Source organism: Streptomyces sp. NPDC048612, from assembly GCF_043199295.1.
Taxonomy (GTDB): domain Bacteria; phylum Actinomycetota; class Actinomycetes; order Streptomycetales; family Streptomycetaceae; genus Streptomyces.
Genome location: NZ_JBICVV010000027.1, coordinates 1 through 56,432 on the forward strand (window position 1 = coordinate 1; position 56,432 = coordinate 56,432).

The 56,432-nt window shown below is 73.3% G+C and carries 53 protein-coding genes and 1 riboswitch; of the genes, 27 read left to right on the forward strand and 26 right to left on the reverse strand.

All coding sequences use genetic code 11. The features are described from left to right. Positions 1-189: 189 nt before the first annotated feature. The 3 genes from ACGFN2_RS30675 to ACGFN2_RS30685 form a co-directional block, all read right to left on the reverse strand. Positions 190-1,635, reverse strand: a complete 1,446-nt coding sequence (locus ACGFN2_RS30675) for a hypothetical protein (protein WP_362612981.1) — start codon at positions 1,633-1,635, stop codon at positions 190-192. Positions 1,636-1,880: 245 nt separating this feature from the next. Further along, positions 1,881-3,008, reverse strand: a complete 1,128-nt coding sequence (locus ACGFN2_RS30680; RefSeq protein WP_393365852.1) for an alpha/beta hydrolase — start codon at positions 3,006-3,008, stop codon at positions 1,881-1,883. 166 nt (positions 3,009-3,174) lie between these two features. After that, complete coding sequence (locus ACGFN2_RS30685) at positions 3,175-3,843, reverse strand: class II aldolase/adducin family protein (protein ID WP_362612984.1); 669 nt, start codon at positions 3,841-3,843, stop codon at positions 3,175-3,177. Between the two features lie 401 nt (positions 3,844-4,244). On the opposite strand from ACGFN2_RS30685, the gene ACGFN2_RS30690 reads away from it, so the two are divergent. The 10 genes from ACGFN2_RS30690 to cobC all read left to right on the forward strand — a co-directional run bounded on the left by ACGFN2_RS30690 (position 4,245) and on the right by cobC (position 15,982). After that, positions 4,245-5,510: an inorganic phosphate transporter gene (locus tag ACGFN2_RS30690; RefSeq protein WP_362612986.1), complete on the forward strand. Its 1,266-nt coding sequence runs from the start codon at positions 4,245-4,247 to the stop codon at positions 5,508-5,510. Positions 5,511-5,532: 22 nt separating this feature from the next. Further along, positions 5,533-5,769, forward strand: a complete 237-nt coding sequence (locus tag ACGFN2_RS30695; protein WP_393365855.1) for a hypothetical protein — start codon at positions 5,533-5,535, stop codon at positions 5,767-5,769. Positions 5,770-6,037: 268 nt separating this feature from the next. After that, positions 6,038-6,187, forward strand: a riboswitch (cobalamin riboswitch). A 153-nt stretch (positions 6,188-6,340) separates the two neighbouring features. Further along, a complete protein-coding gene (locus ACGFN2_RS30700) occupies positions 6,341-7,372 on the forward strand; it encodes a cobalamin biosynthesis protein (RefSeq protein WP_393365857.1) in 1,032 nt (343 codons plus the stop codon). A 102-nt stretch (positions 7,373-7,474) separates the two neighbouring features. Continuing rightward, positions 7,475-9,064 carry a cobyric acid synthase gene (locus ACGFN2_RS30705; RefSeq protein WP_393365859.1) on the forward strand — a complete coding sequence of 530 codons (1,590 nt, stop codon included), beginning with the start codon at positions 7,475-7,477 and terminating at the stop codon, positions 9,062-9,064. Positions 9,065-9,119: 55 nt separating this feature from the next. Then, complete coding sequence (locus ACGFN2_RS30710) at positions 9,120-11,249, forward strand: putative cobaltochelatase (RefSeq protein WP_393365861.1); 2,130 nt, start codon at positions 9,120-9,122, stop codon at positions 11,247-11,249. Then, positions 11,249-11,845: a cob(I)yrinic acid a,c-diamide adenosyltransferase gene (cobO, locus tag ACGFN2_RS30715; protein WP_018091818.1), complete on the forward strand. Its 597-nt coding sequence runs from the start codon at positions 11,249-11,251 to the stop codon at positions 11,843-11,845. Before ACGFN2_RS30710 ends, cobO begins: the two co-directional genes overlap by 1 nt. A 16-nt stretch (positions 11,846-11,861) precedes the next feature. Further along, complete coding sequence (locus tag ACGFN2_RS30720; RefSeq protein WP_393365863.1) at positions 11,862-13,259, forward strand: cobyrinate a,c-diamide synthase; 1,398 nt, start codon at positions 11,862-11,864, stop codon at positions 13,257-13,259. Between the two features lie 133 nt (positions 13,260-13,392). Beyond that, complete coding sequence (locus ACGFN2_RS30725; RefSeq protein WP_393365865.1) at positions 13,393-13,998, forward strand: cobalamin biosynthesis protein; 606 nt, start codon at positions 13,393-13,395, stop codon at positions 13,996-13,998. Further along, positions 13,995-14,894, forward strand: coding sequence for a sirohydrochlorin chelatase (locus ACGFN2_RS30730; RefSeq protein WP_393365867.1), 900 nt, complete (start codon positions 13,995-13,997; stop codon positions 14,892-14,894). The genes ACGFN2_RS30725 and ACGFN2_RS30730 overlap by 4 nt, the downstream gene beginning before the upstream one ends. Positions 14,895-14,896: 2 nt before the next feature. Beyond that, positions 14,897-15,982, forward strand: coding sequence for an Rv2231c family pyridoxal phosphate-dependent protein CobC (cobC, locus tag ACGFN2_RS30735; protein ID WP_393365869.1), 1,086 nt, complete (start codon positions 14,897-14,899; stop codon positions 15,980-15,982). Between the two features lie 163 nt (positions 15,983-16,145). On the opposite strand, the gene ACGFN2_RS30740 is transcribed toward cobC, so the two are convergent. Beyond that, entirely contained in the window at positions 16,146-17,135 is a 990-nt protein-coding gene (locus ACGFN2_RS30740; protein ID WP_393365960.1) for an SCO1860 family LAETG-anchored protein, read from the reverse strand. Positions 17,136-17,422: 287 nt separating this feature from the next. Then, positions 17,423-18,514: an amidohydrolase family protein gene (locus ACGFN2_RS30745; protein ID WP_393365962.1), complete on the reverse strand. Its 1,092-nt coding sequence runs from the start codon at positions 18,512-18,514 to the stop codon at positions 17,423-17,425. Positions 18,515-19,123: 609 nt separating this feature from the next. Between ACGFN2_RS30745 and ectA the strand changes: the two genes are divergently transcribed. The 4 genes from ectA to thpD all read left to right on the forward strand — a co-directional run bounded on the left by ectA (position 19,124) and on the right by thpD (position 22,573). Further along, the gene (gene ectA / locus ACGFN2_RS30750; protein WP_393365871.1) at positions 19,124-19,690 is read left to right on the forward strand and encodes a diaminobutyrate acetyltransferase; all 567 of its coding nucleotides are present in this window, start codon (positions 19,124-19,126) and stop codon (positions 19,688-19,690) included. 134 nt (positions 19,691-19,824) lie between these two features. Beyond that, positions 19,825-21,093, forward strand: a complete 1,269-nt coding sequence (ectB, locus tag ACGFN2_RS30755; protein WP_362613008.1) for a diaminobutyrate--2-oxoglutarate transaminase — start codon at positions 19,825-19,827, stop codon at positions 21,091-21,093. Positions 21,094-21,148: 55 nt separating this feature from the next. Then, positions 21,149-21,565, forward strand: coding sequence for an ectoine synthase (locus tag ACGFN2_RS30760; protein WP_362613010.1), 417 nt, complete (start codon positions 21,149-21,151; stop codon positions 21,563-21,565). A 108-nt stretch (positions 21,566-21,673) separates the two neighbouring features. Continuing rightward, positions 21,674-22,573 (forward strand): ectoine hydroxylase, encoded by a 900-nt coding sequence (thpD, locus tag ACGFN2_RS30765; protein WP_393365874.1) that lies wholly within the window; start codon positions 21,674-21,676, stop codon positions 22,571-22,573. Positions 22,574-22,861: 288 nt separating this feature from the next. Here the strand turns inward: thpD and ACGFN2_RS30770 are convergent, their stop codons facing one another. Beyond that, entirely contained in the window at positions 22,862-23,923 is a 1,062-nt protein-coding gene (locus ACGFN2_RS30770) for an aminotransferase class V-fold PLP-dependent enzyme (protein WP_393365876.1), read from the reverse strand. A 113-nt stretch (positions 23,924-24,036) separates the two neighbouring features. Continuing rightward, a complete protein-coding gene (locus ACGFN2_RS30775) occupies positions 24,037-24,753 on the reverse strand; it encodes a DsbA family oxidoreductase (RefSeq protein WP_362614611.1) in 717 nt (238 codons plus the stop codon). Between the two features lie 157 nt (positions 24,754-24,910). Here ACGFN2_RS30775 and ACGFN2_RS30780 point away from each other — a divergent pair, with 157 nt between their 5' ends. Beyond that, positions 24,911-25,600, forward strand: a complete 690-nt coding sequence (locus ACGFN2_RS30780) for a class I SAM-dependent methyltransferase (RefSeq protein WP_393365878.1) — start codon at positions 24,911-24,913, stop codon at positions 25,598-25,600. Here ACGFN2_RS30780 and ACGFN2_RS30785 read toward each other — a convergent pair. Beyond that, positions 25,542-26,087, reverse strand: coding sequence for a GNAT family N-acetyltransferase (locus ACGFN2_RS30785; protein WP_393365880.1), 546 nt, complete (start codon positions 26,085-26,087; stop codon positions 25,542-25,544). The two genes, ACGFN2_RS30780 and ACGFN2_RS30785, sit on opposite strands and share 59 nt — an antisense overlap. A gap of 5 nt (positions 26,088-26,092) precedes the next feature. Then, on the reverse strand, positions 26,093-27,643 hold the full coding sequence (locus ACGFN2_RS30790; protein ID WP_362614604.1) for an aldehyde dehydrogenase (NADP(+)): 1,551 nt from the start codon (positions 27,641-27,643) through the stop codon (positions 26,093-26,095). A 138-nt stretch (positions 27,644-27,781) separates the two neighbouring features. Between ACGFN2_RS30790 and ACGFN2_RS30795 the strand changes: the two genes are divergently transcribed. From ACGFN2_RS30795 to ACGFN2_RS30820, 6 genes are all read left to right on the forward strand, one after another. Further along, complete coding sequence (locus ACGFN2_RS30795; protein WP_393365883.1) at positions 27,782-28,552, forward strand: IclR family transcriptional regulator; 771 nt, start codon at positions 27,782-27,784, stop codon at positions 28,550-28,552. Positions 28,553-28,852: 300 nt separating this feature from the next. Continuing rightward, positions 28,853-30,130: a sensor histidine kinase gene (locus ACGFN2_RS30800; protein WP_393365964.1), complete on the forward strand. Its 1,278-nt coding sequence runs from the start codon at positions 28,853-28,855 to the stop codon at positions 30,128-30,130. A gap of 97 nt (positions 30,131-30,227) precedes the next feature. Continuing rightward, positions 30,228-31,028 carry a response regulator gene (locus tag ACGFN2_RS30805; protein ID WP_393365885.1) on the forward strand — a complete coding sequence of 267 codons (801 nt, stop codon included), beginning with the start codon at positions 30,228-30,230 and terminating at the stop codon, positions 31,026-31,028. Positions 31,029-31,122: 94 nt separating this feature from the next. Continuing rightward, entirely contained in the window at positions 31,123-31,395 is a 273-nt protein-coding gene (locus ACGFN2_RS30810; protein ID WP_362614593.1) for a GlsB/YeaQ/YmgE family stress response membrane protein, read from the forward strand. A gap of 76 nt (positions 31,396-31,471) precedes the next feature. Beyond that, positions 31,472-32,698, forward strand: coding sequence for a TerD family protein (locus ACGFN2_RS30815; protein WP_393365966.1), 1,227 nt, complete (start codon positions 31,472-31,474; stop codon positions 32,696-32,698). Between the two features lie 417 nt (positions 32,699-33,115). After that, positions 33,116-33,994: a class I SAM-dependent methyltransferase gene (locus tag ACGFN2_RS30820; RefSeq protein WP_393365888.1), complete on the forward strand. Its 879-nt coding sequence runs from the start codon at positions 33,116-33,118 to the stop codon at positions 33,992-33,994. 30 nt (positions 33,995-34,024) lie between these two features. On the opposite strand, the gene ACGFN2_RS30825 is transcribed toward ACGFN2_RS30820, so the two are convergent. Together ACGFN2_RS30825 and ACGFN2_RS30830 are read right to left on the reverse strand one after the other, a co-directional pair. Then, positions 34,025-35,476 carry an alkaline phosphatase PhoX gene (locus ACGFN2_RS30825; protein ID WP_393365890.1) on the reverse strand — a complete coding sequence of 484 codons (1,452 nt, stop codon included), beginning with the start codon at positions 35,474-35,476 and terminating at the stop codon, positions 34,025-34,027. Positions 35,477-35,661: 185 nt separating this feature from the next. Continuing rightward, positions 35,662-37,173 (reverse strand): hypothetical protein, encoded by a 1,512-nt coding sequence (locus ACGFN2_RS30830; RefSeq protein WP_393365892.1) that lies wholly within the window; start codon positions 37,171-37,173, stop codon positions 35,662-35,664. A 255-nt stretch (positions 37,174-37,428) separates the two neighbouring features. On the opposite strand from ACGFN2_RS30830, the gene ACGFN2_RS30835 reads away from it, so the two are divergent. The 3 genes from ACGFN2_RS30835 (at position 37,429) to dapA (ending at position 40,646) form a co-directional block, all read left to right on the forward strand. Next, a complete protein-coding gene (locus tag ACGFN2_RS30835; RefSeq protein ID WP_362612268.1) occupies positions 37,429-39,267 on the forward strand; it encodes an endonuclease/exonuclease/phosphatase family protein in 1,839 nt (612 codons plus the stop codon). A gap of 127 nt (positions 39,268-39,394) precedes the next feature. Then, a complete protein-coding gene (locus ACGFN2_RS30840) occupies positions 39,395-39,544 on the forward strand; it encodes a hypothetical protein (RefSeq protein ID WP_167511565.1) in 150 nt (49 codons plus the stop codon). 145 nt (positions 39,545-39,689) lie between these two features. Beyond that, positions 39,690-40,646, forward strand: a complete 957-nt coding sequence (dapA, locus tag ACGFN2_RS30845; protein ID WP_393365895.1) for a 4-hydroxy-tetrahydrodipicolinate synthase — start codon at positions 39,690-39,692, stop codon at positions 40,644-40,646. Here the strand turns inward: dapA and ACGFN2_RS30850 are convergent. From ACGFN2_RS30850 to ACGFN2_RS30905, 12 genes are all read right to left on the reverse strand, one after another. Continuing rightward, a complete protein-coding gene (locus ACGFN2_RS30850) occupies positions 40,558-41,499 on the reverse strand; it encodes an EI24 domain-containing protein (RefSeq protein ID WP_362612273.1) in 942 nt (313 codons plus the stop codon). The genes dapA and ACGFN2_RS30850 overlap by 89 nt on opposite strands. 99 nt (positions 41,500-41,598) lie before the next feature. After that, positions 41,599-42,600 carry a 2,3,4,5-tetrahydropyridine-2,6-dicarboxylate N-succinyltransferase gene (gene dapD / locus ACGFN2_RS30855; protein WP_393365897.1) on the reverse strand — a complete coding sequence of 334 codons (1,002 nt, stop codon included), beginning with the start codon at positions 42,598-42,600 and terminating at the stop codon, positions 41,599-41,601. 151 nt (positions 42,601-42,751) lie between these two features. Continuing rightward, positions 42,752-43,291, reverse strand: a complete 540-nt coding sequence (locus ACGFN2_RS30860; RefSeq protein WP_393365899.1) for a TetR/AcrR family transcriptional regulator — start codon at positions 43,289-43,291, stop codon at positions 42,752-42,754. Further along, the gene (locus ACGFN2_RS30865) at positions 43,291-43,611 is read right to left on the reverse strand and encodes a multidrug efflux SMR transporter (RefSeq protein WP_362612280.1); all 321 of its coding nucleotides are present in this window, start codon (positions 43,609-43,611) and stop codon (positions 43,291-43,293) included. Before ACGFN2_RS30865 ends, ACGFN2_RS30860 begins: the two co-directional genes overlap by 1 nt. Before the next feature lie 157 nt (positions 43,612-43,768). Further along, positions 43,769-44,104 (reverse strand): metal-sulfur cluster assembly factor, encoded by a 336-nt coding sequence (locus ACGFN2_RS30870; RefSeq protein ID WP_086718002.1) that lies wholly within the window; start codon positions 44,102-44,104, stop codon positions 43,769-43,771. Next, positions 44,101-44,559 (reverse strand): Fe-S cluster assembly sulfur transfer protein SufU, encoded by a 459-nt coding sequence (gene sufU, locus ACGFN2_RS30875; protein ID WP_159747321.1) that lies wholly within the window; start codon positions 44,557-44,559, stop codon positions 44,101-44,103. The genes ACGFN2_RS30870 and sufU overlap by 4 nt, the downstream gene beginning before the upstream one ends. A 56-nt stretch (positions 44,560-44,615) precedes the next feature. Beyond that, a complete protein-coding gene (locus tag ACGFN2_RS30880) occupies positions 44,616-45,872 on the reverse strand; it encodes a cysteine desulfurase (protein WP_362612284.1) in 1,257 nt (418 codons plus the stop codon). After that, entirely contained in the window at positions 45,869-46,633 is a 765-nt protein-coding gene (gene sufC, locus ACGFN2_RS30885) for a Fe-S cluster assembly ATPase SufC (protein WP_362612286.1), read from the reverse strand. The genes ACGFN2_RS30880 and sufC overlap by 4 nt, the downstream gene beginning before the upstream one ends. Positions 46,634-46,640: 7 nt before the next feature. Then, positions 46,641-46,958 (reverse strand): non-heme iron oxygenase ferredoxin subunit, encoded by a 318-nt coding sequence (locus tag ACGFN2_RS30890; protein ID WP_030086270.1) that lies wholly within the window; start codon positions 46,956-46,958, stop codon positions 46,641-46,643. Next, complete coding sequence (gene sufD, locus ACGFN2_RS30895; RefSeq protein WP_393365902.1) at positions 46,955-48,139, reverse strand: Fe-S cluster assembly protein SufD; 1,185 nt, start codon at positions 48,137-48,139, stop codon at positions 46,955-46,957. Before sufD ends, ACGFN2_RS30890 begins: the two co-directional genes overlap by 4 nt. Positions 48,140-48,226: 87 nt before the next feature. Beyond that, the gene (gene sufB, locus ACGFN2_RS30900; protein ID WP_362612291.1) at positions 48,227-49,648 is read right to left on the reverse strand and encodes a Fe-S cluster assembly protein SufB; all 1,422 of its coding nucleotides are present in this window, start codon (positions 49,646-49,648) and stop codon (positions 48,227-48,229) included. Further along, positions 49,645-50,502, reverse strand: a complete 858-nt coding sequence (locus ACGFN2_RS30905; protein WP_393365905.1) for a helix-turn-helix transcriptional regulator — start codon at positions 50,500-50,502, stop codon at positions 49,645-49,647. The genes sufB and ACGFN2_RS30905 overlap by 4 nt, the downstream gene beginning before the upstream one ends. A 278-nt stretch (positions 50,503-50,780) precedes the next feature. Between ACGFN2_RS30905 and ACGFN2_RS30910 the strand changes: the two genes are divergently transcribed. The 3 genes from ACGFN2_RS30910 to ACGFN2_RS30920 all read left to right on the forward strand — a co-directional run bounded on the left by ACGFN2_RS30910 (position 50,781) and on the right by ACGFN2_RS30920 (position 53,639). Next, on the forward strand, positions 50,781-51,743 hold the full coding sequence (locus ACGFN2_RS30910; protein ID WP_393365907.1) for an ABC transporter ATP-binding protein: 963 nt from the start codon (positions 50,781-50,783) through the stop codon (positions 51,741-51,743). Next, positions 51,740-52,546, forward strand: coding sequence for an ABC transporter permease (locus tag ACGFN2_RS30915; RefSeq protein WP_393365909.1), 807 nt, complete (start codon positions 51,740-51,742; stop codon positions 52,544-52,546). Before ACGFN2_RS30910 ends, ACGFN2_RS30915 begins: the two co-directional genes overlap by 4 nt. A gap of 88 nt (positions 52,547-52,634) precedes the next feature. Then, entirely contained in the window at positions 52,635-53,639 is a 1,005-nt protein-coding gene (locus ACGFN2_RS30920) for a heme A synthase (RefSeq protein WP_393365911.1), read from the forward strand. On the opposite strand, the gene ACGFN2_RS30925 is transcribed toward ACGFN2_RS30920, so the two are convergent. The 3 genes from ACGFN2_RS30925 to ACGFN2_RS30935 form a co-directional block, all read right to left on the reverse strand. Continuing rightward, positions 53,612-54,676, reverse strand: coding sequence for an amidohydrolase (locus ACGFN2_RS30925; RefSeq protein ID WP_393365913.1), 1,065 nt, complete (start codon positions 54,674-54,676; stop codon positions 53,612-53,614). The two genes, ACGFN2_RS30920 and ACGFN2_RS30925, sit on opposite strands and share 28 nt — an antisense overlap. A gap of 137 nt (positions 54,677-54,813) precedes the next feature. Then, positions 54,814-55,194 (reverse strand): hypothetical protein, encoded by a 381-nt coding sequence (locus ACGFN2_RS30930; protein ID WP_362612303.1) that lies wholly within the window; start codon positions 55,192-55,194, stop codon positions 54,814-54,816. Between the two features lie 49 nt (positions 55,195-55,243). Continuing rightward, entirely contained in the window at positions 55,244-56,194 is a 951-nt protein-coding gene (locus tag ACGFN2_RS30935; RefSeq protein ID WP_362612306.1) for a heme o synthase, read from the reverse strand. Between the last annotated feature and the right edge of the window lie 238 nt (positions 56,195-56,432).

Consider the following 56,432-nt stretch of genomic DNA (forward strand, 5'->3'; position numbering starts at 1 on the left):
GGTTTCCGGACGTAAAGCGAAGCAGTCCGGAAACCCTGCCCCGGAGGCCCGTCACCGCACCCGACAACCACCCGCCCGCCGCAGGCGCAACGGCGGAGCCACCCGCGAACACCACCCCACCCCACGCCCCGCACAGCGGACCCGAAACAGCGCGAGGCACCACGGCGGGAACGCCGACAACGTGGGAGGTCACACCCCACCCGTGTGGACCTGGAACGCCGCTCGGCGGACCGCCTTGGCGAGGGCCGGGTCGGGGTGGGCCGCGGCCAGGGCCACCAGGACCTGGACGGTTCTGGGGTGGCCGACGGCGCGTACCTCTTCCAGGAGGCGCGGTACCGAGCCCTGGACCGCCGAGTCCAGGTGCCTGACCAGCAGCTGGGTCTCGCCGTGGTCCGCGACGGCGGCCGCGGTGTCCACCCACAGCCAGGTCGACTCCTCGCGGGTGAGCACATCGGGCGCGGTCTCCGGGTCGCCGCCCTCGTGCTCGACCAGCCACAGCAGGGCGTACGGCCGCAGGGCCGGCTCGTCGGCCGCGGCCCGTACGGCGGCCTCGGCCGGGGCGCCGACCGCCCGCAGCGCCTCGAAGGCCAGACCGCGCAGCAGCGCGTCCTCCCCGCGGGCCACGGTCAGCAGCTCCTCGACGGCCGCGCCGACGGAGCGGGCGGCGAGCCAGGCGCGGTATTCGGCACGGGCCGGTCCCGGGGTGAGCCGGGCGCAGCCGCGCAGCATCGCCTCAGCGGACTGTTCGATGTGGCCGGCCGGGCTCTGCGCGGCGACGCAGATCTGTTCCAGCTTGACCCACACCGACCAGTTGCCGAGCGGTGTCAGCTGTGCCTCGGCGCCCTCGTGCGCGGCCTCCGCGCCGTCCGGCGGCACCAGCGCGCCGACGGTGCGCAGCGCGTCCAGCGCCCAGTCCAGCAGTGCGGCCAGCGACGCCCCCGCGGCGTCGCCGGCGGCCGCGGCCTCGTCGGCGGAGCCCGGGCCCGCCGGGTCCTGGCCGTAGGGGACCTCGCAGCGTTCGGTGCGCAGCTCGGCGACGCGCTGGTCGAGCATGTCGAGCAGCACCGGCAGCCGGACGGGGCCGGCCGACAGATGCAGCAGGGACAGCAACTGCGGCAGCGCCTCGACGACTTCGGCGACTATCGCGGGGCCGGCGGCGGCCGGGGCCGGGCGGGCCAGCGACCAGGCGTCGAAGAGCGCGACCCAGCCGCGCAGCACGGCGGTGTCGTCGCGGTCCCAGGCCCGCAGCCGCCAGCCGGGGCGGGCGAGGCCGTCGTGGAGTTCGACGAGTCCGGCCAGCCGGGCCCGGTCCCAGTCGGTGCGGACCTGTTGTGGTGTCAGGCCCAGGGCCTCGGCGGCGCGTTCCGCGGCGGTCTCCGGCAGCGCTCCGTCGGGGCCGGCCCGCAGGCTGCCGCCGGCGGCGCCGGCACCGACGCTGTCGGCCCAGCGGGCGAGCCGGGCGGCGCCGGCCAGGACGGCACGGGCCTGGCGGGCCAGTTCCGCGGGCGGCGGTGTGCCCTCGGGTGGCCGGGGCGCCGGGCGCTTGGTCCGGGTTGTCACCGCCCGGCGGGCGGCCGCAACCGGTTGACGGGGGACGAGTCGGAGCCGGGAGTCGCGCGGAGTACGGGACGTCACAGGAGCAGTGTTGCCGCTGTCGGCCCGAAAGCCCAATCGGAACCCCGCTTGCGAACTGCCACCGGCCCGTCATCCCGCCGCCCCGTCCCTGATGAGGGCAGTTGTCCGCCCGTACACCCGGGAGTCATCCGGGGGGGGCGGGCGATGGCAGAGCAAGTGGAAAGGAGAGGAGAGGGCGGTGGGTGGGGAAGCCGGCGGTGGGGCCGGCGCCGGGGCGGCCGGAACGCCAGGTCACACGGGTGGGGTCACATGAGTGGGGTGAGGAAGCGTCGTAGTGCCTCTTCGTAGCCGGACGGGTCGGCGTTCCACATCGCGGCGTGCGGGGCGTGCGGGACCGGCTGAAGCGTGATCAGGTCGGCCCGGCGGGCGGCGAAGGAACGGGAGGCCGTCCACGGGGCGATCACGTCGTCCGGCCCGTGGAAGAGGAGCGTGGGGATCTCCAGCTCGTCCGGGTCGACGGCGTCGGCGGGGTGGTCGAGGGGCAGGCCGGTGCTGCCCTCGGCGGCCCGTACCACCAGGGGCAGCAGGGCACGCGGGACCCCGCGGGCGGCGGCCAGCGCGCGGACCGTGGCGCACCGGTCGAGGACCGGGGAGTCCAAGACCAGGCCGCAGATCCGGTCGCGCAGCGCGGAGCGGGTGGCGGCGCGCAGTGCCATGGTCGCGCCGGTGGACCAGCCGTGGAGGACGACGTTCCGGGCGCCGTAGCGCAGCGCGTAGCGGATCGCCGCGTCCAGATCGCGCCATTCGGTCTCGCCGAGGTGGTGGATGCCGTCGCCGGTGCGCGGGGCTCCGGGGTCGTTGCGGTAGGACAGGGCGAGGACCGGCAGCCGGTGACGGTGCAGGAACGGCATGACGACCATGGGGTGCTCGCGCGTGGTGCCCAGGCCGTGGGCGGCGATGACCCAGGTGTCGCGTACGCCGGGGACGAACCACGCCGGGAGCGGGCCGAGTTCGCCGGGGATGTCGATGTCGGCGCAGTCGAGGCCGAGGGCGTCGCGGGGGTTGCCGATGTGCACCTGCGGGGTGAGCCGCATGCGGTTGCCCGGCCCGAGGGTGCCGTGGGTGACCCGTACCAGGCGGCGGACCACCGCGTCGGCGGGGTGCGGGACGCCGTGGACGACGTCGCCGATGACGGCGTGGCAGCCGGAGCCGGTGAGCCCGTACGTGCCGGGCCGCTGCGACGCCAGGCTGCGGGTGAGGGCGATGCGCTCCTCGGTGGCGGAGTGCACGGTGAGGCGGGAGTCGCCCGGGAAGGGCTGGTCCGGCGACGGTTTCAGGGCAATGTCACTGGCGTACCGGCCGACCGCCACCGCGGCCGCCCCGGCACCTATCACGGTGATGGCGGCCATGGCCGCCGCAGTACCCAGGCGCACCTCACCAGTGTGCGCAGCGGTGCCGGGGGCGGCCACCGGGCGGAGTCGGGCGGGTGACCGGCCGGAGCCCGTCCGGCCCGGAGGCGGCGGACGGGGCCGGGGCGCCGGACGGGCCGGAGGCGGCGGGGTGCGGGCCGGCCGCCGCGACGGCGTGCCGGGCGGGCGGTCAGCCCGGGTGGCCGCCCTGCTGGCCGTAGCCGCGCAGCCGGTCGGCGGCCGCGTCGAGCTGACCGGCCGACAGCAGGTGCGGGGTGTGGCCCGGTACGGAGCTCGCGGTGAGCCACACCCGGCACATCCACTCCAGCTGCGCGGTGCGGTCCAGCGCCTGGCCGAGGCTGTCCCCGTAGGCGATGGTGCCGTGGTTCTGGAGCAGGCAGGCGGTGCGGTCGCGCAGCGCCTCGCGCATGGCGGCGGCCAGCTCATCGCTGCCGTACAGGGCGTAGGGGGCGACGCGGACGGGGCCGCCGAGCGCCGCGGTCATGTAGTGGACCGGCGGGAGTTCGGTGACCAGAGTGGAGACGGCGGTGGCGTGCGGGGCGTGGGTGTGGACGACGGCGGTGGCCGTGGTGTCGCGGTAGACCGTCAGATGCATCGGGAGTTCGCTGGTCGGCCGGAGCGCGCCGATGATCTGGCGGCCCTCCAGGTCGACCGCGGTGGTGTCACCGGGCCCGAGCCGGTCGTAGGGGACGCCGCTGGGGGTGACCAGGATCAGGTCCCTGATACGGCGCGAGACATTGCCCGAGGTGCCGACCACCAGGCCGTCGGTGACCGTTCGGCGGGCGGTGGCGACCAGTTCGCTCCAGGCGGCGGCGAGGTCGTCGGGGTGGTCCTTCATGGGTCCTCCGGCGCGGTGCGGCGAATGCGGACGTGGTGCGCGACACCGTACGGGCGGGCCGGGGCACCGTACGCCGGTGGGCCGTCCGACCGGTATCCGCCATCCGGTGACACCTCCGCGAATGCCGGGGATTGACCGGTTCTGCGCCCCCTTGGGTGACTCGCCCCCTACGGTCGAGGTGACTCCGCGACAACGGGACCGCGGGGAGCGGCTCGTCGGCCCCTGGGGGCCGGCGGTAGCCCAGGAAGTTCACCAACGGGTGATGCGGAAGTGACGCCGGAGGCGCCTCCGCGTGAACACTGCGGTGGTGTCATCACCGCGCCCGTCCCAGTTCACTTTCCGTTCACCCGCTCTCCGTACGGTCCCAGCGACACTGACCTTCGAACTGATTGCCTGGGTGAATGGAACACATCACGCTTCTCATCGGGATCGTGATCGTCACGGCCTTGGTGTTCGACTTTACGAACGGCTTCCACGACACGGCCAACGCGATGGCCACCACCATCTCCACCGGGGCGTTGCGACCCAAGACCGCGGTGGCGATGTCGGCAGTCCTCAACCTCGTCGGCGCGTTCCTGTCCGTGGAGGTGGCCAAGACCATCTCCGGGGGGATCATCGACGAAGGCGCCGGCATCAGACCAGAGGTCATCTTCGCCGGCCTGGTCGGCGCGATCGTCTGGAACCTGCTGACCTGGCTCGCCGGTCTCCCCTCCAGCTCCTCCCACGCCCTCTTCGGAGGTCTGATCGGCGCGACCCTGGTGTCCGTCGGCACGAACGGCGTACACGGTGACGCCGTCGTGATGAAGGTCCTGATCCCCGCGGTGGCCGCCCCGGTCGTCGCCGGCCTGGCCGCGATGGCGGCGACCCGGCTCACCTACCGGCTGACCCGCAACCGCGACGAGGCGGACACCGCCAAGGGCTACCGCGCGGGCCAGATCGCCTCCGCCGCCCTGGTCTCCCTCGCCCACGGCACCAACGACGCGCAGAAGACGATGGGTGTGATCACGCTCGCGCTGATCACCGGCGGGGTGGTCGCCCCGCACGCCGACCCGCCGCTGTGGGTCATCGCCTCGGCCGGTCTCGCCATCGCGCTCGGCACCTACCTGGGCGGCTGGCGGATCATCCGCACGATGGGCAAGGGCATCACCGACATCCAGCCGCCGCAGGGCTTCGCCGCCCAGACCGGCGCCGCGGCCACCATCCTGGCCTCCTCCCACCTCGGCTTCGCGCTCTCCACCACCCAGGTCTGCTCGGGCTCCGTGATGGGCTCCGGACTGGGCCGCAAGGGCGGCGTGGTGCGCTGGTCCACGGCCGGCCGGATGGTCCTCGCCTGGGGCCTGACGCTGCCGGCCGCCGGTGCGGTCGCGGCGGGTGCCGCGTTCCTGGCCGGACAGGGCGACTGGGGCGTGGCGGCGGTGGCGGTCCTCGGACTCGGCATCTGCGGCGCGATCTGGGCCGCCTCCCGGCGCAAGCCGGTCGACCACACCAACGTCAACGAAGCCCCGGCAGCGGAGCCGGCGGGCGTGGTCACCGCCGCGCTGCGCACCGTCTCCCCGCCCCCGGCCGGCCAGCAGGCCCCGGGAGCAGACGCCCCGGAGACCGCCGACGCACCGGCGGCCGAGGCTCCCACCACCCCGCGCGCCAAGGCCGCGACGGTCACCCGCTAGCTGTCATCACGTAAGGAACTCCATGAGCATCGACTGGGCAGCTCTCGGCCAGGTCTTCGGCGTCACCCTCGGTGTGACGGTCGGGATCGTGGGCCTGTTCACCGTCGGCATCGCCGGTACGTCCCGCAAGACCGGCCACGGGGGTGCGGCGGCCGCGGTCGCCGTACCGGGCACCGGTGCACGGGCCGGCGCGATGGCCGCCTTCGCGCTCTGCGCGGTCGCGGTGGCCTACGGCATCTATCTGATCGTCGCCGGCTGACACAGCCGGACACGACGGACCGGACGAGGCGTCCGGCGGACCGCGGCAGCAGCCGTCGTCCGCCGGGCGCCTCGTCCGTGGGCCGCCCCGGCCGGCGCGCAGCGGACGGTGATGCGGGATCAGAGGGCGTGCGGGCGGCCGCCGATGACGTCGCCGTCGCGCTGTGGTGTGCGCCACAGCGCCTGCCACAGGGCAGCGTCGCAGGTCAAGGGTGAGTTGACGGGCATTCGCGGTGCGTGGTGGACTGCCGGAGCCATTCGGCGACAGCTGAGGAAGTCCGGTGTGAATCCGGCGCGGTCCCGCCACTGTCACCGGGGAGCGTTCCTCCGACGAGGGCCACGGTCCGCCGCGCACACGTGATCGACGTACGCGGGACTGGAAGGCCGGAGGACACGCCGATCCGGGAGCCAGGAGACTCTTGTCGCCGTCACGTCGAGCCAGGGCGCGGACCCTGAGTGAGGACATACCGCCATGCCCGGCTGCCCGTCGAGATCCTCTCTGCCCACCGCCGCAGGGTTCCTTCGAGGCCGGGCGGGACATCACGGACACGCCCTGGCAACGGCCTGATCCGGTGCGCGGCGAACACGCGGGATACGCGTGCGGCGCGGCCCTCGGCTTTCTCACCGACCTGATCGCGGCAGATCCGCGGCGTGGCCATCCGGTGGCCGCGTTCGGCCGGGCGGCGGGCGCCGTCGAGCGCCGGCTGTGGCGCGACCACCGCGGCTACGGGGCGGCGCACGCCGTGCTGTGCGCGGGCGGTGCCGCCGCCGCTGCCGCGCTGCTGCAGCGCGCCGTGCGGGGCTCGGCTTCCGCTTCTTCGCTGTCGCTCCGTGGTGGCGCCGGGGTCGCGCTGACCGCGGCGACGGTCTGGGCCGTGCTGGGCGGCACCTCGCTGGGCCGGGAGGCGCGGGCCGTCGGCGGGGCGCTGGCAGCGGGTGACCTGGACGTGGCGCGGGAGCGGCTGCCGCATCTGTGCGGGCGCGATCCGCAAGTGCTGGACGGGCCGCAGATGGCCCGTGCGGTGGTGGAGTCGGTCGCCGAGAACACCTCCGACGCGGTGGTGGGCGCCCTGGTGTGGGGCGCGCTGGGCGGGGTGCCCGGCCTGGTGGCGTTCCGGGCGGTGAACACCCTGGACGCGATGGTGGGCCACAAGTCGGCGCGCTACCGCCGTTTCGGCTGGGCCGCGGCCCGGCTCGACGATCTCGCCGGCTGGCCCGGCTCCCGCCTGACCGCCGCGCTGACCGTGCTCGCGGGCCCCGACCGGCGCGGTGCGCTGCGGGCCTGGCGGGCGGACGGCGCTGCGCACCCGAGCCCCAACGCGGGCCCGGTGGAGGCGTCGTTCGCGGGCGCGCTGGGCGTACGGCTGGGCGGCACGCTGGCGTACGGCGGGCGGGTGGAGCACCGTCCGGTGCTCAACGGCGCGGCGCCGCCGGTGGCGGTGGACGACATCGGGCGGGCGGTGCGGCTCTCCCGCCGGGTGAGCGCGCTGGCGCTGGTGACGACGGTGGCGGCGCGCGTGGCGGGCGGCGCTGCGCGGGCGGCGGTGGCTCGGGGAGCCGGGGGGCGCGGGCGTGGGCGTGGGCGTGGGGCGGGTCCGGTATGAGGCCGTCCGTTTTTTCCCCGCCGCCCACCCCCCTTCGGGGGGTGGGCGGGTGTAGTGACCCGAAGCTCAGGAGGAGGACCCGGTGAACGGGAGGAGGACCCGGTGAACGGGCGGTGGAAGGCAGCCGGCGGGGCGGTCGGCGGTGGTTCGGGCGGGGCCCTCGGCGGTGGCTTGTTGGTGGCCGGGACGACGTCCGACGCCGGCAAGAGCGTGGTGACGGCGGGCATCTGCCGCTGGCTGGTCCGGCAGGGCGTCAAGGTGGCGCCCTTCAAGGCACAGAACATGTCGCTGAACTCGTTCGTCACCCGCGAGGGCGCGGAGATCGGGCGGGCCCAGGCGATGCAGGCCGCCGCGGCGCGGGTGGAGCCGACCGCGCTGATGAACCCGGTGCTGCTCAAGCCGGGCAGCGACCGCAGCAGCCAGGTGGTGCTGCTGGGGAAGCCGGTGGGCGAGCTGAGCGCCCGCGGCTACCACGCGGGCAGGCAGGAGCAGTTGCTCGGCACGGTCACGGACTGCCTCCAGGAGCTGCGGCGCACCCATGACGCGGTGATCTGTGAGGGTGCCGGCAGCCCCGCCGAGATCAATCTGCGGCGTACCGACATCGTGAACATGGGTATCGCACGGGCCGCCCGCATCCCGGTGGTCGTGGTCGGTGACATCGACCGCGGCGGGGTGTTCGCCTCGTTCTTCGGCACCACCGCGCTGCTGTCCGAGGAGGACCAGGCGCTGGTCGCGGGCTATTTGGTCAACAAGTTCCGGGGCGATGTGACGCTGCTGGAGCCGGGGCTGGAGATGCTGCGCGGCCTCACGGGGCGGCGGACGCTGGGCGTGCTGCCGTTCGCGCACGGGCTCGGCATCGACGAGGAGGACGGCCTGCGGGTGTCGCTGCGCGGCGCGGTGCGCGAGAGCGTGGTGGCCCCGCCGCACGGGGCGGATGTGCTGCGGGTGGCGGTCTGTGCCGTACCGCTGATGTCGAACTTCACGGATGTGGACGCGCTGGCCGCCGAACCGGGCGTGGTGGTGCGGTTCGTGGACCGCGCCGAGGAGCTGGCCGACGCGGACCTGGTGGTGCTGCCGGGGACCCGGGGCACGGTCCGGGCGCTGGCCTGGCTGCGGGAGCGCGGGCTGGCGGACGCGGTCGCCCGGCGGGCCGCCGAGGGCCGCCCGGTGCTGGGCATCTGCGGCGGCTTCCAGATGCTGGGCGAGCGCATCGAGGACGAGGTCGAGTCGAAGGCGGGCGTGGTCGACGGGCTGGGGCTGCTGCCCGTACGGGTGCGGTTCGCGGCGGAGAAGACGCTGGCGCGGCCGGTCGGTACGGCGCTGGGCGAGCCGGTGGAGGGGTACGAGATCCACCACGGCGTCGCCGAAGTGAGCGGCGGGGACGAGGCGTTCATCTCCGATGACCAAGGGCGCAGCCTCGACGGGTGCCGGGCCGGCTCCGTATGGGGCACGCACTGGCACGGCTCGCTGGAGAGCGACGGCTTCCGCCGGGCCTTCCTGCGGCGGGTCGCGGCGGACGCGGGCCGGGCGTTCGTACCGGCCCCCGACACCCGCTTCGGGGTGCTGCGCGAGGAGCAGCTGGACCGGCTGGGCGACCTGATCGAGGAGCACGCGGACACCGGCGCGCTGCTGCGGCTGATCGAGGAAGGAGTGCCGGAGGGACTGCCGTTCGTGCCTCCGGGGGCGCCATGAGGGGTACGCACACGACGAATCCGGAGCTCGACGGCGACGTGGAGGACGACACAGCATGACAACCGCTCACGAGACGACCCCGCAGTACCCCTTCACCGCGGTGGTCGGGATGGACGACCTGCGGCTGGCGCTGCTGCTGAACGCGGTGAGCCCCGCGGTGGGCGGCGTGCTGGTCCGCGGCGAGAAGGGCACCGCCAAGAGCACCGCCGTGCGGGCGCTGTCGGCGCTGATGCCGGCCGTGGACGTGGTCAACGGCTGCCGCTTCGCCTGCGCCCCGGCCGCGCCGGACCCCGGCTGCCCCGACGGGCCGCACGAGACCGCCGCCGTCGAGGAGCGCCCGACGCGGATGGTCGAACTGCCCGTCGGCGCCTCCGAGGACCGGCTGGTCGGCGCGCTGGACATCGAGCGGGCACTGTCGGAGGGCGTGAAGGCCTTCGAGCCGGGCCTGCTCGCGGACGCGCACCGCGGCATCCTGTACGTCGACGAGGTCAACCTGCTCCACGACCACCTCGTGGACCTGCTGCTGGACGCGGCGGCGATGGGCGCCTCGTACGTGGAGCGCGAGGGTGTCTCGGTGCGGCACGCGGCCCGTTTCCTGCTCGTCGGGACGATGAACCCCGAAGAGGGCGAGCTGCGGCCGCAGTTGCTGGACCGGTTCGGGCTCACGGTCGAGGTGGCCGCCTCGCGCGAGCCCGACGAGCGGGTGGCGGTGGTCCGCCGCCGGCTGGCCTACGACGCCGATCCGGCGGGCTTCGCGGCGGGCTGGGCGGCCGAGGAGGACGCGCTGCGCGCCCGGATCGCCGCGGCCCGGGAGCTGCTGCCGCGGGTGGTGCTGGGCGATGCGGCGCTCCGGCAGATCGCCGCGACCTGCGCGGCGTTCGAGGTGGACGGGATGCGCGCGGACATCGTGATGGCGCGTACCGCCACCGCGCTGGCCGCGTGGGCGGGCCGGACGGACGTCCTGGAGGAGGACGTGCGGCAGGCGGCGCTGCTGGCGCTGCCGCACCGCCGGCGCCGCAACCCCTTCGACGCCCCCGGCCTGGACGAGGACAAGCTCGACCGGACTCTGGAGGAGTTCGGCGCGGACGACAACGCGGACGAGAACCCGGACGGGAACGCGGACGGCGACGACGACCCGGAGCCGGACGGTCCGGACGGCGGTCCCGGCGGGGGCGGTCCGGACGGCGGCGGGCAGCCGCCGCAGGACGGCGGGCCGGAGGAGTCCCCGCTCCCGCCGGAGGCCGAACTCCCGCACCAGCAAGACCGGGAGACCCCGCAGTCTCCCGAGCAGCCCGGACAGGCCGAGCAGCCCGAGCCCGGGAGCGCGCCCCAGGGGGCCGCGGCCGGGGAGCGGCCGGCGGTCGGGGCCACCGAGCCGTTCAAGACCCGGCGCCTCGATGTGCCGGGCCTGGGGGAGGGCGCGGACGGCCGCCGTTCCCGGGCCCGTACCGCCCACGGCCGGACGACCGGGGCCCGCCGCCCGCAGGGGGCGCTGGGCAAGCTGCACCTGTCGGCGACGGTGCAGGCCGCGGCGCCGCACCAGCGGGCCCGCGGGCGCAGCGGGCGGGGGCTGCTGGTGCGCCGGGACGATCTGCGCGAGGCGGTACGCGAGGGGCGGGAGGGCAATCTGGTCCTGTTCGTCGTGGACGCGTCCGGTTCGATGGCCGCGCGGAAGCGGATGAGCGCCGTCAAGGGCGCGGTGCTCTCGCTGCTGCTGGACGCGTACCAGCGGCGCGACAAGATCGGCCTGATCACCTTCCGCGGCAGCGGCGCCGAGCTGGCGCTGCCCCCGACGTCCTCGGTCGAGGCGGGCGCGGCACGGCTGGAGCAGCTGCCGACGGGCGGCCGGACGCCGCTGTCGGAGGGCCTGTTGAAGGCCCATGAGGTGCTGCGGGTGGAGCGGATGCGGGACGCCTCGCGGCGGCCGCTGCTGGTGGTCGTCACCGACGGCCGGGCGACCGGCGGTCCGGAGCCGGTGGTGCGCGCCGGCCGCGCGGCCCGGCTGCTGGCCGCGGAGGGGACCGCTTCGGTGGTCGTGGACTGTGAGGCGGGCCCGGTGCGGCTCGGTCTCGCGGGCGAGCTGGCCCGTGAGCTGCAGGGCACCGCGATCAGCCTCGACGAACTGCGCGCGGACAGTGTCTCCGCGCTCGTACGGACCGTGCAGGGCAACAGGAAGGCCGCGTAATGCCGCAGGGACAGCCGTCCGTCGTACCGAACGACGGGCTCACCACCCGCCAGCGCCGCAACCGCCCGCTGGTGTTCGTGCACACCGGCCAGGGCAAGGGCAAGTCCACCGCCGCCTTCGGGCTGGCGCTGCGCGCCTGGAACCAGGGCTGGCCGGTCGGGGTGTTCCAGTTCGTGAAGTCGGCCAAGTGGAAGGTCGGCGAGGAGCGGGCGCTGAAGGTGCTCGGGGAGTCCGGTGAGGGCGGCACCGTCGCCTGGCACAAGATGGGCGAGGGCTGGTCCTGGGTGCAGCGCGACATCGCCTCCAGCGAGGACGCGGCGCGCGAGGGCTGGGAGCAGGTCAAGCGGGACCTGGCCGCGGAGACCTACAAGCTGCTGGTGCTGGACGAGTTCGCCTACCCGCTGAAGTGGGGCTGGATCGATACCGACGAGGTGGTGTCGGTGCTGCGCGACCGCCCCGGGACCCAGCATGTCGTCATCACCGGGCGGGGCGCCCCCGAGGCGCTGCTGGACTTCGCCGATCTGGTGACGGACATGACCAAGGTCAAGCACCCGATGGACGAGGGCCAGAAGGGCCAGCGGGGCATCGAATGGTGAACAGGGAGCACAGCGCGTGAGCGGCGGATCGATTCCCCGGCTGGTGATCGCCGCGCCCTCGTCGGGCGCGGGGAAGACCACGGTGGCCACCGGCCTGATGGCGGCGTTCGCCGAGGCCGGACTCGTGGTGTCGCCGCACAAGGTCGGCCCGGACTACATCGATCCGGGCTACCACTCCCTGGCCACCGGCCGCCCCGGCCGCAATCTGGACGCCTATCTGTGCGGTCCCGGCCGGATCGCGCCGCTGTTCCTGCACGGTGCGGCGGGCGCCGATCTCGCGCTGGTCGAGGGCGTGATGGGGCTGTTCGACGGCGCCTCCGGGATGGGCGAGCTGTCGTCCACGGCGCAGGTGGCGAAGCTGCTGCGGGCGCCGGTGGTGCTGGTGGTGGACGCCTCCTCGCAGTCCCGGTCGGTGGCCGCGCTGGTGCACGGCTTCGCCTCCTGGGACCCGGAGGTGCGGCTGGCCGGGGTGATCCTCAACAAGGTCGGCTCGGACCGCCACGAGGAGCTGCTGCGGGAGGCGATGGACTCCTCCGGTGTGCCGGTGCTGGGCGCGCTGCGCCGGGACGGACGGGCCGGTACGCCCTCCCGGCACCTGGGCCTGGTACCGGTCGCCGAACGCCGGACCGAGGCGGTGGAGTCGGTGGCCGAACTCGCCGCGCGGGTCCGCGAGGGCTGCGATCTGGCGGCGCTGCTGGCGCTGGCCCGTACGGTGCCGGAGCTGCCGGACACCCCCTGGGACCCGGCGGCGGAACTCGCCCCGGCCGCCGGGAAGGACGCCCCGGAGAAGCCGCTGATCGCCGTCGCGGGCGGCGCCGCGTTCACCTTCTCGTACGCCGAGCACGCCGAGCTGCTGGCCGCCGCGGGCGCCGAGGTCGCCCCGTTCGACCCGCTGCGGGACGAGCAACTGCCGCCCGGCACGCGGGGGTTGGTGATCGGCGGCGGCTTTCCGGAGATGTACGCGCCGGACCTGTCGGCGAACGCTCCGCTGCGCGCCGCGGTGGCCGCGCTGGCCGCTTCCGGGGCGCCGGTCTCCGCCGAGTGCGCCGGGCTGCTGTACCTGTCCCGGTCGATCGACGGGAAGCCGATGTGCGGGGTGCTGCCCGCCGAGGCCCGGATGACCGAACGGCTCACCCTCGGCTACCGGGAGGCGGTGGCGCTGCGGGACAACGCGCTGGCCGCGGCCGGCACCCGGGTGCGCGGCCACGAGTTCCACCGCACGGTGCTGGAGCCGGGTGCGGGCGCGGACCCGGCGTGGGGTCTGACGCACCCGGAGCGGCGGGTGGAGGGCTTCGTGTCCGGCGGGGTGCACGCCTCGTATCTGCATGTGCACTGGGCCGCCGAACCCTCGCTGGCCGGGCGGCTGGTGGCGAGTGCGGCCCGGAGCGCGGCGGCCCCGGACGCCGCCCGGTGACCCCCGGCACGGGCGGGGCCGCCGTCCTCGACCATGGGCCGGGAGAGCCGGTCACCGCCGGACCGGCCGGGCTCACCGCGGTCGTTCAGGGGCGGCGCAGCCGGGTCGCCTTCGGCCGGGGAGTCGTGGCGGTATGAGGCGCCGGGGCCCCGACGGGGCCGGCGGTGGCATGCCGCTGGTCGTCGGGGTGGGGGCGAGCCGGGGCGTCCCGGTGTCCGAGGTGCTGGAGCTGATCGCGGCCGCCCGTGCGGCGGCGGGGTGTACGGACCGGCCGCTCACCGCGCTGGCGACGGTCACCGCCAGGGCCACCGAGCCGGGCCTGCTCGGGGCGGCACGGTGGCTGGGCGTTCCGCTGCGGTCGTTCCCGGCGGCGGCGCTGGCGGCGGTGCGGGTGCCCGCTCCGTCCCCGGCCGCGGCGGCCGCCGTGGGCACACCGAGCGTGGCGGAGGCGGCGGCGCTGCTGGCCGCGGGGCCGGGCGCCGAACTGCTCGCCGGCAAGCGGAAGTCGGCTCCGCACGGCCGGCCGGCCCGCGCGACCTGTGCGCTGGCCGGGCCCGCTGTAACGGACAGCGGTGCCCTTACCGCTGGTAGGGAGGGAGCGGCCACCGACCGCTCTTCCGCTGCGGATATCGTCTTGACCTCCCCCAACCCGCCCCGCCGTGGCCCGGATCGGTGGACGGCGGTCGCCGGCGACCCGGCGCCCGGCAGCGGACCCACCGGTACCAAGGAGACCCCGTGACGACCTCTCCCCCCGCACTGCTCATCGCCGGTCACGGCAGCCGCGACGACGGCGGGGCCGACGCCCTGCGCGCCCTGGTGCGGCTGCTCGGCGAGCGGCACCCGGACGTGCCGGTCGCCGGCGGTTTCTCCGGCGACCCGGACTCGCCGCTGTCCCTGGACGGCGCCCTCGACGGTCTCGTCGGGCGGGGCGCGACCCGGATCGCCGTCATACCCCTGCTGACCGCCCCGGCCGGCCCGGTGCCGGACGCGCTGTCCGCAGTGCTGGCGCGGGCGGCGGAGCGGCACCCCGGGCTCGTCCTCGCCCGCGGCACCGAGCTGGGCCCGCACCCCGCGCTGCTCGACGTGCTGGAGCGGCGGCTGGACGAGGCCATGGGCAGCGGCGCCCGCCGGCCCGCCGACCGGGCCGGCACCACGGTGCTGCTGGTGGGCCGCGGCGCGGCCGACCCGCACGCCAACGCCGAGGTGGCGCGGGCCGCGCGGCTGCTGTGGGAGGGGCGCGGCTTCGCGGGCGTGGAGACCGCCTTCGTCTCGCAGGCGGCGCCGGACGTCCCGGCCGGCCTCGACCGGTGCCGGACGCTGGGGACCGCTGCGGGCTCCGGCGGGCCGGACCGGATCGTGGTGCTGCCCTACTTCGTCCTTCCCGGCGGCCCGGTGGAGCGGCTGCACATGCAGGCCGAGGGCTGGGCGGCGGCGCACCCCGGCACGGACGTCTTCGGCGCGACGGTGATCGGCCCGGAGCCCGCGGTGGCCGACGTGGTCATGGAGCGCTACCACGCGGCGCTGGCGGCCGCACCGCTGCGCGACGGCGTGCCGGGCGCGGGCCGGGCGGCGGCGGAGGACGCCCGGCCGGCACACGGCGCGGCCGCGGTGGCCGCGGGCACCGGGGAACGGTGAGCATGCCCCCGCACACCACGTCCGACAGGCGCCCCGCCCCGGCCGCCGCTCCCCCCGGACCCGACCTGCGCCACCACGGTGACGCCGAGGTGCGGGGCGCGGACGCCGGGCTGACGGACCTGGCGGTCAATGTCCGCACCGGCACTCCCCCGGCCTGGCTCAAGGCCCGGATCGCCGCGTCGCTGGACGGTCTCGCCGCGTACCCCGACGGCCGCGCGGCGCGCCGGGCGGTGGCGGCGCGGCACGGGCTGCCCGAGGAGCGGGTGCTGCTCACCTCGGGGGCCGCGGAAGCCTTCGTGCTGCTCGCCCGCGCCCTGCCGGCCCGCCGGCCGGTGGTGGTGCATCCGCAGTTCACCGAGCCCGAGGCGGCGCTGCGGGACGCCGGGCACGAGGTCTCCCGGGTGCTGCTCGACGCGCGGGACGGCTTCCGGCTGGACCCGGCCGCGGTGCCCGAGGACGCCGATCTGGTCGTCGTCGGCAACCCCACCAACCCCACCTCGGTGCTGCACCCCGCGGAGGTGCTGGCCTCCTTGGCGCGGCCGGGCCGGACGCTGGTGGTGGACGAGGCGTTCATGGACGCGGTGCCCGGCGAGCGGGCGGCGCTGGCCGGGCGCACGGATCTGCCGGGGCTGGTGGTGCTGCGCAGCCTCACCAAGACCTGGGGGCTGGCCGGGCTGCGGATCGGCTACGTACTGGCCGGTCCGGACACCGTCGCCGCCCTGGAGCGGGCTCAGCCGCTGTGGCCGGTCTCCAGTCCCGCGCTGGCCGCCGCGGAGGCCTGCTGTACGCCCTGGGCGCTGGCGGAGGCGGCCGCGGCGGCCGGGGAGATCGCCGTGGACCGGGCCCATCTGCTGGCCCGGCTGGCCGCCTTCCGGCAGATCGAGACGGCCGGCCCGGCGGAAGGCCCGTTCGTGCTGATCCGGCTGCCGGACGCGGACCGGGTGCGGGCCGCGCTGCGGGACCGCGGTTTCGCGGTGCGCCGGGGGGACACCTTCCCCGGTCTGGGCCCCGACTGGCTGCGGCTCGCGGTGCGCGACCGGGCCACGACGGACCGCTTCGTCACGGCGCTGGCCGAGGTGCTCGGGTAGCGCTGCCCATGGGCGGTCCCCGCCGGGTCCCCCTGCACACCATGCCTGGTGGGGTCCCCGGCGAGGGTGGGGTGTGCCGTACGGTCCGCGGCCCGTACGGCACACCCCGGGCCGTACCCCGCGCGCGACGCCCCCACAGCACCGGCGCGGGGTACGGGGTCGGTCAGCCGCCGTCGCCCGGTGTCGCGGCGGTGCGGCGCCGGCGGGCGAAGACCGTCGCCCCGGCGCCCGCGGCGAGCAGCAGCCCCGCGCCGCCGGCGAGGTACGGGGTGGCCGAACTGCCGCCGGTCTCCGCGAGGTTCTGGGGGCGCGGCCCGGAGTCCGCCTGCGTCACCTCGGTGCCCTTGCCGTCCGGCTCGGTGCCGCCGATCTCACCGCCGGTGGTGCCGCCGCTCGGCTGCCCGCCGCCGGTCCCGCCGGAGCCGTTCTGCTCGGGCGCCTTGCCGCGCGGTGTGGTGCAGGTGGCCTTGGCCAGGGTGATCCGGCCGTGCACCTCGGCGACGTTCAGCTTCAGCGGGTTGAGGGAGACGTCGAGGCCGAGGGCGGTGGCCGCGGCGCCCTTGGACGTGACGTCCTTCCGGGACAGGTCGAGCCGCACCCGGCCCACGCCCGGGACCTTGACCTGCGTCGTGCCGCCCGCGGTGAGGGTGACCTTCTTGCCCAGGACGCGCACCGTGCCCAGCACGTTCGACTCGGCCCGGGGCCGCGCGCCCGCCTCGCAGACCGCCTTGGCGGTGACCTGCTGGACCTCGATCACGGGGAGCAGCGGCAGGCCGGGCAGATGCACCTTGGCGCGGACGAGGTTGGCGTAGCCCTCGACCTTGCGGCGGTCGGCGGTGGCCCGTGCGGTCGCGGCGTCGGCGCGCAGCACGCTGAACGGCCTGCCGTGGTCGATGCCGTCGAGCTTGACGGTGAGCGCGGTCTTGTCGGCGGAGGCCGGGGCGTGCACCTCGTTGAGGACGACGTTCAGCGGGACGTCGACCGTCTTGTGGAGCAGCCCGACGTTCACGCCGGTACGCAGCACGACCGCGTCGGCGGTGCCGCGGGCCGCGCCCTGCTCTCCCGTGGCATGCGCGGGCACGGCGCCGAGCAGGGCGGCGGGACCGGCCGTGAGCGCGGTGGCGACGAGGGCCGTGGCGAGGCGTCTGGGCATGCCGAAGGAGCTGGTGGGACTGGTGGACACGTGTGTGGAACCCTCACAGGAGAAATGGCGCCGCCGGCCGCGTCCATGGGGGACATCACGCGGGCCGACGGCATCGACCCGCACATCGTGTCCGCACCGAGGGTGAACGGGCAGCCACGTGGCGTCAGTTCATCCCAATGGGTGGTTTCCGTGCCTTTATTCGATTCGTGCGGCCTCGGGCACCCCCCACGCCACAGCCGCCCCACCTCACGGGTGACCCGGGTTGACCGCGCCGGTTCACCGGGTCACCCGAGCGGCTACCCCACGACCCGCCCCCGCAGCACCACCCGGCGCGGGGCGGCCAGCACCCGGACGTCCTTCCGCGGATCGCTCTCGTAGACCACCAGGTCCGCCGGGGCACCCTCGGTGAGGCCGGGGCGGCCGAGCCAGTCGCGGGCGCCCCAGGTGGTGGCGGAGAGCGCCGCCTCGGCGGACAGCCCGGCCCGGGTCAGCTCCAGGACCTCGTCGGCGACCAGCCCGTGCGCCAGGGACCCGCCGGCGTCGGTGCCGGCGAAGATCGGCACCCCGGCGTCGTGGGCGGCCCGCACGGTGTCGTAGCGGCGGGCGTGCAGCCGCCGCATGTGGTCCGCCCAGCGGGGGAACTTCGCCGCGCCGCCGTCCGCGAGCCGCGGGAAGGTGGCGATGTTGACGAGCGTGGGGACGATGGCCACCCCGCGCTCGGCGAACAGCGGGATGGTCTCCTCGGTGAGCCCGGTGGCGTGCTCGATGCAGTCGATACCGGCCTCGACGAGCGGGGCGAGCGTCTCCTCGGCGAAGCAGTGCGCCGTCACCCGGGCACCCAGCCGGTGCGCCTCGGCGATGGCCGCCTCGACCGCTCCCCGGGGCCAGCAGGCCGCCAGATCGCCCGTGGAGCGGTCGATCCAGTCGCCGACGAGCTTGACCCAGCCGTCGCCGCGCCGGGCCTCCTGGGCGACGTACGCGACCAGGTCCTCCGGCTCGATCTCGTGGGCGTAGTTGCGGATGTAGCGCCTGGTGCGGGCGATGTGGCGGCCGGCGCGGATGATCCGCGGCAGGTCCTCGCGGTCGTCGACCCAGCGGGTGTCGGAGGGGGACCCGGCGTCGCGGATCAGCAAGGTGCCGGCGTCACGGTCGGTGAGCGCCTGCTTCTCGCTGGTGGGGGCGTCCACCGGACCGTGCGCGTCCAGGCCCACATGGCAGTGCGCGTCGACCAGACCCGGCAGGGTCCAGCCCGTCACGGTGGTGGCATCCCGTGCCACCGCCGGCCGGTCGAAGGTCACCCGGCCGCCGACCACCCACAGCTCGTCGCGCACCTCGTCCGGACCGACGAGGACCCTCCCCTTGAGGTGCAGTACCGCACCTTCACTCATGGACGTCATACCGGCACTTTAGGCGGCGCGGCGCGCCGGGTGGCCGCGGCGGCGGAACCCGTCGGCACCTCGCATTCCCCGGCCGTTTCCCCGGGAATCCGGCGTTCCCCCGGACTTTCGGCACGGCCCCTTCTCCGGCACTCTCCGTACCGCTTCCGCCACCCTTGCCGCACGGTTCTCCGTACGTTCCCCGTAACACTGCGTACGTTTCGCGCGGTCTTCCCCGAGATCGCCTGGCGCACGTCCCCGCGGATCTTGTCGCGCTCTTGCCGCACAGGTTTCCATGGGCCTTACGCCCGGCCTTCCGGCGGCGAATTCCCAATTCCCTTGAAGTACAGCTTCCCGTATTCTTCTGCCCGCTTTTCCGCACCTCAAACGCCAAGATTTTGCTAGCGGCAAGTTCCGTAATTCGGACGGATCTCATCGGTGTTACGGAGCTGTGACCGACTACACAACGTGTCCGTTTCGCCCCGAACATCCTGGTCAAATGGGGACATCTCGCGGTGGCATCGCGCGGACGGGCGCCCCCGCGCGATAACACATCCCGCGCGCTTCCGTAACCCCTGCCCACGATGCAATTTCCTTTTTCCCTGGGTAAATTTAATTCCCATGACCGCCGCACAAGCAGACCATGCCGGTGCCCGAAGCGATATCAGAGAATTTCCGGAGGGCTTCAAGCTCGACACCCCACGCGTGGAGGACGGAGCCGCGATCTGGCGCATCGCCCGCGACTCGAAGACGCTGGATCTCAACTCCTCGTACAGCTACCTGCTGTGGTGTCGCGACTTCGCCGCCACCTCCGTAGTCGCCCGCGACACGGAGGGCGAGCCGGCCGCCTTCATCACCGGATACCTCCGCCCGGAGCACCCGGAGACCCTCGTCGTCTGGCAGGTCGCCGTCGACGACGCGCACCGTGGGCAGGGACTGGCGGCCGCACTCCTGGACGGGCTCACCGCCCGGGCCAGGGACGAGCTGGGCGTACGTTTCGTCGAGACCACCGTGACCCCCGACAACACCGCATCCAACCGGTTGTTCGCGTCCTTCGCGGAGCGGCACTCAGTGCCGCTCAAGAGCGAGGTGCTCTTTGACGCAGGACTGTTCCCGGAGCAGGGCCACGAGCCGGAGGTGCTCCACCTCATCGGCCCGTTCACCCCACCGGCCCGCCCGGAGCACTGACGCACCCAGGACCGCGCGGCAACGCCGCCGCAGCGGTCATGCGGGACCCGGCACCACACCCCGTGACACCGCCGGCACCGCCCAGCCCCAACAGACTTCCTCATCCTTCGCCACTCATCTCCCAGGAGCATGCTGTGACCATCACCCAGCCCGACCTGAGCGTCTTCGAAACCGTGGAGTCGGAGGTCCGCAGCTACTGCCGTAGCTGGCCCACCGTCTTCGACCGCGCGCAGGGCAGCCGCATGACCGACGAGGACGGCCACACCTACCTCGACTTCTTCGCCGGGGCAGGGTCGCTCAACTACGGCCACAACAACCCGGTCCTCAAACGCGCCCTGATCGACTACATCGAGCGGGACGGCGTCACCCACGGCCTGGACATGTCCACCACGGCCAAGCGGGCCTTCCTGGAGTCGTTCCAGAACATCATCCTGCGGCCCCGCGACCTGCCCTACAAGGTCATGTTCCCGGGCCCGACGGGCGCCAACTCCGTCGAGGCCGCGCTGAAGCTGGCCCGTAAGGTCAAGGGCCGCGAGTCGATCGTGTCCTTCACCAACGCCTTCCACGGCATGTCGCTGGGCGCCCTCGCGGTCACCGGTAACTCCATGAAGCGGGCCGGCGCCGGTATCCCGCTGGTGCACGGCACCCCGATGCCGTTCGACAACTACCTCGAAGGCACCTACCCGGACTTCCTGTGGTTCGAGCGGCTGCTGGAGGACCAGGGCTCCGGTCTCAACACCCCCGCCGCCGTGATCGTCGAGACGGTCCAGGGCGAGGGCGGCATCAACGTCGCCCGTGCCGAGTGGCTGCGCGCCCTCGCCGACCTGTGCGAGCGCTGGGACATGCTGCTCATCGTCGACGACATCCAGATGGGCTGCGGCCGTACGGGTGCCTTCTTCTCCTTCGAGGAGGCGGGCATCGTGCCGGACATCGTCACCGTCTCGAAGTCCATCAGCGGCTACGGCCTGCCGCTCGCGCTGACCCTGTTCAAGCCGGAGCTGGACATCTGGGAGCCGGGCGAGCACAACGGCACCTTCCGCGGCAACAACCCGGCCTTCGTCACCGCCGCCGCGACGCTGGACACCTACTGGGCCGACGGCCAGATGGAGAAGCAGACTCTCGCCCGCGGTGAGATCGTCGAAGCGCACCTGAAGGCGATAGCCGAGGAGCACCCGGACGCCATCGCCGAGTACCGCGGCCGCGGTCTGGTGTGGGGTCTGGAGTGCAACGACAAGCCCCTGGCCAACAAGATCGCGGCCCGCGCCTTCGAGCTGGGTCTGCTGATCGAGACCTCCGGCCCGGAGAGCGAGGTCGTCAAACTGCTCCCCGCACTGACGACCACCCCCGAGGAACTGGACGAGGGACTCCGCATCCTCGCCCGCGCGGTCCGCGACTGCGCCTGATCGGCCCAACGGCCCCAGAGTTCCTTACCGTTCCACAGAAAGGCACCGAGTCACCGTGATCGTCCGATCCTTCCAGGACATCGAAGGCACCGACCGCCACGTCAAGGCCAAGTCCGGCACGTGGGAGAGCAAGCGCATCATCCTCGCCAAGGAGCGCGTCGGCTTCTCGCTGCACGAGACCACCCTGTACGCGGGGACCGAGACGTCGATGTGGTACGCGAACCACATCGAGGCCGTACTCTGCGTAGAGGGTGAGGCCGAGCTCACGAACGACGAGACCGGCGAGAAATTCACCATCACGCCGGGCACGATGTACCTGCTCGACGGGCACGAGAAGCACACCATGCGGATCAAGGAGGACTTCCGCTGCGTGTGTGTCTTCAACCCGCCGGTCACCGGCCGCGAGGACCACGACGAGAACGGGGTCTACCCGCTTCTCACCGAACCGGAGTCTGAGCCCGAGACGGTCTGAGGCGCCATCCTCCCCGGAGGCACACCCAGCCCGCCCCACAGCGCTGAGGAAGGCACACACACGCGCACGTAAGCCAGATTCCGTACGAGAGGAGAGGAAGGCAACACCATGACCACCGCACCCGAGCGCACCGCCGACCTGTACCCGACCCGTGGGACCGCTGAGGTCATCACCCCGCGGAAGGACCCGGTGGTGTGGTCGCAGCCCGGAACGGCCGGCCCCTTCGAGCCGTCCGAGCTGAGCGACTTCGAACGCGACGGCTTTTTCGCCATCGGGGAACTGCTCACACCGGAAGAAGTCGCGGTGTACCGCGCCGAACTGGACCGGCTCGTACTCGACCCGACGATGCGCGCCGACCCGCGCTCCATCGTCGAGCCGAAGTCCCAGGACGTACGGACCGTGTTCGAGGTGCACAAGATCAGCGAGGTGTTCGCCAAGCTCGTCGCCGACCCGCGGGTGGTCGGCCGGGCCCGGCAGATCCTCGGCTCGGACGTCTACGTCCACCAGTCGCGGATCAACGTGAAGCCGGGCTTCGGTGCCTCCGGCTTCTACTGGCACTCGGACTTCGAGACCTGGCACGCGGAGGACGGGCTGCCGAACATGCGCACCGTGTCGGTCTCGATCGCGCTGACGGAGAACTACGACACCAACGGCGGCCTGATGATCCTGCCCGGCTCGCACGAGTACTTCGTGGGCTGCGAGGGCGCGACGCCGAAGGACAACTACAAGCGGTCGCTGCAGATGCAGGACGCGGGCATCCCGTCGGACGAGGTGCTGACGAAGATGGCGGACAAGCACAGCATCCGCCTCTTCACGGGTAAGGCCGGCTCGGCGACGTGGTTCGACTGCAACGCCATGCACGGCTCGGGCGACAACATCACGCCCTACCCGCGCAGCAACGTCTTCATCGTGTTCAACAGCGTCGAGAACGCTGCGGTGGAGCCGTTCGCGGCACCCGTCCGGCGCCCTGAGTACATCGGGGCCCGCGACTTCGCTCCGGTGCGTTAGGGGACACTCGCACCGGTGGCGGGGGGGGGGGGCCGGGCGGGGGGGGGGCGGGGGGGGGGCGCCGGGGGGGCGCCCCGGGGGCGCCGGGCGCGCCCCCCGGGGGCCCCCGTGCGACCGCGGGGCCCCGCCTGTGCGCCCGGGGGGGTTGGGGCACCCCCCCCCGGGGGGCGGGCCCCCCCCCCGGGGGGCGGGGGGGGCGCCCGCGCCGTGTCGTACGACGGGTGTGCGACGAGGGGCCCGGCAGGGCGGGGACCCCCGTACCCCGCCCTGCCGGGTCCCTCCCACCCGCTACCCCAGCAGGGACAGCAGCCGGTCCACGTCATCCGTCGAGTTGTAGAGATGGAAGGCCGCACGGAGCAGCCCGCCGCGTACCGAGACCCGCACCCCCGCCTCGGCCAGCCGGTGCTCGGCGTCCGCGATCCCCGGGGTGGAGACGATCGCCGAACCGGGCGCGGGCCGGGGCAGCAGGCCGCGCTCGGCCAGCCCCGCGCGGTAGTGGTCGGCGAGCGCGGTGTTGTGCGCGTGGATGGTCTCCACACCCAGCTCCGCCAGGAGGCCGAGGGACTGCTCGGCGCCGACATAGGGGTAGTGGGCGTGCGGTTCGTCGTAGCGGCGTGCGGTGGTCGCGGGCAGGATCGGCCCGTAGTTGGACGCGCCGATGTCCTCCCCCGCGACCCAGCCCGCGTGCCGGGCGTTCGGCCACTGCCCGTCCCGCCCCAGGTCCTCGCCGATCGCCAGGAAGGTCACCCCGCGCGGGCACAGCAGCCACTTGTAGGCCCCCGCGGTCACGAAGTCGAAGTCGGCGACGCGCAGCGGCAGCCAGCCGGCGGCCTGGGTGATGTCGAGGTAGGTACGCGTCCCATGGGCCTTCGCGGCCTCGCGGACCGCGGCCATGTCGGCGATCCGGCCGTCCAGCGACTGCACGGCGCTGAAGGCGACCAGCGCGGTCCCGGGACGCACCTCGTCGGCGAGCGCCTCCAGCGGCACGGTACGCAGCCTGACGCCGGGGTGCACCGCGAGCGGATTGACCAGCGAGCTGAAGTCGCCCTCGGGCACCAGTACTTCGGCGCCCTCCGGGAGCGAGGCGGCGACGAACGCGGAGTGCACCGCGACCGAGCTGCCGAGGGCGACCCGCTCGGCGGGTACGCCGTACAGCCGGGCGAAGGCGGCACGGGAGGCCGTGGCGGCGGCGAAGTAGTCGCGGCCCATGGTGCCGTAGGAGGCGGACTCCTCCAGGGCCGCGCGTACGGCGTCGGCGCTGCGCCGCGGCAGCAGCCCGCTGGCAGCGGAATTCAGATAGGTCGTCTCGGCCGCGAATTCGGCCCCACCGAGTGGCTCACGTCGATGCATGCCCCCACTCTGCTCGGCCCTTCCCGCCCCGTCCATTGCGAATTTGCTTGGCCGCTCCGCAACGCTCCCTTATCTCCGCAGGTCACACCGGGTGCGGCCGGTCGGACCCCGGATCAGTTCCCGGGCACGGCACACCCGTCGTCCCCGCACACCGGCGCCGCACCGGCCGGGTCACCGGCGGGCTGCGGCGGCCCGCCCCCGTCGGCGTACGCACGCTCCAGGGCCTCCCGGAAGACCTCGGCGGGCTGCCCGCCGGAGATCCCGTACCGCCGGTCGATGACGAAGAACGGCACACCCGTCGCCCCCAGCTCCGCGGCCTCGCGCTCCTCGGCCCGCACCTCCCGCGCATACGCCCCGGGATCGGCCAGCACCCGCGCGGCCTCCCCGGCCGGCAGCCCCGCGCCGACGGCGATCTCCTCCAGCACGGCGGGGTCGCCCAACGGCCTCGCCTCGGCGAAGTTGGCCCGGTAGAGGGCGTCCAGCAGCGCGTCCTGGACCCCGTGCGCCCGGCCGAGGTGCAGCAGCCGGTGCAGGTCGAAGGTGTTCCCGTGGATGCGGTCGGACCGGTAGTCCAGCCCCTCCCCCGCCGCCGCCCCGGCAACCCGCGCCTCCATCGCCTCGGCCTGCTCCCGGGTCACGCCGTACTTGGTGGCGAGCATGTCGATCACCGGCACGTCCGCGGCGGGCGCTGCGTCCGGGTCCAGCTCGAAGGACCGGTGCACCACCTCCACCTCGGCACGCCCCGCGAACCCGGCCAGCCCCGCCTCGAACCGGGCCTTGCCGATGTAGCACCAGGGGCAGGCGATGTCGGACCAGATCTCGACGCGCATGAGCTGACTTTCCTCGGGTGGATGTGTGCCCGTGCAACCTCGGCGCGCGGGGCGGTATTCCCGGGCGGGCGGCGGGGCCGCGGCGGGTGGGCCGGGGCGGGTGAGGGCTTCGACGTGGCCGGCGGGTGGCCGGCGGTCCGGTGGGTACCGTCCCCGCATGACCTCGTCACAGGGATTTCTCGGCTTCTGGGAGACGACCGGGGCCGGCAAGACCTTCACGCATCCGCTCGATCCGGCGCTGCTGGACGCGTATGTGCCGCGGAGTGCGCGGCTGCTGGACTACGGATGCGGTTACGGGCGGCTGACCGCCGAGCTGGCCGGGAGCGGGTACCGGGCGGTGTGCGGGGTGGATGTCTCGGCGGCGCTGGTCGCGCGGGGGCGGCGGGAGCACCCGGAGCTGGAGCTGCTGCACCGCCCCGGCTTTCCGCTGCCGTTCGAGGACGGATCGTTCGACGCGGCGCTGCTGTTCGCGGTGCTGACGTGTGTGCCGGGGGACGCCGACCAGACGGCGATCGCCGGGGAGCTGGGGCGGCTGGTGCGGCCCGGCGGGGTGCTGTATCTGAGCGATGTGCCGTTGCAGGGGGACGCGCTCAACCGGGAGCGGTACGCGCGGTTCGCGGAACGGTACGGGACGTACGGGGTGTTCGAGACGCCGGACGGCGGGGTGTTCCGGCACCATCCGCCGGAGCGGCTGCGGGGGCTGGTGCGGGAGGCGGGCTTCGCGGTGGTGAAGGAGCGGGCGGGGGCGGTGGCCACGCTGGACGGGCGGACGGCCGAGCGGCTCCAGCTCATCGCCCGTCGGGAGCCGGCGGCGCCTGCGCCGTCACCAGGTCCAGCGTCAGGCTGAGGTGCAGGGCGTCCGGGGCGGGGCGGCGGTCCGGGTCGGGGCGCCAGCCGAGGCGGGTGTAGAAGGCGCGGGCGCGGTGGTTGTGCCAGAGGACGTCGAGGGCGGCCCGGGAGACGCCGGCCGCGTGCCAGGCCCGTAAGCAGGCGTGGTGCAGGGCCAGGCCGACGCCGGTGCCCCAGTGGCCGGGGTCGACATGGAGCTGGTGGAGGGTGACGGCCGTCCGGTGGCCGGCGCGGTGGCGGTAGGAGGCCGCGCCGACCACGGTGCCGCGGCGGGCGGCGCAGAGCGCGGGGGTGTCGCCCCGGTCCAGGTCGCGGGACCAGGCGTCGTGCCACCGGGCCCGCTCGGCGGGGACGTCGAAGGGGACGCCCGGGAAGCGGGCCCGGTGGTACGCGGCACGGGCGCCGCTGTGCAGGGCGGCGATCGCGGCCAGGTCCGCGGCCGTCGCGGCGCGGACCCGGAGGGCGTCGCCGTCGGCGGGGCGCACGGCCGCTACGCGCCCTCGGCGCGGCCGTCGACCCGGCGCGGCAGGCCGAGCGGGTTGTCCTCGCGCAGCTCGGGCGGCAGCAGTGCCGGCGGGGTGTCCTGGTAGGCCACCGGGCGCAGCCAGCGTTCCACGGCGGTGCCGCCGACGGAGGTGGAGGTGGAGGTGGTGGCCGGGTAGGGGCCGCCGTGGTGCTGGGCGGGGGCGACCGCGACACCGGTCGGCCAGCCGTTGACGACCACCCGGCCGGCGAGCGGGGTGACCTCGGCCAGCAGCCGGGCGCCGCGGCCCGCGTCATCGGTGCCCGCGCTCTCCGCCTCGCCGAGGTGCAGGGTCGCGGAGAGGTTGCCGGGGAGCCGGGCGAGGACGGCGCCGGCCTCGGCCTCGTCGGTGTAGCGGGCGACGACGGTGACCGGGCCGAAGCACTCCTCCAGGAGGAGGTCGTGCGGCCCCTCGGCGGCCAGGTGGGCGGCGGGGACGGCGAGGAAGCCGGCGCTGACGGTGTGCTCGCCGCCCGCGCCGGGGGTCACCGGCGCCTCGACCCCGGGGAGCGCGGCGCGGGTGCGGACCCCGTCGAGGAAGGCCTGCCGCATCCGGTGGTCGAGCAGCACCCCGGCCTCGGTGTCGCTGACCGCGTCGGTCAGCGCCTTCAGCAGCCGGTCGCCGGTCGCGCCGCCGGGCGCCAGCACCAGGCCGGGCTTCACACAGAACTGGCCGACGCCGAGGGTCATCGCCCCGGCCAGCCCGGCACCGATCTGCTCGGCGCGCTCGGCGGCCGCGTCCTCGGTGATCACGACGGGGTTGAGGCTGCCCAGCTCACCGTGGAAGGGGATCGGGTGCGGGCGGGACGCGGCCGCGTCGTACAGGGCACGGCCGCCGCGCACCGAGCCGGTGAAGCCGGCCGCGCCGATCAGCGGATGGCGCACCAGGTCGATGCCGGCCTGGAAGCCGTGCACCAGGCCGACCACGCCCTCCGGCAGACCGGTCTCCCGGGCGGCGCGGCGCAGCAGCGCCGCGCACAGCTCGGAGGTGGCCGGGTGGTCCGGGTGCGCCTTGACGACGACCGGGCAGCCGGCCGCGAGGGCGCTGGCGGTGTCGCCGCCCGGGACCGAGAACGCGAGCGGGAAGTTGCTGGCGGCGTAGACCGCGACCGGGCCCAGCGGGACCTTGTAGCGGCGCAGGTCGGGGCGGGGCGGGGTGAGGCCGGGGTCGGCGTGGTCGATCAGGACGTCGAGGAACGCGCCCTCCTCGACCAGGTCCGCGAAGGCCCGCAACTGGTAGGTGGTGCGGGCGAGTTCGCCGGTGAGCCGGCCGGGGCCGAGCGCGGTTTCGGCGTCGGCGGCCTCGATGACCGCCTCGCCCGCCTCGTCGAGCAGCTCGGCGGAGCGGCGCAGCAGGGCGGCGCGTACGGTGCGGTCGGCCAGCGCGCCACGGGCGGCGTGTGCGGTGCGGACCGCGGTGTCCACCTCGTCGGCGGTGGCCTCCACCGCGACCTGTTCCCGTGGCTTCCCGGTGCGGGGGTCGACACTCCAGACTGGTGCTGCCGCTGTCGCTGCCACCGTGTATTCCTCCCGGGCGATGCTGCCGAGTCGTTCCGCGCCATGCCGCCCACCGGATCACGTTCGATATGCTGAACGCTGTCCCAGATGGTGAACAACTGGGACTCTATGGCGGGCCGAACAGGGGGGTCAAGGGCGATGTCAGCTGCCGATACCGGGGGATCGCAGGTCAAATCCGCCGTACGGACGGTGGAGTTGCTCGAATACTTCGCAGCTCGTCCCGGTATGCACAGTCTGGCCTCCGTCCAAGACGCGGTCGGCTACCCGAAGTCCAGCCTCTACATGCTGCTGCGCACCCTCGTCGACCTGGACTGGGTCGAGACCGACACGACCGGCACCCGCTACGGCATCGGCGTACGCGCCCTGCTGGTCGGCACCTCGTACCTCGACGGCGACGAGGTGGTGGCCGCGGCCCGGCCGACGCTGGACCGGCTCGCCGACGACACCACCGAGACCATCCACCTCGCCCGGCTCGACGGCACCCATGTCGTGCATCTCGCGACCCGTCAGTCCCCGCACCATCTGCGCCCTTCCGCCCGCGTCGGCCGGCGGCTGCCCGCGCACGCCACCTCGCTGGGCAAGGCGCTGCTCGCCACCCACACCGACGAGCAGGTCCGGGCGATGCTGCCGCCGTCCCTCCCCCGGCTGACCGAGCACACCCTCACCGACCGCGAGCAGCTGATCGAGGAGCTGCACACGGTGCGCGAACAGGGCTGTGCGGTCGACCGCGAGGAGAACACACTGGGCCTGCGCTGCTTCGGCGTCGCGGTCCCCTACCGCACCCCGGCGCGGGACGCGATCAGCTGCTCGGTGCCGGTGGCCCGGCTGACCCCGGAACACGAGCAGCAGATCAAGGACGCCCTGTCCGGCGCCCGCGACCGGCTGGCGCTGGCCACCCGGCGGCTGTGAGCCGGCCCCGCGGAACCGGCTGAGCCCCGCCCCTCCCCCGTGCGGCGGAGGCGGATCGTCATCCGGGCCGAGGCGCGCGGGCGGCGGGTCCGGAAGACTGGCCGCCATGACCGTTCGGGCCGGCCGGCACCACCACCGCGCACGTCACTCACCTGACGCACCTGACTCGCCTCACGCACCTGGCGCACCCACCGCTCCGCGGCGGGGCGTGCCGGGCGCTCTCCGGGCGGCCGTCGCCGCGGAGCGCCGGACGGAGCGTCAGGCGCAGCGCCGGGACGGGTCCGGGGCCGCGCGGTGCGACTGACCGGACTGCGGCGGTACGCCCTGTGCTGGGTCCACCTGGTGATCGGCGGCGCGTTCCTGATGCCGTACTTCCTGATGGCGTCGGTCGTCCTGTCGCTGGTCAGGGACGGCACCGACACCTACGGCGATATCGCCACCCAGTTCCTCGCGTTCGGCCTCGCCCTGCCGCCGGCCTGGGCGGCCGGGCTGGTGTTCGCGCCGGCGCGGTCCATGGCGACCGGCGCCGTACGGACGTTCTACGGTGTGCCGCGGGAGCTGCTGGCCGACGAGCCGGGGTACTCGTGGACCGCCCGGCGGCGTACCGCGCTGTGGTACCTGGCGCACAACGCGGCGGGCGGGATCGTCAGCGGCATGTCGCTGGCCGCGCCGCCGGCCGCGGTGGGTCTGCTGGCACTGCCGTTCTCGACCGGGCTCCAGCGCGGCTTCCCGGGGTGGCAGGAGGCCTTCCCCGGCGTGCTCGGCCCACTTGCCGGGCTGGCGCTGCTGGCGCTGCTGGCGGGCACGACCTGGGGAGCCGGGCAGCTCATGGCCCGCTTGGCGCCGGTCCTGCTGGGGCCCACGCCCGCCGACCGGCTGGCCGCCGCCGAGCGCCGGGCCGCCGGTCTGGCCACCCGCAACCGGCTGGCCCGCGAGCTGCACGACTCGGTGGGGCACGCGCTGAGCGCGGTCACCCTGCAGGCGAGCGCGGCCCGCCGGGTCCTCGACACGGACCCGGAGTTCGCCCGGCAGGCGCTGGCCGCCATCGAGGACACCACCCGGGACGCGGTCGCCGAACTGGACACCGTACTGGGCCTGTTGCGCGAGGAGGACGGCGGCGACCCGACGGCGCCCGCGCCCACCCTGGACGGGCTGGAGGCGCTGCTCGAACGGACCCGCGCGGCGGGCGTCCGGATCGAGACGACCGTGCAGGGGCGGTGCACGGGGCTGCCTCCGGTGGTTTCCCGGGAGGCGTACCGGATCGTGCAGGAGGGCCTGAGCAATGCGCTGCGGCACGCCGGGCCGGTGCCGGTGGAGCTGTCTGTGCACCGCACCGAGCGGGAGTTGACCCTGCGGATGGAGAACCCGGTGAGCGGCCGGGTGGCCGGCCCGGCGCCCGGCTCGTCGGTCCCGGCACCCCGCACGGGCGGGGGCCGCGGCCTGCTGGGAATCGCCGAACGGGCCCGGCTGCTGGGCGGCGAGGCGGCGGCCGGGGCACACGACGGCGTATGGCGGCTGACGGTCCGGCTGCCACTGGCGGGGAGGGAGCGCGGTGCACGCGGCGCGGTACGGCCGTAGGGGCGCCGGGGACCTCTGCGGGGCGACCGGAGGACGGAGCCAGGGGCCGCGGGAAGCCGGGAGAACAGGGGAGAGCAGGGTGACAGGGGACGGGGACATGACCACAGCTCAGGACGACGGCCACGCGACATGCGGCGACGGCGACGGCCACACGGCCGGCGACGACGACAGCGGCGGCAACGGCGGTGACCGGCGCGGCGACGGCGACGGCGACGTCAGCGGTGACCGGGACCGGCCCCGTCCGCTGCGCGTCGTGCTCGCCGACGACGAGCGGATGGTGCGTACGGCGCTGCGCGCGATCCTGGGCGCCGAGGGCGATATGGAGGTCGTCGGCGAGGCGGCGACCGGGGCCGAGGCGGTGCCGCTGATCCGGGAACTGCGCCCGGACATCGTGCTGATGGACGTCCGGATGCCGGAGATCGACGGAATCCGGGCGACCGAGCAGGTGCTCGCCGGGATGGACCGGCCGCCGCGCATCATCGTGGTGACGACCTTCGAGAACGACGCCTACGTCTATGACGCGCTGCGGGCCGGTGCCAGCGGGTTCCTGCTCAAACGGTCCGGCGCGGAGGACCTGGTGCAGGCCGTGCGGCTGGTGGCGCGCAGCGACTCGCTGCTGTTCCCGGCCGCGGTACGGCAACTGGCCGCCCGGCACGCCGGGGAGCGGGCCGCGAACGACGCGGCGCGGCTGATCCGGGCCCGGCTGTCGGAGCGGGAGCGGGCGGTGCTGCGGCTGATGACCGCCGGGATGACGAACGCCGAGATCGCGGACCGGCTCGGGGTGGGCCCGGCCACGGTCAAGACGCATGTGGCGGGCGTACTGGCCAAGCTCGGCGTACGGGACCGGACCCAGGCGGTGATCGCCGCGTACGAGTGCGGGTTCGTGCGGCCGGGGTGAGGGGCGGAGGCGGGACCCGCCGAGGAACCCCTGCCGCCCGGCCGGCGTCCTCGTGTACGTACCGCAATTTCCGTGCAGGAACGAGGAACACATCATGGGCATCGTCAGCTGGCTCGTACTCGGGCTGATCGCGGGCGTCATCGCCAAGGTTCTGCTGCCGGGGCGGGACCCGGGCGGAATCGTCGGCACGACCCTGATCGGCATCGTGGGGTCCTTCATCGGCGGCTGGCTCTCCACCCAGATCCTGCACCGCCCGATACCCAAGGACTTCGGCGAACCGGCCATGTGGATCTCCTCGATCGCCGGGGCCCTGGTCCTGCTGATCGCCTACCGGCTGCTCTTCGGCAACTCCCGGGAACGCCGGTGAACAGGCCGGATCTCCCCCGGACCACGGGTAATGGAACCGCAAAGGCGGGCCGATCGTTGAGCCCGGCATGACCGCTATGACTCCTGGCTCGAACCTCCCGCTCAGCGCCGTGCGGGTGGCGGTGGACGTCACCGCCCCCGTGCGGCTGGACGTCTCGGGCCTGCTGCTGGCCTCCGACGGCAAGGTGCGCTCCGACGACGACTTCGTGTTCTACAACCAGCCCGCCGGGCCGGGCGTGACGCACTCCGCGGCGGCCGGCGGCGGCGACACCATCACGGTGGACACCGCGGCGGTGCCCGAGGGCATCGAGAAGATCGTGGTCACCGCGAGCCTGGACACCCCCGGCGCGACCTTCGCCGGCACCGAACCGACCGGCACGGTCCGCAACGCCGACGACGGCAGCGTCCTCGCCTCCTTCACCCCGCCGCAGCTGGGCACCGAGACCGCGCTGGTGGTCGTCGAGATCTACCGCCGCGGCGGGGCCTGGAAGGTCCGCGCCGTCGGCCAGGGCTACGCCGACGGCCTCGCCGGGATCGCCACCGACTTCGGCGTCTCCGTGGAGGAACCGGCCGCGCCCGCCGCCACCCCCGCTCCCCCTGCCACTCCGGCCCCCGCGGCACCCGCGGCCCCCGCCGGCCAGTGGGGACCGCCGACCGGCGCCCCGGCCCCGGTCGCCCCGCCGGCCGCGGCCCCTGCCCCGGCAGCCCCGGCGGCAGCCGCACCGGGCAAGATCAACCTCGACAAGGGCCGCGTCAGCCTCCAGAAGAACCAGACCGTCTCCCTGGTCAAGGGCGGCCGCCCGCTGCTCAGCTCGGTCCGGATGGGCCTCGGCTGGGAGCCCGCCTTCCGCAGCAAGAGCATCGACCTGGACGCCTCCGTCATCGCCTACGGCCCGGACCGCAAGAAGGTCGACAACTGCTTCTTCGGCAAGCTGATGATCCTGGGCGGCGCGATCCAGCACTCCGGTGACAACCTCACCGGCGAGGGCGCCGGCGACGACGAGGCGATCACCGTCCACCTCGGCGGGCTGCCCCCGGAGGTGACGGGCCTGGTCTTCGTGGTGAACTCCTTCTCCGGCCAGAAGTTCTCCGACGTCGCCAAGGCCTACTGCCGCCTGCTGGACGCCCAGAGCGGCGAGGAACTGGTCCGCTTCGACCTCACCCACTCCGAGCCCCGTACGGGCGTGATGATGGCGAAGCTCATCCGCCAGTTCTCCGGTGAGTGGGAGATGACCGCGATGGGCGAGTACGTCGACGCCCGCACGGTCCGCGGCATGATCAAGCCGGCCGGCCAGGCGCTCTGAGCCGCTAGGACCTGCCGTCAAACTCCCACCTGCCCCGCGACGCTCCCCCAGCTACCGCTGGGAGGTGCCCCCAGGCACGCACGCTCGCCGCGTTGTCGGGTTCACCCCGATACACCCAGTATCGGGGCGACCCTCCGCCTTGCGATCGCACGCACCAGACGCCGCGGGGCCGCCCTTCGGGCGAACGATGGGAGTTTGACGACAGGCCCTAGACGCCCGGTCCCTGACGGCCCCGCCGCCGTCAGGGGACCGGGGCGCGGCGGCTCTCCCCCACGCGCGGCCTCCCCGCTGGGCGAGCGCCGCACGATGGTGCGGCAGCGTTCCAGGGCCGAGAATTGTTGCGTCCGTACCGCCGGGTCAGCGCCTCCGCGGCGCCCGTCACGGCGGGCCCCCCACGGCACGCACGAGGAGCGTTCGATGACGCAGCAGCCGCCGCCGGCCGCCCCCGCCGAACCCCCGGACGGCCCAGCGCCCCCGGACCTTCCCGAACGGGTCGCGCGGGTCTACGGCGCCGACGACCTCAGCACCGTCGCCGCCTTCGCCGGCGGCTTCATCAACTTCGGCTACTGGACGGGCCTGCCCGGCCCCGCTGACCGGCAGCTGACCGAGGCCGACCGGGTGCGCAGCGAGGAGGACCTCTACCGTCTGGTGCTCGGCACCTTCGGCCGGGCGCGGGGCCGCACCGCCCTGGACGTCGGCTGCGGACGCGGGCTGGGCTGTGCGCTGGCGCTGCGGGAGTCCGGGCTGGGGACGGTCATCGGGCTGGACGCCCACCCCGACCAGATCGCCCGCGCCCGGAAGGCCAACGCGGACCTGCTCGCCGCGCCCGCGGACACCGCAGGCCGGCTGGAGTTCGTCCTGGGCGCGGCCCAGCGCATCCCGCTGCCCGACGACTGCGTGGACTGCCTGTTCTCGGTCGAGGCGGCGCAGCACTTCCGTGATCTGCCCGGTTTCGCCCGGGAGGCCGCGCGGGTGCTGCGCCCGGACGGCCGGCTCGCGCTGACCACCTTCTTCGCCCGCAGCCGGGAGGCCGCCCGCGCCCTGCCGGAGCTGCTGCCCCCGTTCGCCGACGGCCTGGACGTTCCGCACGTGGTCGACGAGGTCGCTGCGGCCCTGTCGGCGGCGGGGCTGCGGGAGGTGCGGGTCCGGTCGATCGGCGACGGGGTCTGGGAGTCCTACGACCGTTACATGGCCCAGCAGCCGGAACTCCGCGACGACGAGTGGCCGCGCCGCTATCTGACGGCGTACGAGACCGGGCTGCTGGACTACTACCTCCTGACGGCGGCGGCCGGCTGAGCCGCCGCCGGACGGAGCGCCGGGGCGTGCCTACCGCTGGCGGCGCTGCCGCTTCCACGGCCCGGTGATGGCGAGCATGAGGCCGGGCTCCTGGATGTTGGCGAACAGCGTGCGGCCGTCCGGCGAGAACACCGGCCCGGTGAATTCGCTGAACTCGGGCTCGGACGCGGTGCCGATGTTCAGCTCGTTGCGGGCGATCGGGTAGGTGCGGCCGTCGTCGGTGGCCCCGAAGAGGTGCTGGACGCCCTCGCCGTCCTCGGCGATGATCAGCCCGCCGTAGGGCGAGACGGTGATGTTGTCGGGGCCGTCGAGCGCGCCGTCCCTGGACGGGTCGGGGTTGACGCCCAGCAGCACCTTGAGGGTCAGGGTCCGGCGCCGCGGGTCGTAGAACCAGACCTGCCCGTCGTGCTGGACGGGGCTCTCGTCGCGGGCGTAGGAGGAGACGACGTAGGCGCCGCCGTCCGCCCACCACAGGCCCTCCAGCTTGCGGGCGCGGGTGACCTCGGTGTCCTTGAACTGCTTGCGCACCGAGACCTTACGGGCGTCGCGGTCGGGCACCTCGACCCAGTCGACGCCGTAGACCGTGCCGGTCTTCGTGGCGCGCGACAGGTCGTCGACGAACCGGCCGCCGGAGTCGAAGCACTTGAAGGCCTCCAGCACACCGGAGTCGGCGGCGAGCGAGCGCAGCTGACCGCGGCCGTGGCGGAAACCGTGCGGCGGAGTCCAGCGGTAGAAGAGGCCGTTGGGGCCGGAGGCGTCCTCGGTGAGGTAGAGGTGGCCGCGCCGGGGGTCGACGACGACCGCCTCGTGGGCGTAACGGCCCAGCGCCTTGAGGGGCTTGGGGTCGCGGCCGGCCCGGCGGTCGTGGGGGTCGACCTCGAAGACGTAGCCGTGGTCCTTGGTCATGCCGTGCTCGCCGGCCTTGTCCTCGGTCTCCTCGCCGGTGAGCCAGGTGCCCCACGGGGTGGTGCCACCCGCGCAGTTGGTGGACGTACCGGCGACGCCGACCCATTCGCCGACCGGGCTGCCGTCCTTGGCGACCTCGACGACGGTGCAGCCGCCGGAGGCCGCCGGGTCGTAGACCAGCCCTTCGGCCAGCGGCACCGGGTGCGGCCAGTCGGCGCGCGGGCCCTTCAGCTCGTGGTTGTTGACCAGGAGGGTGGTGCCGCGGTGACCCTCGAAGGTGCCGGTGCCGTCGTGGTTGGAGGGCGTGGACTCACCGCTGTCCAGCTTGGTGACCCCGGTCCGGGTGATGATCCGGTACGAGAACCCGGCGGGCAGCGCGAGGATGCCGTCCGGGTCCGTGACCAGCGGGCCGTAGCCGATGCCGGTGCCGTCCGCCGTGCCGTCCGGGCCGCCGTCCGGCACCTCCTCGCCGATGGCTCCGGGCGCGGTGGCCAGCACGCCGACGCTGCCGGCCAGTGCGACGCCCGCACCGGTCAGCGCGGAACGCTTGGCGAAGTCTCTGCGGGTGAGCGGCATTGTCATCTCCTGGATGGCCGGTTTCTTCTCCCCTGTGCCTGCGGGCACACGCTCTCGTGCGCCGTCGAACTCCAGTTGAACGCGATGCGACATCCGGGAAGCAGTTGGGGCGTGTCCGGCGGATCAGGTCACTGCCCTGCTCCGCCGGACACGCCCCATGACGTGGCCGAAACCGCCCGGTCCGCTCAGCCGGACTGGCGCGAGCGCGCCTTGAACGCGGCCTTGCGGGCCTCCTTGGCGGCCTTCTTGTCCGGGTGCAGCCGGCCCATGGCCTCCAGGACGTCGGCGGTGGCCGGGTGGTCCACCCGCCAGGCGGTGTCGAAGAACCCGCTGTGCTGCTCGGTCAGGCCCTGCACCAGGTCACGCAGCTCGTCCGCGGCGTCCTCGTCGGCGCTGTCCAGCTGCGCCGCGATGGTGTCCACCGTGAGCCAGAAGATCATCTCCTGGGACGGCTCGGGGATGCCGGGCAGTGCGCGCTCGGCGAGCCAGACCCGGGCCAGGCCGCCGAGCTGCCGGTCGTCGAGCACCTCGCGCAGTGCCGCCTCGGCGTCCGGCGAGACCAGCGACAGGGTCTGCTGGGCGGCGAGCCGGCGCCGCGGGGCGCGCTCGTCGTCCCCGCGGGCGGCGGTGAGCAGATCCCGGGCGGCGTCCGGGGACGTCCGGGCGGCGAGCCACAGCTCGGACTCGGCCTGGGCGAGCGCCTCGGGATAGTCGGGCAGCGCGTCCAGGAGGACGTCGGCGCCCTTGTCGGTGAGGTCGCCGACGGCGGGGGCGTGCACGCCCGCGTCGAGCATCCGGGCGCGGACGGCGTAGACGCCGAGCGGGGTGAGGCGGACCAGGCCGTAGCGGGAGACGTCCTCGTCGGTGAGCGGCTCGTCGCCGTTCGCCCCGGGGCTCCGGGGGAGGACCGTCTCGCCGTCCTCGTCCAGCTCCTCGATGAGGGCCTCGTCGACGGGCCGGTAGACGACCAGACCGATCGGCTCCAGCAGCCGGAACTGGTCGTCCAGGCGCATCATCGCCTCGGAGACCTCTTCGAGGACGTCGTCCGTGGGCTCGTCCATGTCCTCCGGGACGATCATGGAGGCGGCCAGTGCGGGCAGCGGGACGTCCTGGTCGGGGCGCTCGTTCAAGGTGGTGAGCAGGTAGAGGTTGCCGAGGATGCCGTCCAGCAGCTCGGCCTCCTCCTCCGGGTTCCAGTCGAGCGCGTCGAGGTCCAGTTCGCCGCCCTCGGTGAGCTGGTCGGCCAGGTCGGCGAGGTCGGGGGCGGCCGCGTCGGCGAGCACGGTCTCCATGCCGCCGAGCCAGATGTCGAGGACGTCCTGCGGGCCGCCGGAGGTGAGCAGGCCCAGCTCCTCGCCGGGGGTGGCGACACCGGCCGCGGCGTCGTCGGGGAGGTCGGCGCCGTCCTCGCTCTCCTCGGTCTCCGTGATCTCCACGAGTCCGGTGTCCACCGCGAGCTGCCAGGCCTCGGCGGCGTAGGCGGGGCCGTCCTCGTCGCCGGTCAGGCCGAGGTGGGCGGTGGCCTCGGCCAGCGGCTCCTCCAGGATCTGGCCGCCGACGCCGACCGGCACACCGCGCTCGGCCCAGCGGGCGAGCTTCGCGGCGCGGGCCATCAGGGGGGCACTCAGCGCGTCCCGGGCCAGCTCCGCTTCGGTGTGCAGCCGCACCGGCGGCAGGGTGGGGCGGTCTGCGGACATCGGGTGCTCAGCTCCTCGGACGGACTACGGCTGGGGCCTCCCAGCGGTAGCTGGGGAGTGCGCCGCCCAAGCGTAGACGGAATTCTCCGTATCTCGGACGGTTCACCCCCGCGCCCCCCTCCGGTTACCCGCAGAAGCTTGACAACTCCCTTACGTGCGCAAGAGATTGACGCAGATCGACGCGCGTAGCGCGCCTCGGTCGGGCTCCGTACTCACGTTGCCCCAGCCACCCCCCATACCCTCTCGGAGGCATACATGCCGTCCCGTCGTTCGCTCCGCAGAACGGCCACCGCCGGCGCGGTGGTCTGCGCCGCCCTGGCCGGCGGACTGCTGGCCACCACGCAGTCCGCGTCCGCGGCCGGTGCCCGCATCCACGACATCCAGGGCAGCACCCGGATATCCCCGCTGGCCGGACAGCAGGTCAGCGACGTTCCCGGCACGGTCACCGCGATCCGCTCGTTCGGCTCGGCGCGCGGCTTCTGGGTGCAGGACCCGCACCCGGACCACGACGCGGCCACCAGCGAGGCGGTCTTCGTCTACACCGGCAAGGAGACGCCGAAGGTCGCGGTCGGTGACGCGGTCACCGTCTCCGGCACGGTCAGCGAGTACTACCCCGGCGGCAAGGACGCCGGTCTCCAGTCGGTCACCGAGATCACCGACGCGACCTGGAAGACGGAGTCCGCCGACGCCCCGCTGCCGGCCGCCTTCAAGCTCCGCCCGTCCTCGGTGCCGAATCGTTACGCCCCCGACGCGGGCGGCAAGAGCATCGAGTCCCTGAAGCTGCGCCCGACCTCGTACGCGCTGGACCGCTACGAGTCGCTGGAGGGCATGCGCGTCGCGATGTCCGACGCCCCGGTCGTCGGGCCGACCAACGCCCACCACGAGCTGTGGATGACCGCCGAGCCGAGGCACCACCGCACCGCCCGCGGCGGCACGCTCTACCGCTCCTACGGGGACCCCAACGGCGGCCGGATCAAGCTGGCGTCGCTGATCCCCTTCGCGCAGCAGCCGTTCCCGGTGGCCGATGTCGGCGACGCGCTGACCGGCACCACCGCCGGGCCGCTGGACTACGACAACTTCGGCGGCTACACGCTCCAGGCCACCGAGCTGGGCAAGCTCGCCGACCACGGCCCGGAGCCGGAGAAGACCCGCAAGCAGAAGTCCGACGAGCTGGCGGTCGCCACCTACAACGTCGAGAACCTCTCCCCCAGCACCCCGCAGGCCAAGTTCGACCGGCTGGCCAAGGGGCTGGTGGAGCACCTCGCCTCCCCCGACGTGGTCGCGCTGGAGGAGGTGCAGGACGACAGCGGCACCAAGGACAACGGTGTGGTCACCGCCGGGGAGACCCTCAAGAAGCTCACCGAGGCGATCAAGGCGGCCGGCGGCCCGGCGTACGAGGCGCGGCAGATCGACCCGGCCAACGACCAGGACGGCGGCCAGCCCGGCGGCAACATCCGGGTGGCGTTCCTGTTCAACCCCGAGCGGGCCTCGTTCACGGACGTCAAGGGCGGCGACGCCACTACTCCGGTGAAGGTCGTCGACGACCATGGCAAGGCCGCGCTGTCCGCGTCCCCGGGCCGGATCTCGCCGGACGACCCGGCGTGGAAGGACAGCCGCAAGCCCCTTGTCGGCCAGTTCTCGCTGAAGAGCCGCCCGGGGAGCCGGGTGTTCGTGATCGCCAACCACTTCAACTCCAAGGGCGGCGACCAGGCCCTGGACAGCCGTTTCCAGCCGCCGGTCCGCAGCTCGGAGACCCAGCGCACCGCACAGGCCAAGCTGGTGAACCAGTTCGTCAAGGACCTGCTGGCCAAGGACCCGAAGGCCGCGGTGGTGGCGGCCGGCGACCTCAACGACTACCAGTTCTCGCCGGCCCTCAAGGCCCTCACCGCCGGCGGCGTGCTCACCGACCAGGTCAACCGGCTGCCGGCCACCGAGCGTTACGGCTACGTCTACAGCGGCAACTCGCAGGTGCTGGACCACATGCTCACCAGCCGCCCGCTGACCCGGGCCGACTACGACATCGTGCACCTCAACGCCGAGTACGCGGACCAGGCCAGCGACCACGACCCGCAGGTGCTGCGGGTCCGGCCGTAGTCCGGTTGGAAGGTCACCGGCGGTGACTCCCCCGTCACCCGTCCGGCCCACGCCCGGGGGCCAACCGGCTCCGGGGGTGCGGTACTGGGCAGGTAAGCACCATTCGGCGAGACATTAGGGAGTCATCATGCCGAAGTCCCAGAACCGTAAGTCGGGCAACAAGGACCGCGCCGCCGAGCGGCGCGCCGACCAGCGGAAGCCGAAGTCGTCGGAGGAGTCCGCTTCCGAGCGGACCCAGGACCTGAAGCGTTCGCGGAACGGCCTGACTGACGCGTGATGGGCTTGTGATGCCCGAGCGGCCGCCGCACCGGACGGTGCGGCGGCCGCTTCGCGTTTCCGGACCGACGGACGTAGCGCTGCTTAACACATCACCCAGCACAACTAAGTGGACGTGAAATATGAGGCGCCCTCACACTCCTGGCATGCACCCTGTGTCCCCCTCCCGCACCCCCGCGCCGCTCTTCGGACGGTTCGCGGTCGCCATGGTCACCCCGTTCACCGCCGACGGCGCGCTCGACCCGGACGGCGCACAGCGGCTCGCCACCCACCTCGTCGACGAGGGCGGCTGCGACGCCCTGGTGCTCAGCGGCACCACCGGGGAGTCCCCGACCACGACGGACGCCGAGAAGGAGACCCTGCTGCGGGCCGTGGCCGAGGCCGTCGGCGACCGGGCGCGGATCACCGCGGGCGTCGGCACCAGCGACACCCGGCACACCGTCGCCCTGGCCCGCGGCGCCGAACGGGCGGGCGCACACGGCCTGTTGGTGGTCACCCCGTACTACTCGCGGCCCACCCAGGAAGCCGTCGGCCACCATCTGCGGACGGTCGCGGACGCCACCGGGCTGCCGGTGATGCTCTACGACATCCCGGGCCGCACCGGCACCGCGCTGACCGCCGGGACCCTGCTCCGGCTGGCCGCCCATCCACGGATCAGCGCGGTCAAGGACTGCGGCTACGACCTGCTGAAGTCCGCGAAGGTGCTGGCCGCGACGGACCTGGCCTACTACGCGGGCTGCGACGAACAGATCCTGCCGCTCCGGGCTCTCGGCGCCACCGGATGTATCAGCACCGCGGGCAACGCCGCGCCCCGGGCGGTGCGCGCCCTGCTGGACGCCTACGACGCCGGTGACACGGCCGGAGCGGCCCGCCGCCAGCTCGCGCTGATCCCGCTCATCGAGGCGGTGACCGGCGGGGAGGCCCCCGGCACGGTCACCGCGAAGGCACTGCTCCAGCACCTCGGGCTGCCCGCGGGGCCGGTCCGCGGCCCGCTGCTGCCTGCGGACGCCGGCCTCACCAGCCGGCTGGCGGACGCGCTGCGGACGACCCTGGACCGGACTGCGGATGCGGATACCCCGGTGCCGGCACCGGTCCCTGGTTAGGCGGGAAGGGGGCGGGCGGCGGGCCGAAGCCGGCCGGCGCTCCCGGCTGCCCGTACGGAGCCGGGGCCCCGTCCGGTCCGGCGGCTTCCGCGCGCTCCGGCTCCGACGGCTCCTCGGGGCCCGGCACCAGGTCCCGGACCAGCAGCGTCGCACCGGCGACCGCGCCCGGCATCAGCACCACCGAGACGAACGGGATCAGGAAGAGCAGCACGATGGGGGTGCCGAAGCCGACCGCGAGGGCCTTGCGGCCGCGCAGCAGCCGGAGCCGCTCGCGCACCGGGATGTCCCGGCGCTGCATGGCCACCGAGGTCAGCTCGACGGCGAGGAAGAAGCCGGAGACACAGAACCCGATGGCGGGGATCACGGTCTGCCCGATGAACGGCACGAACCCGAGGACGAACAGCAGGAGGCCGAAGCCGGCGGCCCGCAGCAGCACATGGACGCTGTCCCGCAGCGCGATCCAGATCTCCTGCCACATCGGCCGGTCCGGGGACGGCGGGCAGTGCCCCTCGGACTCCTCGACCTTCTCCGACAGCGATTCGTAGAAGGGGTCGCCGATCAGCAGGGTGACCGCGGTGAAGGTCAGCACCGACAGCATCAGCCCGCCGGCGAACAGCAGCGCCACGAACACCCCGCGCAGCAGCCCCTGCCAGGGCTCGTCCCAGCCGTCGGCGAACGGCGTCGCCCAGGCCGCGATGTCGCCGGACCAGACGGCGAGCGCGACGAGCACCCCGGCGTACAGGACCAGCGCGATCAGCGCCGGAATCAGCCCGAAGCCCCACCACCGGCCGTGCTGGGCGACCCAGCGCTGCCCCTTGCCCAGATACCGCATCCCCGCTACAAGATCACGCATGGCGCAAGCCTATCGGCGTCCGGCCGGGACCGGGACGGCGGCGTCGACGCCGACGGCCCGGCGGGTGTCCCGCCGGGCCGTCGGTGTGACCGTGTCCGCTCAGTTGTGGCTGTGCAGCACCTCGTTGAGGCCGCCCCACTCCGCCTTGTTCGGGCGGGCCTCGACGGCGCCGGTGGTGGAGTTGCGGCGGAAGAGGATGTGGTCCGCGCCGGAGAGCTCCAGGGCCTTGACGATCTGGCCGTCGGGCAGCGTGACCCGGGTGCCCGCGGTGACGTACAGCCCGGCCTCGACCACGCACTCGTCGCCGAGCGCGATGCCGATGCCCGACTCGGCGCCGAGCAGGCAGCGCTCGCCGATCGAGATGATCTGCTTGCCGCCGCCGGAGAGGGTGCCCATGGTGGAGGCGCCGCCGCCGATGTCGGAGCCGTCGCCGACGACGACGCCCGCGCTGATCCGGCCCTCGACCATGGAGGTGCCCAGCGTCCCGGCGTTGAAGTTGACGAAGCCCTCGTGCATGACGGTGGTCCCGGCCGCGAGGTGCGCGCCCAGGCGCACCCGGTCGGCGTCGGCGATCCGCACCCCGGCGGGCGCGACGTAGTCCGTCATCCGCGGGAACTTGTCGATGCCGGTGACCATCAGGTGCAGCCCCTCGGCACGGGCGTTCAGCCGCACCGTCTCCACCCGGTCGACGGCCACCGGACCCAGCGAGGTCCAGGCGACGTTGGACAGCAGGCCGAACAGGCCCTCCAGGTTCTGCCCGTGCGGCTTGACCAGCCGGTGGCTGAGCAGGTGGAGGCGCAGGTAGCCGTCGTGGGCGTCCAGCGGCTTGTCGTCGAGGGAGGCGATGACCGTACGGACGGCGACGACCTCGACCTCACGGACCGGGTCGGGGCCGATCGCCTTGAGCACGGCGGCGCCCAGCAGTTCGGTGGCGCGCGCGTCGTCCAGGCGCTCGGTACCGGCCGGGCCGAGGTCCGCGGAGGAGGCGGCGACCAGCTCGGGCGCCGGGAACCAGGTGTCGAGAACGGTGCCGTCGGAGGTGACGGTGGCGAGCCCGGCGGCGACGGCGCCGGTCGTACGAGGGGAAGCAGCATCGGTCATGTTCGAAACCTAACCGGAGGGCACCCACCGAGGCGAACCGGTCTCAGCGATCGGGCCGGGTCACGGGGTCGCACCACGCCGCTCGCACGGGTGCACCCGGCGCGCCGACGGGGCGGCGGGCGGCCGGGCGACGGGCGGCGGGGCCGCCGGCTCAGCCCAGCACCCCGGCCAGCCCGGCGCGTACCGACGCGGGGTCGAAGGGCTGCCCGGTCAGCAGATGCTGCAGCACCAGCCCGTCGGTGAACGCCACCACGGCCCGCGCGGTCCGGTCGTCGCCGATCCGCCGTCCGAGCAGCCGCACCATCTCGTCCAGGCACTCCGCGGCGATCGGCCGCACCGCCTCGTGCCGCAGCGCCGCGAGGTAGAGCTCGTACTCCAGCTCCATCCGCGAGCGGTCCCCGGCCAGGGTGTCCTCGACGAGCCGAGCGACCTCCTCGGCGAGTGGCACCGCCGGGTCGATCCCGTCGACCCAGCTCGCGAACTCGGCCAGGCACACGCCGTTGACCTGCCGCAGCGCGGCGATCAGCAGCTCGTCCCGGGACGCGAAGTGGTACGTGGTCGAGCCGAGCGGGACATCCGCAGCGGCGGCCACCGAGCGGTGGCTGAGCCCGGCGATCCCGCGCTCGCCGACCACGGTGATCGCCGCGTCGATGATCCGCTGCCGCCGGTCCGGGTCGTAGCGCCGGGCCATCAGTGCGCCCCGCCCAGGTTCAGCACCACGACTCCGGCGATCACCAGCAGCAGGCCGAGGACCTTCAGCGCACTGGTGCTCTCCCCCAGGAACACCATCCCGATCGCCGCGATCATCGCCGTCCCGGCCCCGGCCCAGATGGCGTACGCGGTCCCCACGCTCATCGACTTGAGCGTCTGGGCGAGCAGCGCGAAGGCCAGCAGATAGCCCAGCGCCGTCCCCACCGACGGCCACAGCCTGCTGAAGCCGTCGCTGTACTTCATCGCGGTGGTGGCGAGCACTTCGGAGAGGATCGCCCCGGCAAGCGTCAGATAGCCCATGCGTACGAGCGTACACAACGTTGCGTACGGGCGTACACATCGAATTCCGGCCACGCTTCCACGGACCGGCCGGGCGCGCCCCGGAACGGCGAAACGGCCGTGCCCACCGGGTTTTCCGGGGACACGGCCGTTTCGGCTCGACTGTCGGGCGCGACTCTCAGACGTTGAAGCCCAGGGCGCGGAGCTGCTCGCGGCCGTCGTCGGTGATCTTGTCCGGGCCCCACGGGGGCATCCAGACCCAGTTGATCTTCAGCTCGTTGACGATGCCGTCCGTGGCGGACTTCGCCTGGTCCTCGATGACGTCGGTCAGCGGGCAGGCCGCGGAGGTCAGCGTCATGTCGATGGTGGCGATGTTGGCGTCGTCGACGTGGATGCCGTAGATCAGCCCGAGGTTGACGACATCGATGCCCAGCTCGGGGTCCACGACGTCGTACAGCGCCTCGCGGACCTCCTCCTCGGAGGCGGGCTTCGTGGTGGTCGGGGTGTCGGTCATGCGGTCTTCGCCTCCTCGGAGAGGGCCTTGGCCGTGGCGTCCTTCCAGGCCATCCAGCTGAGCAGCGCGCACTTCACGCGCGCCGGGTACTTCGAGACTCCGGCGAACGCCACGGCGTCCTCCAGGATCTCCTCCATCGCGTCATCCGGTTCGAGCTGCCCCTTGGACTGCATCAGTTCCAGGAAGGTCTCCTGGATCTTCTGCGCGTCCCCGAGCTGCTTGCCCACCAGGAGCTCGTTGAGCACCGACGCGCTGGCCTGGCTGATGGAGCAGCCCTGGCCCTCGTAGGACACATCCTCGATCGTCGCGCCGTCGAGCCGCACGCGCAGCGTGATCTCGTCACCGCACGTGGGGTTGACATGGTGCACCTCGGCGTCGCCGTCCCGAAGACCGCGCCCATGGGGGTGCTTGTAGTGGTCCAGGATGACGTCCTGGTACATGGAATCCAGCTTCACGGCTCAGTCAGTCCTCGTCCTCATCCGCCGTACGTGGTCAACCGGTCTGTCGTGTCTCAACCGAAGAAGTTACGGACGTGCTCCAGGCCCTCGACCAAGGCGTCGACCTCGGCGGGCGTGGAGTACAGATAGAACGACGCTCGCGTGGTCGCGGGAATTCCGTAGCGCAGGCAGACCGGCCGTGCGCAGTGATGGCCCACCCGGACCGCGATGCCCTGCTCGTCCAGCACCTGGCCGACGTCGTGCGGATGGATGTCGCCGAGCGTGAAGGAGAGCGTCGCCCCGCGGTCCTCGGCCGTGCTCGGGCCGATGATGCGCAGGTCGGGGACCTCCAGCAGCCGCTTGACGGCGTACTCGGTGATCGCGTGCTCATGCGCGGCGATGTTGTCCATGCCGATCGAGGTGAGGTAGTCCACGGCCGCGCCGAGGCCGACGGCCTGGGCGATCGGGGGCGTACCGGCCTCGAACTTGTGCGGCGCGGGCGCGTACGTCGAGGAGTGCATCGAGACGGTCTCGATCATCTCGCCGCCGCCGAGGAACGGCGGGAGGTCCTCCAGCAGCTCCTGGCGGCCCCAGAGGACGCCGATGCCGGTCGGGCCGCACATCTTGTGGCCGGTGAAGGCCACGAAGTCGGCCTGCAGCGCCTGCACGTCCAGCACCATGTGCGGGGCGGCCTGCGAGGCGTCGATGCAGACCAGCGCGCCGACCTCCTGGGCACGGCGGATGATCGTCTCGACCGGGTTGACGGTGCCCATGATGTTGGAGACCAGCGTGAAGGAGACGATCTTCGTCTGCTCCGTGATGACCTCGTCGATGTTGGACAGGTCGAGCCGGCCGTCGTCGGTGATGCCGAACCACTTCAGCTTCGCGCCGGTGCGCTGCGAGAGCAGCTGCCACGGCACGATGTTGGAGTGGTGCTCCATCTCCGTGATGACGATCTCGGTCTCGCGGTCCACCCGGTAGGGCTCCTCGGCCCAGCCGAGCATATTGGCCACGAGGTTGAGCGACTCCGAGGCGTTCTTGGTGAAGATCACCTCGTCGCGGCTCGGCGCGTTGATGAAGGCGGCGACCTTGTCCCGCGCGCCCTCGTACAGCGCCGTGGCCTCCTCGGCGAGCACATGCACGCCGCGGTGGACGTTGGCGTTGTGACGTTCGTAGTAGGCGTTCAGGGCGTCGAGGACCTGACGCGGCTTCTGCGAGGTCGCCGCGTTGTCCAGGTACACGACCTTCTTCCCGTCATGGATCTGGCGATCCAGGATGGGGAAGTCCTTACGGATCGCCTCGGTGTCGAGGAGGCCCGGCAGCTGTGTCACGCGGTTGCGCCACCCTTCGTGTAAGCCTCGTAGCCCTCGGCCTCCAGCTTGTCGGCGAGCTCGGCGCCGCCGGACTCGGCGATCCGGCCGTTGGCGAAGACGTGGACGTGGTCGGGCTTGATGTAGCGCAGGATGCGCGTGTAGTGGGTGATCAGCAGGGTGCCGACCTCGCCGGTCTCGCGGACGCGGTTGACGCCCTCGGAGACGGTGCGCAGCGCGTCGACGTCCAGGCCGGAGTCGGTCTCGTCGAGGATCGCGATGGCCGGCTTGAGCAGCTCCAGCTGGAGGATCTCGTGGCGCTTCTTCTCACCGCCGGAGAAGCCCTCGTTGACGTTGCGCTCGGCGAACGAGGGGTCCATCTGGAGACGCTCCATGGCCTCCTTGACCTCCTTGACCCACAGCCGCAGCTTGGGGGCCTCACCGCGGATCGCGGTCGCGGAGGTCCGCAGGAAGTTGGAGACCGAGACGCCGGGCACCTCGACCGGGTACTGCATGGCGAGGAAGACGCCGGCCCGCGCGCGCTCGTCGACGGACATCTCCAGGACGTCCTCGCCGTCGAGGGTGACGGTGCCGCCGGTGATCGTGTACTTGGGGTGACCCGCGAGGGAGTAGGCGAGAGTCGACTTGCCGGAGCCGTTGGGGCCCATGATGGCGTGCGTCTCGCCCTGCTTCACAGTCAGGTCGACGCCCTTCAGGATCTCGCGCGGACCGTTCTCGGCCTCGACGGAGACGTGCAGGTCGTGGATCTCAAGCGTTGCCATGGGTGACTCAGGACTCCTGGGTGACGGAGACGAGCACGTCGTCCCCTTCGATCTTTACGGGGTATACGGGGACGGGGCGCGTCGCGGGAAGGCCGCTCGGCTTGCCGGTGCGCAGGTCGAAGCTCGAACCGTGCAGCCAGCACTCGATCGAACAGTCCTCGACCTCGCCCTCCGAGAGGGAGACGTTCGCGTGCGAGCAGATGTCGTTGATCGCGAACACCTCGCCCTCGGTGCGGACAAGCGAGACCGGCGTGCCGTCGAGTTCCACCCGCTTGGGGGTGTCCTCCTCCAGCTCGCTCAGCGCCGCTGCGCGTACGTACGTCATGCCGCGGCCGCTTCCAGCTCGGCCTCGATCTTGCTCATCAGACGCTCTTCGACGTCCGGGAGACCGATCTGCTGGACCAGCTCGGCGAAGAAGCCGCGGACGACCAGCCGGCGGGCCTCGTCGGCCGGGATGCCGCGGGCCATCAGGTAGAAGAGCTGCTCGTCGTCGAACCGGCCGGTCGCCGAGGCATGGCCGGCGCCGACGATCTCGCCGGTCTCGATCTCCAGGTTGGGCACCGAGTCGACCCGCGCGCCGTCGGTGAGGACGAGGTTGCGGTTGAGCTCGTAGGTGTCCGTGCCGGTCGCGGCGGCCTGGATCAGGACGTCACCGATCCACACGGCGTGTGCGTCCTCGCCCTGCAGCGCGCCCTTGTAGACCACGTTGGAGCGGCAGTTGGCCGCCTCGTGGTCGACGAAGAGCCGGTGCTCGTGGTGCTGGCCCTGCTCGGTGAAGTACAGACCGTAGAACTCGGCCTCGCCGCCGGGCGCCGCGTAGGTGACCCGCGGGTGCAGCCGGACGAGGTCGCCGCCGAAGGTGACGACCACGGACTTGAAGCTCGCGTCCCGGCCGACCAGGGCGTTGTGCTGGCCGGCGTGGACCGCGTGGTCGTCCCAGTCCTGGACGGAGACGACGGTCAGCTTGGCGCCGTCACCGAGGAGGTAGTCGACGTTGGCGGCGAGCACCGCGTCACCGGTGTGGTCGATGACGACGACGGCCTCGGCGAACGCGCCGAGCTCGATGACCTGGTGGCCGTAGGCCGTGCCGCCCTCACCGTGGACGGTGATCCGGATCGGCTCGGAGAGCTGGGCGTCCTTGGGGACCGAGATCACCGACGCCTTCTCGAACGAGCTGTACGCCTGGGCGGCGACCCGGTCGACGGGCTTGCCGGCCTTGCCGACCCGGGGGTCGGCGCGGTCGACGAGCTCATGCGTGACGCCCTCGGGCGCGGTGATGTCGATCTTCAGGTCGGGGCCGCCGGCCTCGGCGCTGCCGTCGTGCAGGCCCTTGAGGCGCGCGAGGGGCGTGAAGCGCCACTCCTCCTCGCGGCCGTGCGGCACCGGGAAGTCCGCCACGTCGTAGGACGGCGGGGCGCTCATCCGGGTGGCGACGGTGGACTCCGCAGCCACCGCAAGGGAGCCGGTGGTCGTGGAACCGGCCGGGATGTTCTGAGCCTCAGCCATGGCTGTCGTAGTGCTCACTTTCTGGTTGCGATCCTCGGCCTGCCCGCAGGACGGCCGCCGCGTCGGTCGTTGAGTGTGCCGGGGCCGTCAGCCGACCGCGCCTTCCATCTGCAGCTCGATCAGGCGGTTGAGCTCCAGCGCGTACTCCATCGGCAGCTCACGGGCGATCGGCTCGACGAAGCCGCGCACGATCATCGCCATGGCCTCGTCCTCGGACAGGCCGCGTGCCATGAGGTAGAAGAGCTGGTCCTCGCTGACCTTGGAGACGGTCGCCTCGTGGCCCATCGACACGTCGTCCTCGCGGACGTCGACGTAGGGGTAGGTGTCCGAACGGGAGATGGTGTCCACCAGCAGGGCGTCACACAGCACGTTGGACTTGGAGCCCGCGGCGCCCTCGCCGATCTCGACCAGACCGCGGTAGGAGGTCCGGCCGCCGCCTCGCGCCACCGACTTGGAGACGATGTTGGAGGAGGTGTTCGGCGCCATGTGGACCATCTTGGAGCCGGCGTCCTGGTGCTGGCCCTCGCCCGCGAAGGCGATGGACAGCGTCTCGCCCTTGGCGTGCTCGCCCATGAGGTAGACCGCCGGGTACTTCATGGTCACCTTGGAGCCGAGGTTGCCGTCGACCCACTCCATGGTCGCGCCCTCGTAGGCGACGGCGCGCTTGGTGACCAGGTTGTAGACGTTGTTCGACCAGTTCTGGATGGTCGTGTAGCGGCAGCGGCCGCCCTTCTTCACGATGATCTCGACCACCGCGGAGTGCAGCGAGTCCGACTTGTAGATCGGCGCCGTGCAGCCCTCGACGTAGTGGACGTAGGCGTCCTCGTCGACGATGATCAGCGTCCGCTCGAACTGGCCCATGTTCTCGGTGTTGATCCGGAAGTAGGCCTGCAGCGGAATGTCGACGTGGACACCCTTGGGCACGTAGATGAACGAGCCGCCGGACCACACCGCGCTGTTCAGCGACGCGAACTTGTTGTCGCCGACCGGGATGACCGTGCCGAAGTACTCCTGGAAGAGCTCCGGGTGCTCCTTGAGCGCGGTGTCGGTGTCCAGGAAGATGACGCCCTGCTCCTCCAGGTCCTCACGGATCTGGTGGTAGACGACCTCGGACTCGTACTGCGCGGCGACACCGGCGACCAGGCGCTGCTTCTCCGCCTCGGGGATGCCGAGCTTGTCGTAGGTGTTCTTGATGTCCTCGGGCAGGTCCTCCCAGGAGGCGGCCTGCTGCTCGGTGGAGCGGACGAAGTACTTGATGTTGTCGAAGTCGATGCCCGACAGGTCCGAGCCCCACTGCGGCATGGGCTTCTTGTCGAACAGCTTCAGGCCCTTGAGACGGAGCTTGAGCATCCACTCCGGCTCGTTCTTCTTCGACGAGATGTCGCGGACGACGGCCTCGGAGAGACCGCGCTTCGCCGAGGCGCCGGCCACGTCGGAGTCGGCCCAGCCGTATTCGTAGTTACCCAGACCCTCGAGCTCAGGGTGAGCAGTCTCCGTGGGGAGCGTCATGCGGGGTTCCTCCCGGCCGTGCTTGCAGATGCTGTGGTGGTCTTGGTGGTGCGTGCGGTGCTGTGAGCGGCCTTGCCGGCCCCGGCCTTCGGAACGAAGGTCGTGCAGACCCCGTCGCCGTGGGCGATGGTGGCAAGGCGCTGTACATGGGTCCCGAGCAATCGGGAGAAGACCTCGGTCTCCGCCTCGCACAGCTGCGGGTACCGCTCGGCGACATGGGCGACCGGGCAGTGGTGCTGGCAGAGCTGCTCACCGAGCTGGGGATTGGGCGCGCTGCGCGCCGTAGCAGCGTACCCGTCCGCGGTCAACGCCTTCGCAAGGGCCTCGGTACGGGCCTCCGGCTCGGCGGCCTCGACCGCCTCGCGGTAGCCCTCGGCCTGCGCGGCGAGCCGGGCGCGGGCGAACGCGGCGACGGCCGCCTCGCCCTGCTCGCCGCCGCCCGCGCTCTGCGCGATCCAGCGCAGCGCGTCGGAGGCGAGCTGGTCGTAGGCCTGGTCGAAGGCGTCCCGACCGCAGTCGGTGAGGGCGAAGGCACGGGCCGGGCGGCCGCGGCCGCGGGTCCCGTAGACCCGCTTCTCGCGGGGCTCGACGACACCCTCGGCGGCGAGCGCGTCCAGGTGCCGGCGGACAGCGGCCTGGGTCAGCTCCAGGCGGAGGGCCAGCTCGGCCGCGGTGGACGGCCCGTGGTCGAGGATGGAGCGGGCGACCCTGTTGCGGGTGCCCTGCTGTTCGTCGTGCGGCGCCGGAGCCTGCGGGGCGGGGCCCCGCCGCTCGGCCTGCTCGGGCGCGGAGGCGGCCGGCCCGTCGGTCTGCTCGACCTCAGGCCCTTCCAGTTCCTCGCTCGCGTATTTCACAACGCCATTGTTGCGTAATTCGTCAAAGTGATTCAAGCCTCGTCCGGGCCACGGACGGGTGGCCTCTATCACTTAGGGTTACCTAATTTCAAGTACCCGCGGCACCTCGATCGCCGCGCCGACCTGCGCGGGTGCCCCCGGACCGACGGGGCCGCACCGGGCCCGCGGGCCGCCGGAAATCCGTTCCGCCCCACACCGCCGGACCGGGGAACCGGACACCGGTCCGGGCCCACGCCCCCATTGGAGGCATGCCCGCCACTCTCCGTAGACTGCCCGGCATGCCCAGCACCTCCCCGGGGGGCGCCCCCCGGCCCGCCGGCCGCGAGCCCGCCGTCGAGATCACCGGCCTGGTCAAGCGCTACGGCACCAAGACCGCCGTGGACGGCCTCGACCTGACCGTCGCCCGCGGCACGGTGACCGCCGTACTCGGACCGAACGGCGCCGGCAAGACCACCACCGTCGAGACCTGCGAGGGCTACCGCCGCCCGGACGCCGGCCGGGTGCGGGTTCTGGGCCTGGACCCGGTCGCCGACGCGGCGGCGCTGCGGCCGCGGATCGGCGTGATGCTGCAGTCCGGCGGTGTCTACGCGGGCGCCAGGGCCGAGGAGATGCTGCGGCACACCGCCACCCTGCACGCCCACCCCCTCGACGTCGGCACGCTCGTCGACCGGCTCGGCCTGGGCAGCTGCGGCCGCACCCCCTACCGGCGGCTCTCCGGCGGCCAGCAGCAACGGCTGGCGCTGGCGATGGCCGTGGTCGGCCGCCCCGAACTGGTCTTCCTGGACGAGCCGACGGCCGGCCTCGACCCCCAGGCCCGGCACGCCACCTGGGACCTCGTACGGGAACTGCGCGCCGACGGCGTCAGCACCGTACTGACCACGCACTTCATGGACGAGGCCGAACAGCTCTCCGACGATGTCGCGATCATCGACGGCGGCCGGGTGATCGCCCAGGGCACGCCCGACGAGCTGTGCCGCGGCGGCGCGGAGAACAGCCTGCGCTTCACCGGCCGCCCCGGACTCGACCTCGCCTCGCTGCTCAAGGCCCTGCCCGCCGACAGCGCCGCCGCGGAGCCCGCCTCCGGCGTCTACCGCGTGCACGGCAAGGTCAACCCGCAGCTGCTGGCCACCGTCGCCTCCTGGTGCGCCCAGAACGGCGTGATGCCCGACGCGATAGCCGTCGAACGCCACACCCTGGAGGACGTCTTCCTGGAGCTGACCGGCAAGGAGCTGCGCGCATGACCACCACCGAGGCCGGTGTCACCGCCGGTACCTTCAGCCCGCGGCCCGGCGCCGCCCCGCTGCCCCGGATGATCCGCGCGCAGGCGGCCCTGGAGACCAGGATGCTGCTGCGCAACGGCGAGCAGCTGCTGCTGACCGTGATCATCCCGACGCTGCTGCTGGTGCTGTTCTCCGCCGTCGACATCATCGCGGTGCCCACGGACACGGCCGGCGGCGCGGGCCGGTCCGTCGACTTCCTGGCGCCCGGCGTCCTGGCGCTCGCCGTGCTGTCGACCGCCTTCACCGGCCAGGCCATCGCGACCGGATTCGAGCGGCGCTACGGCGTGCTCAAGCGGCTCGCCGTCTCGCCACTGCCGCGCTGGGGGCTGATGACCGCCAAGACCTGTGCGGTACTGGTCACCGAGATTCTCCAGGTCGCGCTGCTGACGGCGGTCGCCTTCGCGCTGGGCTGGTCCCCGCACGGCAACCCGCTCGCCGTGGTGGCACTGCTCCTCCTGGGCACCGCCGCCTTCTCGGGCCTGGGCCTGCTGATGGCCGGCACCCTCAAGGCGGAGGCCACCCTGGCCGCGGCCAACCTGGTCTTCCTGCTGCTGCTGGTCGGCGGCGGTGTGATCGTCCCGCTGGAGAAGTTCCCGGCCGCGGCCCAGAGCGTGCTCGGACTGCTGCCGATCACGGCGCTGTCCGACGGGCTGCGCGACGTGCTCCAGCACGGCGCCGGCGTCCCCTGGACGGACCTCGGGGTCCTGGGCGTGTGGGCGGTGCTCGGACTGGGCGCAGCGGCGCGGCTCTTCCGCTGGGAGTGAGCGGCCGGGGCACGACCCGGACAGGTGCTTCCGTCGCGAACGCACCCCTCGTGAAAGTTTGCACAAGGGGCCGCCTACGATGACTCCCGTGCCGAACACGCTGAATCCTCTTGAGCTGATCGCCCGCCGCTGGCAGCCGTCCGCGGCCTTCGTGCGACGGGCCGCGCTGGCCACCGTCGTGATGGCCGTGATCATCGTCGTCACGGGCGGCGCGGTCCGGCTCTCCCAGTCCGGGCTGGGCTGCTCGACCTGGCCCAAGTGCACCCCGGACAGCCTGACTCCGACCGCCGCGATGGGCATCAACGGCCTCATCGAGTTCGGCAACCGCATGCTGACGTATGTGCTGTGCGCGGTCGTCGGGCTGTTCATCATCGCCGCCCGCGCCCGCCACCCCCGGCGCCGCTCGCTCACCCGGCTCGGCTGGGCGCAGTTCTGGCTGGTCATGAGCAACGCCGTCATCGGCGGTGTCACGGTCCTGACCGGCCTGAACCCGTACATCGTCAGCTCCCACTTCCTCGCGGCCACGGCGCTGCTCACGGTCGCCGTGCTGAGCTGGAAGCGGGCGTCCGAGGGCGACGAGGAGGCGCGCGACCTGGTCGCCCGTCCGGCGCGGCAGCTGGCCTGGCTGCTGGTGGCCGCGACCGGCGCGCTCACCGTCATCGGCACGGTCGTCACCGGCACGGGGCCGCACGCGGGCGACGCCAAGAAGGTCCACCGCATCCCGCTGGACTGGCAGGAGATCACCCAGCTCCACGTCGACTTCGTCTACATCGTCGTCGGCCTGTCCGTCGCCCTGTGGTTCACCCTGCGCGCCGTCAAGGCGCCCGCCGCACCGCGCCGGATGCTCCTGGAGCTGTTCGCCTGTATCGCCGCGCAGGGCGTCATCGGCTACATCCAGTACTTCACGGGCCTGCCCGAGATCGTCATCGGGCTCCACATGCTGGGCTCGGCCCTCGTGTGGATCTGGGTGCTGCGGGTCTGTCTTTCCCTGCGCGACCGCGGTCCGCTCCTGGAGGAGGAGCCCGGCGAGCCCGCCCCCTCCGGCGAGCACGAGGCACCGGAGCCTCAGGCGGCCTCCGCCGCCAGCCGGTAGACCCGGCGCGCGGTCCCGAACCCGACGGTCTCGGTGATCCGCCGCCCGTCCTCGGACCCGCACAGCCCCTCGTCGGTCCACTCCCGTACGAGGCGTGCCATGGCGCGGACGAAGCACCGGGCGCCGGTCACATACAGCTCGGGCAGTGCGCGGGCGCGCGAGGAGAACAGCAGCTTGCCGAACGGCGCCTGGCCCAGGGTCTCCTCGGGCCGGGGCCCGGCGTCCGCGTACACATGGGCGTGCACCGCGGCGAGCTGCGCCGCCCGCCGGTGGTGCGGTGTCTCCGGCAGCAGGACGAGATCCGAGCCGATGCCGGCGGTGGCGCGCAGAAAGGCCGCCAGCGGCTGGGGATCGGGGCAGTGCAGCTGCACCGGCAGCCCGGTCGCCACCGCGCTCCACAGCAGATGCCGGACGAGCGCGGGTTCGGTGAGCCGCTCCCCCGGGCGGCGGCCGCGCAGCCAGCGGTCCGCCGCCCGCCGCACCTCTCCGGCCTCCGGGGCGTGCCCCTCACAGTGGGTGGCGCCGGAGGCAAAGGCGGCGGCGTGCTGGGCCGCGGCGTAGAGGGCCTCGGCGGTGTAGCCGAGGAAGGAGTCGACGCTGCCGGAGGTGTCGGCGACCTGCTCGGCGAGCGGTTCGAGCCGGACGACCTCGTGGGCGTGGGCCGCGGCGGCGGTGCCGAGTTCGGTGGCCGAGGTCAGGTTGCCCGGGGTCCCGGCCTCGAGCAGGAACGTGCCGATGCCGGAGCCGCGCAGCAGCAGGCGTCCGGCCCGGTAGGCGCCGACCTCGCGCCGGCGCGCCAGATAGCGGGCGGGCGGACAGTGCGGTTCCAGGCCGAGCAGCGGCGGGCACCAGCGGCGTATCGCGAGCCCGGTGAAGCTGTCGAAGTAGCTGGCGCCGACGGGGGCCGGGCCGTGGGCGCCGGCCGCGGCGGCGAGGTGGGTCTCGAAGGAGCCGAGGCCGAGCTCGTCGTGCACCGCGCCGACGCTGTACTGGTCGATGAGCGGCGGCTGATCTGCCAGGAAGGGAAGGCCGTCCATCCGCTTCTCCCTCGCCGAGAGCCCGCCGGGCGTGGCCGGAGCGCCGCGCCTGGTGGGCTTAACGGACGAGGTGGTGGTGAGGTATCGGGCTCCGCTTCCGGCGTACGCTCCGGCGCACGGCGCCCGGTTACCGCCCGTCAGCCGTTGGACGGGCCGCCGACCTGGATGCCGGCCATCCGGGACCACTCGTAGGGGCCGGTGCGGACCTTGGCGGCGAGGTCGCCGTCGAAGTCGTCCTGGAGGGTGATGCCGGCCGCCGTGGCGGCGTCCTTGGCGGAGTCGAAGGAGTCCGCGACGAGGTTGCCCCACTCGCCGTTGGCGCCGACGAGGGCGATCCGGGTGCGGCCGCGGCCGAGGTGCGCGAGCTGGCCCTCGGCGCTGCCGCCGTGGCTGTCGGCGAAGGCGCGGATCTGCTTGGCGAGCCTGGCCGTGCGCCGGCCGGTCCGCTTGTCGGCCGCCGTGCCGGCCGCCGCCTCCACCTGCTCTTCCGCCTGCTGGGTGTCTGCCATGAACAGCATGCTACCCGCGAGTACAGCCGATTGTGAGGGTGATCCCCCACACCTCTTCTCAGCGGAGGAAGGGGTCCACGGCGACGGCGACGAACAGCAGCGACACATAGGTGATGGACCAGTGGAACAGCCGCATCTCCTTGAGCTTGGCGCCCGTGATCCCGGCCTTCGCGCGGGCCTGGAGACCGTGCGCCTCCTTGAGCCAGAAGCCGCCGCAGACGAGGGCGACCGCGGTGTAGAACCAGCCGGTGTAGCCCAGCGGCTGGAGCAGCAGCGAGACCGCGACCATCACCCAGCTGTAGGCGACGATCTGCCGGGCGACCACCTTGTTGCCCGCGACGGCCGGGAGCATCGGCACCCCGACCCGCTCGTAGTCGTCCTTGACCTTCATCGACAGCGGCCAGTAGTGCGGCGGCGTCCAGAAGAAGATGACCAGGAAGAGGACGAACGAGGCCCAGGAGACGGTGTTCGTCACCGACGACCAGCCGATGAAGACCGGCATACAGCCCGCGATGCCGCCCCAGACGATGTTCTGGGAGGTGCGGCGCTTGAGGATCATCGTGTAAACGACGACGTAGAAAAGCAGCGCCGCGAGCGACAGCATCGCCGACAGCGGGTTGACGAGGTACCAGAACCAGGCGGTGGAGCCGACCGCGAGCGCGGTGGCGAACACCAGGCATTCACGGGGGCTCACCATGCCGGTGACCAGCGGCCGCTGGGACGTGCGGTCCATCAGCGCGTCGATGTCGCGGTCCAGGTACATGTTGTAGGCCGCGGCGCCGCCGGCGGAGAGGTAGCCGCCGATGCAGGTCGCCAGGACGAGCCACAGATCGGGGACGCCCTGGGCCGCCAGGAACATCACCGGCACGGTGGTCATCAGCAGCAGCTCGATGACCCGCGGCTTGGTCAGTGCCACGAACGCCTTGACGCGGGCCCCGAACGGCCGCTCACCGGGACTCCCGGGGACCGGAGAGAACACCCCCGCAGGACGGGATTCGACGGCCGTCACGCACACCCCTGGAAGTAACATCAGCGGCCTCTGCCGCGGAAGAGATAAGGCATGCAAACCCTTCCGGCGGTGAAGACGCGGTAGAGGGCTTGCGCGTACCACGCCACTTTAGACGTTGGCCATACGGCGATCTTCGCGGGGGTGGGGTCGTGTTGGGCGCCGGGCGGGGGTGCCGCGGCGGCGCCTTCGCCCCGGTGTCCGCCCGGCGTTCGGGAGGCGAACCGGACCACCTCCCGGC

Bases quoted from the DNA above. Each gene is read 5' to 3' on its own strand.
- sufB (WP_362612291.1), bottom strand. From the start codon at position 49,648: ATGACGCTCCCCACGGAGACTGCTCACCCTGAGCTCGAGGGTCTGGGT.
- ACGFN2_RS30830 (WP_393365892.1), bottom strand. From the start codon at position 37,173: ATGTCCGCAGACCGCCCCACCCTGCCGCCGGTGCGGCTGCACACCGAA.
- cobO (WP_018091818.1), top strand. From the start codon at position 11,249: ATGCCGCAGGGACAGCCGTCCGTCGTACCGAACGACGGGCTCACCACC.
- ACGFN2_RS30865 (WP_362612280.1), bottom strand. From the start codon at position 43,611: ATGGGCTATCTGACGCTTGCCGGGGCGATCCTCTCCGAAGTGCTCGCC.
- ACGFN2_RS30835 (WP_362612268.1), top strand. From the start codon at position 37,429: ATGCCGTCCCGTCGTTCGCTCCGCAGAACGGCCACCGCCGGCGCGGTG.
- ACGFN2_RS30910 (WP_393365907.1), top strand. From the start codon at position 50,781: ATGCCCAGCACCTCCCCGGGGGGCGCCCCCCGGCCCGCCGGCCGCGAG.
- ACGFN2_RS30810 (WP_362614593.1), top strand. From the start codon at position 31,123: ATGGGCATCGTCAGCTGGCTCGTACTCGGGCTGATCGCGGGCGTCATC.
- ACGFN2_RS30725 (WP_393365865.1), top strand. From the start codon at position 13,393: ATGAGGCGCCGGGGCCCCGACGGGGCCGGCGGTGGCATGCCGCTGGTC.
- ACGFN2_RS30860 (WP_393365899.1), bottom strand. From the start codon at position 43,291: ATGGCCCGGCGCTACGACCCGGACCGGCGGCAGCGGATCATCGACGCG.
- ACGFN2_RS30815 (WP_393365966.1), top strand. From the start codon at position 31,472: ATGACTCCTGGCTCGAACCTCCCGCTCAGCGCCGTGCGGGTGGCGGTG.
- sufD (WP_393365902.1), bottom strand. From the start codon at position 48,139: ATGGCTGAGGCTCAGAACATCCCGGCCGGTTCCACGACCACCGGCTCC.
- sufC (WP_362612286.1), bottom strand. From the start codon at position 46,633: ATGGCAACGCTTGAGATCCACGACCTGCACGTCTCCGTCGAGGCCGAG.
- ACGFN2_RS30795 (WP_393365883.1), top strand. From the start codon at position 27,782: ATGTCAGCTGCCGATACCGGGGGATCGCAGGTCAAATCCGCCGTACGG.
- ACGFN2_RS30890 (WP_030086270.1), bottom strand. From the start codon at position 46,958: ATGACGTACGTACGCGCAGCGGCGCTGAGCGAGCTGGAGGAGGACACC.
- ACGFN2_RS30745 (WP_393365962.1), bottom strand. From the start codon at position 18,514: ATGAGTGAAGGTGCGGTACTGCACCTCAAGGGGAGGGTCCTCGTCGGT.
- ACGFN2_RS30685 (WP_362612984.1), bottom strand. From the start codon at position 3,843: ATGAAGGACCACCCCGACGACCTCGCCGCCGCCTGGAGCGAACTGGTC.
- ACGFN2_RS30770 (WP_393365876.1), bottom strand. From the start codon at position 23,923: ATGCATCGACGTGAGCCACTCGGTGGGGCCGAATTCGCGGCCGAGACG.
- ACGFN2_RS30710 (WP_393365861.1), top strand. From the start codon at position 9,120: ATGACAACCGCTCACGAGACGACCCCGCAGTACCCCTTCACCGCGGTG.
- ectA (WP_393365871.1), top strand. From the start codon at position 19,124: ATGACCGCCGCACAAGCAGACCATGCCGGTGCCCGAAGCGATATCAGA.
- ACGFN2_RS30925 (WP_393365913.1), bottom strand. From the start codon at position 54,676: ATGGACGGCCTTCCCTTCCTGGCAGATCAGCCGCCGCTCATCGACCAG.
- ACGFN2_RS30805 (WP_393365885.1), top strand. From the start codon at position 30,228: ATGACCACAGCTCAGGACGACGGCCACGCGACATGCGGCGACGGCGAC.
- ACGFN2_RS30870 (WP_086718002.1), bottom strand. From the start codon at position 44,104: ATGACCGACACCCCGACCACCACGAAGCCCGCCTCCGAGGAGGAGGTC.
- thpD (WP_393365874.1), top strand. From the start codon at position 21,674: ATGACCACCGCACCCGAGCGCACCGCCGACCTGTACCCGACCCGTGGG.
- ACGFN2_RS30930 (WP_362612303.1), bottom strand. From the start codon at position 55,194: ATGCTGTTCATGGCAGACACCCAGCAGGCGGAAGAGCAGGTGGAGGCG.
- ACGFN2_RS30690 (WP_362612986.1), top strand. From the start codon at position 4,245: ATGGAACACATCACGCTTCTCATCGGGATCGTGATCGTCACGGCCTTG.
- dapA (WP_393365895.1), top strand. From the start codon at position 39,690: ATGCACCCTGTGTCCCCCTCCCGCACCCCCGCGCCGCTCTTCGGACGG.
- dapD (WP_393365897.1), bottom strand. From the start codon at position 42,600: ATGACCGATGCTGCTTCCCCTCGTACGACCGGCGCCGTCGCCGCCGGG.
- ACGFN2_RS30780 (WP_393365878.1), top strand. From the start codon at position 24,911: ATGACCTCGTCACAGGGATTTCTCGGCTTCTGGGAGACGACCGGGGCC.
- cobC (WP_393365869.1), top strand. From the start codon at position 14,897: ATGCCCCCGCACACCACGTCCGACAGGCGCCCCGCCCCGGCCGCCGCT.
- ACGFN2_RS30775 (WP_362614611.1), bottom strand. From the start codon at position 24,753: ATGCGCGTCGAGATCTGGTCCGACATCGCCTGCCCCTGGTGCTACATC.
- ACGFN2_RS30825 (WP_393365890.1), bottom strand. From the start codon at position 35,476: ATGCCGCTCACCCGCAGAGACTTCGCCAAGCGTTCCGCGCTGACCGGT.
- ACGFN2_RS30915 (WP_393365909.1), top strand. From the start codon at position 51,740: ATGACCACCACCGAGGCCGGTGTCACCGCCGGTACCTTCAGCCCGCGG.
- ACGFN2_RS30820 (WP_393365888.1), top strand. From the start codon at position 33,116: ATGACGCAGCAGCCGCCGCCGGCCGCCCCCGCCGAACCCCCGGACGGC.
- ACGFN2_RS30740 (WP_393365960.1), bottom strand. From the start codon at position 17,135: ATGCCCAGACGCCTCGCCACGGCCCTCGTCGCCACCGCGCTCACGGCC.
- ACGFN2_RS30695 (WP_393365855.1), top strand. From the start codon at position 5,533: ATGAGCATCGACTGGGCAGCTCTCGGCCAGGTCTTCGGCGTCACCCTC.
- ACGFN2_RS30850 (WP_362612273.1), bottom strand. From the start codon at position 41,499: ATGCGTGATCTTGTAGCGGGGATGCGGTATCTGGGCAAGGGGCAGCGC.
- ACGFN2_RS30840 (WP_167511565.1), top strand. From the start codon at position 39,395: ATGCCGAAGTCCCAGAACCGTAAGTCGGGCAACAAGGACCGCGCCGCC.